Raw genomic sequence first — 56,302 nt, 5'->3', positions numbered from 1 at the left:
ATCCGCGCATCCGCCTGGCGTGCGGTTCGCGGTGCAGTCAGTGAGCGAACCTGCGTGCACGAAGACATCGACCTGTGCCTGTGCCTGGCCGCCGAGCGTCTGCCTGTTGCTCAGAACGGGTGGATGAAGGCCGCGGTATCCGGTAGGCGCGCGACGACATCGCCGGCGAAGTACGTCCACTATGCGTTGGCGGGCTACCGCTCGTACCAGGCGCACGGTCTCGCGTCGCGCAAGCTCGGTCGCATCGTGGCCATGGACTGGCTGATGCACACACTGCGGTGGCCGATCTCACGACTGTTCGCAGCCGTACCGTGCCGGGCATTGCCGGTCGACGATCGTGCCGAGTCCGACGAACGGATGCGAGCCGCCGCGTGACGGCCGGCGCGCGTGTCCGCGACTGGATGCGTAGCCCGTCGGACGTCCGCTGGGCCCTGGCTCAGATGCGTCAGGCGACCTTCGTCTCGTTGGCAAATGTGCCGTTCCTGCCTGCTGTGCTGCGCGCATCGGTCATGCGGCCCGCCGGGGTGCGGACAACCGGTCCGTGCCTGATGTACGGCGGCTCGATGATTCAAGGACAGGCATCGGTTCGGTTGGGCACCGGCGTGTTCGTGAACTTCGGCTGCTACTTCGACACCGTTGCCGACATCGTGATCGGTGATCATGTCTTCATCGCGGATCACGTTCGCATTCTCACCAGTACTCACGAGACCGGGCCGTCGGGTCACCGCGCAGGCGCATTGCGGGGAGAGTCGGTGGTGATCGGTCCGGGAGCGTGGATCGGGTCCGGCGTCGTCGTGATGCCGGGCGTACACATCGGTGCCGGATGCATCATCGGGGCGAACTCGCTGGTGACGCGAGATTGTGAACCGGACGGTGTGTACGTCGGCTCTCCGGCGCGTCGTCGCCGAGAGTTGAACGACCTTCCCGCAGCGGAGCAATGGATCGGGGACAACGCCGATTTTCGCGATCGGGAGGCAATGCAAAGATTGATACTTCCGCCGAATTCTGAATTCTGATCCATAAAGTCCGAATAATTCGACGGGTTCTTTTCTTGAAGTAATGATGTAGCATCGTCAACGTCAGCGGCTCGAAATCAAATGCGTTCACCGTGTGAGGAAATCGAGCTACACGATTGCCAAAAATGTGTCAGGGGTTGGCGTTGTGAATAGTCTTTCCATTGTTGTGCCTGCGTTCGACGAGTCGGCTCATATGCGCGAATGCCTGGATGCATTGCTCGTTCAGCGCGAACGCATTCGCGAAATCATTGTCGTCGACAACAATTCGACCGACGACACCGCGGCCATCGTCGCAGAATACGCGCGGCGATTTCCGCAGGTGGTTCTGCTGCGGGAGTCCGAGCGCGGCGTCGTACACGCACGTAACACCGGTTTCGATCACGCTTCCGGATCGATCATCGGCCGCATCGACGCCGATACCCGGGTCGAGGCCGGCTGGGTCGACTCGGTACTCGACTTCTTCGATCGCCGACTCGACTACGTCGCAGTCACCGGGCCGATCTACCTCTACGACTCCCCGTGGGCACGACCGTACCGGGCGTTCGTCGACCGTTCCGTCCGTAACAGGCCTTCCGAGCAGTGGGTTTCTGCCGCATCGGGCAACAATTTCGCGATCCGCCGATCTGCGTGGGAAGCCGTTCGCGGTCGTACGAGCCTGCGTACCGACCTGCACGAAGACATCGATCTGTCGCTGTGCCTCAACAAGGTAGGTCTGCGGATCGCGCAGATCGAGCCGATGCGCGTGAAGGTGTCCGGACGCCGGCTGCTGACGCCACCGCTCGAGTACCGGCACTACGTCCAGAGCTCGTATCGCACGTGGGCCCATCATGGGCTGGCCAATGGTTGGTTGCGCAGATTGCTCATTTCGGACCTGATTCTGCACACGGCGCATTGGCCACTGACACGAATTCTGTCCTCGTGCGAATCTCGAATTCTCCCGGTCTCGCATTCCGAAGTTGGCGCTACACCTGTGGGCGATCTGTCAAGCATTCGCGACGAGAGTTATGCTGCCGCGGCGCGCGGAAAATAAATTCATCGACAATTCTCCCGTTCGTCCGTCGGGGAATGCGGGGTCACGGAAACGGGTCGTTCGCGGGATCGATGGTCCGTACCGGCTTTCGGGTGTCGGGTATTCGACAAGTGCAGGCACGGGACGAGTTATCGGTGCTGAAATCGAACGTGCACGGTAGGACGTACGACGCGGTAGGCCGGTCGAGGGGCTCCGACGCCACCTCGTGATCTCGGGAGGAGGAACCGTCGGCGGCGGCTGTTGCGGGGATCGAAACGGGTGCGAAGTATGGTTGACCGATTGACGGTCCACCCACCAGTCGCGCCGGTAGATTGACGGGCGATATTGTGAACGGGCCGGTTCCGAACACAGGATCTGCCCCTGCAACTTCTCTACGGAGTGTGAATGTCGTTCGAGATCGTCGACCTCGCTGAAACGTGGGTCGCGGGTCTTCCCGTTCGCAGCCCCAAACGGGCGCTGGGACGACTCAACGACCCGGCACTCGATCAAGCGTGGTCCGCGGTTCTCAATCAGGAGACCTCCGGTCCGCTCGCTTCCATTTACACCGACTTCGCCCCCGGTATCGGCTCGTACAATACGCAGGTAGTCGGTTATCTGTGTACTTCGCTCGGTCAAGTTGCGCGCGGACATCTGGTCGCGAAAGTGCCCGCGGCGAAATATGCGCGTTTTTCTGCGGTGGGCTATTTCCCCGAGGTTCTCACCCGATTGTGGACTCAGATCGATCATGCCGAAGAGCAGGGCGATATCGTGCGATCGTTCACCGGCGATTACGAGTGCTATCCGCACGCGTACAAGATCGACCTCTATCTGGCGATCACAGCGCCCGGCGGTTCGTGATGACCTTCCGCGTCACGGCACGCAGCGCAGAGCTGTTCAGTGGGTTGGTGGCTCCGCGCGTGGAGCCCGGCGCGGAATCGAGCGGCAGCGAATGGATGCGTTTTCTGCGAGACCGGGTGCGCGAGAAGCATATCGACGCAACCCAGGTGAGCACGGTGTACGTCCCGGATCCGCACGGCACGGTCAATGCGGTGGTCGCGGTCTCGGTGGACTCGCCCGGTGACGTCACCGTCGGGGATGTGTTCGTCTCGGTACCGACCGGCGTGTTCGCAGTGTTCGTGCCCAGCGGCGCTCTGGCGGATCCGATCGAGGACGTGTGGGCTCAGGTCGACGAGTGCGTTATGTCCGGATCGATATTTCGCGCCTACAAAGAGGAAGTCGAAGTCGTTACGAATACTGGAGAAGTGGAACTTTTCATTTCAATCGTTTTGTAATCGAGCCCTTCTTCATGCAATTGTCACTTTCGAATCACAAAGTCGCCACCGAACCGGTTACTATAGGCGAGCGCTGACAGTCCGATATGGCGAAGTGAATTCGATGTTCACCTCGATCGGCCGACGGATGGCCAGCGCGTACAGAGCGTCGATGTCATGGCAAGGTCGACAGAGCAGGGGTGTTCCAACATGGTGAGACAACTCAGGGCAGAAGCCACACGAGCGGCCGCACTGCGCGCTGCAGCAGATCTCTTTCTCGAGGTGGGGCACGCAAATGCCACGCTGAGTCAGGTGTCAGCGCAGTCCGGTGTGACCAAGGGTGCGCTGTACTTCCATTTCGCGTCCAAGGAAGAACTGGCCCGTGCGATCGTCGACGAGGGTCACGAGCGCGTGTCCACTGCATGCGCCGGCTTGGTCGACAGTCGCAGCCCGGCCCTCGAGTCCGTCATCGGAATCTCGTATTCGGTACTCGAACTGGCGGCATCGGACCCCTTGGTTCGCGTCATGTACCGGTTGCAGATGGAGATCGACGGATCCGACACCGCCCGCGGCAGTGTGTTCGGCACCTGGGGAAACATCTTCGAGCATCTCTTCGAGCGGGCAATCGAGCACGGTGACGTCGCCGACCATCTGGACGCGGGCAATGCGGCATTACTGGTGTGCGAGATGCTCGCCGGAGTCTTGATGGTGTCCGAGGCGCAGTCGCGCCTCGAGGATGCCCCCTCACGCATGGAGAGGGTCTGGAACACGGTCCTACCCTCGCTGGTGCCCACCGACAAACTCGCTTACTTCCGTGAATTCGCGGCACGGAGTCTGTCCAGTTTCGTACGCGAGAACATCACGTCGGGATCCGTCACCGTCTGAGAATGTCGTGATCTCGGTGTGCTTGCCGCACCCGAGTTTGCCGGGCACACTGTGTGACATGGAACACACTGTGCAGCAACCGCGGATGTCGGACAACGAGCTCCGGAAGGCGATCGGCACCCTGCAGCAGCGCGCGGACGACGCACGCAAACATGGAGCCGACGACGATGCCGCGCGCATCGAGCGCACCATCGCCGACTACCGAGACGAGATGTCGCAAAGATTGTGACGACCCTCCCGGTCGTCACCGCGTAGGGTCGAAATCGAACTGACACGTGGCAACCGCTGGGGGATACAAGCTTCGATGGCTACATACGATCTGCGCGGCAAGAAGACGTTGATCACTGGAGCAGGTAGCGGAATCGGCCGGGCAACGGCCATCGCTGCTGCGGGAGTGGGAGCCGAGCTCTTCCTCACCGATATCAACGGCACCGGTTTGGCCGAGACGGTGGACCTGGTCGGTCGCGCGGGCGGTACCGTCAGTCACTCGTTGGCCTTCGACGTATCCGATTTCGAGGCCGTCACCGCATTCGCGGACGACATTCATGCCGAGTTCGGCAGCCTGGACGTCGTGATGAACGTCGCCGGTATCTCGGCGTGGGGAACCGTCGAGAATCTCGAGCACCGGCACTGGAAGTCGATGGTCGACGTCAACCTGATGGGGCCGATTCACATCATCGAGAAGTTTCTGCCTCCGATGATCGAGGCCGGACGCGGTGGCCATCTGGTCAACGTCTCGTCTGCCGCCGGATTGATTCCCCTGCCGTGGCACGCTGCCTACAGCGCCAGTAAGTACGGCCTGCGTGGAGTGTCCGAGGTGCTCAAGTACGACCTCAAGCGTCACGGAATCGGCGTCAGCCTGGTGGTGCCCGGTGGCGTCAAGACCGGACTGGTGCAGACACTGCAGATCGCAGGCGTCGATCGTGATGATCCGCGCGTGCAGAAGTTGCAACACCGTTTCGAGAAGCGTGCCGTGGAACCGTCGGTTGTCGCCGATGCCATTCTCGCCGGAATAGCCAAGCGCAAGTACCTCGTCTACTCCTCCAACGACATCAGATTCGGATACTGGGTCGCCAGAAAGTTCGCCCCGCCATACGAGTTCGTACTGCAGAAGGCAAACGATCAGTTCTCCAAACTGCTCGAGCCGCGTCGAGTCGAGGGTTCGTCGAAATCGACGTCCAACGTGCGCGCACCCGGCCCCGAGTAGGACAGCTCGTCGTGCGGATTGGCCAGCGCACAGCCGGCCAACGACAGGCAACCGCAGCCGATGCACCCGGTCAAGTTGTCCCGAAGCCGAGTCAATTGCTCTATCCGAGAGTCGAGTTCGCGATGCCACTGCGTCGAAAGCCTGGCCCAGTCCTCGCGCGTCGGCGTCCGCTCGTCCGGTAGTTCGCTCAACGCCTGCCGGATGTTCGCCAGTGGGATCCCGACCTTCTGCGAGATCCGGATGAAGGCGACCCGTCGCAGAGTTTCGCGATGGAATCTGCGCTGGTTACCCGAGGTTCGGCGGCTGCTGATCAGTCCCTGTTTCTCGTAGAAGTGCAGCGCCGAGACCGCAACTCCGCTGCGCTCGGACAGCTGGCCGGGGGTCAATTCGCGGACGTTCCACTCGGGCATCGGCACGACCTCGACAATACTTCAGGTCCTGATCCCAGCGGCTGCACACGAATGGGTTTACCGTTCGTTCATGAGTGTCGATGCGGCTGCGGACCCATTGGGTGCGAACTCCGAGGTAGGGGTGCTGCGCACCGTCATGCTGCACCGGCCGGGAGACGAGCTTCGACGCCTCACGCCGCGAAACAACGACCAGCTGCTGTTCGACGGTCTGCCGTGGGTCGATCGGGCACAGGACGAGCACGACGCGTTCGCCGATCTTCTGCGTGGTCGTGGGGTCACGGTACTGCTCCTCGGCGATCTCCTCACCGAGGCCATGACGGTCAGCGGCGCAGCGCGAATGCAGGGTATCTCCGCCGCCGTCGATGCCCGACGGCTCGGCCGGTCGCTCGCCGAGGACCTGGCCCAACATCTGCGGGGTGTGCCCGCGGCCGAGTTGGCGCAGATCCTGATGGCAGGCATGACATTCGACGAATTGCTCGAGGCGGAGACGGGGGAGCCGCAACCGATCGGGGCATCGCTGGTTCGGCGAATGCATCACGGTGGGGACTTCGTCATCGATCCGCTGCCGAACCTGTTGTTCACCCGCGACTCGTCGTTCTGGATAGACGATCGAGTGGCGATCACCTCGCTGGCTCTGCCTGCCCGAGTACGCGAGACATCGCTGACCGATCTGATCTACGCATTCCATCCGATGTTCCGGGGCGTGCGGCGCGCCTACGAGTCGCGGACGGCTCCGGTCGAGGGTGGGGACGTGTTGCTGCTCGCCCCGGGTGTGGTGGCCGTAGGAGTGGGGGAGCGCACCACGCCCGCCGGTGCAGAAGCGTTGGCGCGCAGCCTGTTCGAGGACAACCTGGCGCACAGCGTGCTGGTGGTGCCGATCGCGCAGGAGCGCGCGTCGATGCACCTGGACACGGTGTGCACCATGGTGGACACCGACGCTGTGGTGATGTACCCGGCAATTCAGGACACGTTGTCCGCCTTCACCATTCACCGCGAGGACACAGGCGTCAGTATTCGCGGGGCCGACCCGTTTCTCGAGGCGGCCGCCGATGCGATGGGCATCGGCAAGCTGCGGTTGATCGATACCGGACTCGACCATGTCACCGCCGAGCGCGAACAATGGGACGACGGAAACAACACGCTGGCCATTGCGCCGGGAGTCGTCGTCGCGTACGAGCGCAACGTCGAAACGAATGCACGGCTCGAGGCGTCGGGCATCGAGGTGCTGCGGATCTCCGGATCGGAACTGGGCTCGGGGCGAGGCGGTCCCCGATGCATGTCGTGCCCGGTGTCGCGCGAGAGGTTGTAGCGCTCTAGAGGACCGTCTGCACCTTGTCGGCGGGGCGAGCGAGCACAGTGCCCTTGTCGGTCACCACGATCGGGCGCTCGATGAGAATCGGATGCTGGGCCATCGCCGCGATCAGCGTGTCGGCGTCCGCGCCTGCGAGCCCCAGTTCCTTGTAGATGCTCTCGCGAGTTCGAATGGCCTGACGCGGTTCGAGGCCGGCGTCGGCGAGAAGCGTGCGGAGTTCGTCCTCGGTGGGTGGCGTCTCCAGGTATCGGATCACCCGCGGCACCACCCCGGCTTCCTCGATCATCTTCAGCGCTGTGCGAGAGGTGTTGCACCGCGGATTGTGGTAGACGGTTGCCGAACGGGTCATGTTTGTAATCCTGCCACGCGGGTAGCCACCCCGACAGATTCACGCCAGGAACGGAGTAGTCGATATGACCGACAAGCGCATTGTCATCGCAGGTGGCCACGGCCAGATCGCCCAACATCTGACTCAGGTGCTCACAGCGCACGGAGATCGTGCGGTGTCGCTGATTCGTAACAGCGACCACGTCGATGCCGTCACCGCGCTGGGCGCGCTGCCGCAGGTGATCGATCTCGAATCGGCTTCGGCCGAGGAGGTGGCCGCAGTGCTGGCAGGTGCCGACGCGGTCGTGTTCGCGGCAGGTGCAGGGCCCAACAGTGGCCCCGAGCGAAAGGACACGGTCGATCGTGCAGGTGCCGTGCTGCTGGCCGATGCCGCCGAGAAAGCCGGTGTTCGCCGCTATGTCCTGATCAGCTCGTTCGGTGCCGGAGAGCCGGTCGCCGAGGACTTGGACGCCGGTTGGAAGGCCTACATCAAGGCCAAAACCGCTGCGGAAGAGGATGTTTCGGCTCGAAGCGGTCTGGACTGGACAATTCTGCGACCGGGCAAGCTGACGGATGACGATCCCACCGACTCGGTGTCCCTGACCGAGCCGCCGCTGGACTCGGGCGAGGTCACTCGCGCCGACGTGGCCGCCGTGATCGCTCGGTTGCTGGAAACCGATGCAGCAGTGGGCAAGACGCTGATGTTGACGTCCGGTCCGACGTCGATCGTCGACGCAGTCGACGCGCTCGGATAGGGCATCGACCGTGCGCGTACACATCGATTCGTCGAACACCACCCCGGTGTTCGAGCAACTGCGAATGCAGATTCTGGGCCTGGTGAGATCCGGCGATCTCATTGCCGGTACCAAGATTCCGACGGTCAGGGGTCTGGCCGAGGAACTCAAGATCGCGCCGAACACGGTGGCGAAGACCTACCGTGAACTCGAGCAACAGGGGATCATCGAGACGAGGGGCCGATCCGGTTCGTTCGTCGCGTCGGGCGGCGATCCGTCACGCGACATCGCGGCTCGGGCGGCGACGGAGTTCGTCAGGACGGTCCGTTCCATCGGCCTGGACGACGACCAGGCTCGTTCGTTCCTCGAATCTGCCCTCAAAGGTGCGAGCGGCAGCTGAGTTGACGCTTCAACTTGCTTCTGTCAGGGTTGGGCTGCCCGTATAGCCCTGTCAGAAGGATGTGTCATGAATTCCACCGTCGTCCGCGACGCCGTTGCCCTCGTAGCTCGAATCGGCCTGGGTATCGTTTTCATCGCCCACGGCTGGCAGAAGCTCAACACCTACGGACTCGACGGCACCGCCGCGAGCTTCGTGACGATGAATATCCCGCTGCCCACGGCGTCCGCCTACTTCGCCACGTTCGTCGAACTCATCGGCGGCGGCGCACTCATCCTGGGGATCTTCACGCCGGTTGCCGGACTGCTGTTGTTCGTCGACATGCTCGGTGCCGCTATCTTCGTGCACTTCGACAAGGGTGTATTCGCCACGGAGGGCGGTTACGAACTGGTCGTCGCTCTCGGCGTCGGCGCGCTGCTGCTCGCCGCATTCGGTGCCGGACGCATCAGCATCGACGGACTCACCAAGGGCAAGACCGCGCTGCTGTCGTAATCGCTCAGCGCCAGCTCGGCAGCCACAACTGTTGCTGCCACATCTGCGGCGTGATCGGCATAGCGGTCAGAATCGGCCACAGCCAGACGAAGTTGGCTATCACCACGGCGAGGTACAAGGACACCAGTAGTAGTCCGGTACCTCGCCGTTCGGCCGATGCGGTGGCTTTGCCGATGATGTCGCCCAGCACCAATGCGAAGCCCATCACCATGAACGGCGCGAGCGCCACTGCGTAGAAGTAGTACATCTGTCGGTCGAGTGTGGTGAACCAGGGCAGTAGCGCTGCGGAGTACGCGACGAGCACTGTTGCGTAACGCCAGTCGCGTCGGACGAACACCGACCAGATCACCCAGGCCAGCATCGGCAGGGCCAGCCACCACATCGCTGGCGTGCCGATCAGCATGATCGCCTTCACGCACGAGGACGCCGAGCACCCGGACACACTCTCGCCGTCGGCGAAGTAGTACAGCATCGGGCGCAGGCCCATCGGCCAGGTCCACGGCTTCGATTCCCAGGGGTGGCGGTTGCCGGCCGAATTGGTCAGGCCCTCATGGAATTGCAGCACGCTGCTGCTGTAGAACCACAGGGACCGCAGCGCGTCGGGCACGAACGAGAACGGACCGCCTGCGCCGACGCCACTGCCGACCTCGTGTCGATACACGCCGGTCTCGGAGGTGAACCACGCCCACCAGGTCATCAGATACACCGCGATCGGAACGATCACCAGCGCGTACAGCGCAGGACCGATGTCGCGCAACGCTGTTCCGCGCCATGGGCGTGCGACGCCGTAGGACCGCCGCGCCGCCACATCGAATGCCACACTGAGCAATCCGAAGAACGCGATGAAGTACAGACCCGACCACTTGGTGCCGCAGGCGAGACCCAGCATGACGCCGGCCCCGAATCTCCACCAACGCACGCCCATTCGCGGCCCCAGCACACTGGCATCGATTCGACCTTCGGCCCGCACCCTCGACAGACGCCGTCGCATGTCGTCGCGGTCGACCACCAAGCAGCCCAGTGCAGCGGTGACGAAGAGAGCGAGAAAGATGTCCAGCATGCCTATTCGGCTGCTGACGAACGTCACGCCGTCGACGGTCAGCAGAATCCCTGCGATCGCACCGACGAGAGTCGATCGGGCGAGCCGTCGCACGATCCGAATGACCAGCAGTACCAACAGGGTTCCGGCCACGGCCGACGAGAAACGCCAACCCCACCCGTTGTAGCCGAACAACGCTTCCCCGACGGCGATCAACTGTTTGCCGACCGGCGGATGCACCACGAGGCCGTACGCCGGGTTGTCTTCGAGACCGCCGCCGGTCAGTACCTGATACCCCTGCGGCGCGTAGTGCTTCTCGTCGAAGACCGGGGTGCCCGCGTCGGTGGGGTAACGCAACATCGTGAACCGAGTGACCGCGCAGATGACGGTGATGACGACGGTGACGATCCAACCGCGTCGGGCATCGGTGTCGTGGAACCAGTCGCGCGCGGCAACGGTGGGCCCGGGACTGACCATCGACCGGTCGCCGGAGCGCTCAGAGGTCGTCAAGGTCACGTACCGATCGTAGGCGTTGATCGGCAGTGCCCGACACGCCGCTGTATCGCATGCGGGACACTGGAGGCATGCTCATCCTTGCCGCCACCCCGATGGGCGACGTCGGTGATGCCTCGCAGCGCCTGCGTGATGCCCTCGGCAGTGCCGAGATCGTCGCTGCCGAGGACACCCGGCGCACCAAACAACTCGCCTCGTCTCTCGGCGTGGCGATCACGGGCAGGGTCGTCAGTTTCTACGATCAGGTCGAGACGGCCCGCCTTCCGGCTCTCGTCGAGGCCGTGGCCGAGGGCAGGACGGTGCTGTTGGTCACCGACGCCGGGATGCCGTCGGTGAGCGATCCCGGATATCGCCTCGTGGCGGCATGCGTCGAGGCCGATCTGCCGGTGACGTGTCTGCCCGGTCCGTCGGCGGTGACGACCGCGCTCGCGTTGTCCGGCCTGCCCGTCGAACGGTTCTGCTTCGACGGGTTCGCGCCACGCAAGCAGGGCCAGCGTCGTACCTATTTCCGGTCGGTGCTCGCCGAACCCCGCGCCATCGTCTTCTTCGAAGCACCGCATCGTCTCGTCGCCTGCCTCGAGGACGCTGTTCACGTACTCGGTCCCGACCGGCGCGCGGCGGTGTGCCGAGAGCTCACCAAGACCTACGAGGAGGTCCGACGTGGCGGCCTCGGCGAGCTGCTCGAATGGTCGCGAGACGGAGTGCGCGGCGAGATCACCGTTGTGCTCGAAGGTGCCGTCGCCGTCGCCGAGGAACCGGAGGACCTCGTTGCCGACGTAGAGACGTTGGTGGCGTCGGGCATGCGGTTGAAGGACGCCTGCGCCCAGGTTGCCGTCGACGGCGTCTCCAAGCGTGAGGTCTACGAGGCCGTTCTCGCCGCTCGAAAAGAGCAGTAGGGGGTCAGCCCACCACTTGCTGTCGCAGGCCCTCGGTGGCCGCTTCGATGATCGTCTTGGTTCCCTTCTTCACGAGGAAGCCGGGTAGCGGGATCTTCGGGTCGACCGTCAGCTCGAACTCGACGTGGGTGCTGTTTCCCTTGGGCGTCAACGTGTATCGGCCGTCCTGGGCCTTCTGCTGAGTGCTCTCGACGAGAGTCCACGACACCTCGTTCTCGGACCAGGTGTATTCGACGAGCTGCTCGTCGTTGACGCCGATGATCGAGACGTGCATCTTGACGTGGTGCGGCTTGCCGTCGTCGAAACGATCGACCACCTCGCACTTCTTGTGGACCGGGGACCACGAGGGCAGGCCCTCGACGTCGGCGAGAACTTCGAGGATTGCCGATGCATCTGCGTCGATGTCGACTGACTTGTTCGCTGTGACTGCCATGGGGAGAAGGTATCTCAGCTTTCTCTGCTGGGGCTGACGTTCCGCGCGAACTCGCCGATCGCTCTGAGCGCGCGACGGGCCTCGGGAACGAAATCGGCTGCCTGGAACACGTGCACCTGATCCTCGTACACCTGGAGTTCGCACTCGACTCCGGCGACAGCGAGGCGCTCGGCCATGAGTTCTGCGTCGGCATAGACCATTTCGGTGGAACCGACCTGAATCAGCACCGGCGGCATGCCGGTGAGATCACCGTCGACGGGCGATACTCGCGGGCCCCGTCGGCCGTCGACGACGATGCGCGCATCGACGCGATCGGCCAGTGCGGTCAGCGCCGGAACTGCGTCGGCCGGAAAGACCGAACACTTCGATGCGTTCTCGTGATCGAGCTTGCCGGAAGGGTCCATATCGGTGAGCGGAGACATGGTGAAGATCCCTGCGGGGGCGGGCAAACCGACGGTGCGCAGCGCCAGGGTGACCATGAACGCGAGGTATCCGCCTGCCGAGTCGCCGCCCAGGACGATCTGCTCCGGTCGGTAGCCGGAATCGAGCAGGAAGCGGTACGCGTCGACGCCGTCCTCGACGGCATGGCTGATCGGGTTTCGCGGCATCATCCGGTAGTTCACCGACAGCACCGAGCCGTCGACGCTCTTCGACACGCGCGAGGTCATCCGGCGGTGGGTGCGCAGACCGCAGCAGACGAATGCGCCGCCGTGCATGTAGAGGACCACGCGATCGGTGCCGGTGCCCTCGGCGCGAATCCATTCGGCCTCGCATTCGGCCAGCATGACGCGGCTGCGGGTGGTGCCGCTGATCTGGGGGACGAGCAGTCCGGCGTAGTCGACCAACCCCATCGGCCATGGAAGCGACGGTGCCTGAGCCCAGACCGTCAGGAACGGACGCACGGTGAACTGCAGGTACTTGGACAGAATCTGCGACTGCAGGCTCGCGCCGCGGATGTCGCGTCGGCGTGCGGTGGCTGCCGGGTCGGTCGATTTCACTACGGTGAGCGCCGGATTCATAGCCGTCGCCTCCATCCCCGTCGTCGGTGCGCGGCGCGTGTGCGCCGTGCGTCGGAACCCCGCTCTATTTGGAACCCCTGGTAACGGACAATAGCGGGTACCTTTTCGTGACCGGACGTAAGGTCGTGTTCTGAGTCACATTCGGTGCAGTACCGTGACCGAAAACGAATGGAAAAGGGACAGCTCATGGCACTCATGCCCATCACGGAATCGATGTTTCTGATCGCCGAGTCACGGGAACACCCGATGCACGTGGGCGGTCTGGAGTTGTTCGTACCGCCCGGTGATCCGCACGACTTCGCCGAGGAAGTGCACCGCAAGTTCACCACCGGGGAGGTGCACGAACTCTTCCGCAAGCGGCCGTCGCGTCCGGTACAGATCATGGGCAATCTGGCCTGGGCCTTCGACCCAGATGTGGACTTCGAGTACCACGTTCGGCGCACGGTGCTGCCTGCTCCCGGTCGCATTCGTGAGCTGTTCCAATTCCTGTCGCTCAATCACAGTGCACCGCTCGATCGCTACCGTCCGATGTGGGAGCTGCACATCATCGAGGGACTGGCGGACGGCCGAATTGCGTTGTACACCAAGGTGCATCACTCGCTGGTCGACGGCGTCAGCGCACTGAAGCTGATGCAGCGCACGCTCACCACCGATCCCGACGATCGAAACGGCGTCGCAACGTGGGACCCGTCGCTGTTCGGTCGACGCAAGAAGCAGGCCGCCGTCGAGCAGCCAGGACGGCTTGCTCAGCTGGGCACCGGGCTGTCGATGGGACGCAAGATCGTCGGGGACCTGGTCGACTTCGCACCCGCGTCGGCGCGAATCGGGTTGCGCGCGTTGAAGAAAGAAGGAGCGCAGCTGCCGTTGCGGGCGCCGCGCACCATGTTCAACGTGCCCATCGGCGGTGCGCGCCGCTTCGCCGCCGAGAGCTGGTCGATCGAGCGCATCCGCACGGTCGGTACGGCACTGGATGCGACGCTCAACGACATGGTGCTCGCGATGTGCGCCGGGGCGCTGCGGGCGTACCTCATCGATCAGAACGCGTTGCCCGAGGAACCGCTGATCGCGATGGTGCCGGTCTCGCTCCGCAAGGAGGGCGACGACAGGGAGGCCGGTAACTCGGTGACGGTCATCCTGTGCAATCTGGGTACCGACGAATCCGATCCGATCCTGCGGCTGGAGCGAATCAAGGATTCGACCGTCAAGGGCAAGCAGATGATGAGCGAACTCAACACTCTCGAGGCGCTCACCGTCGGCGCAATCACCATGGCCCCGTTGCTGTTCGGCCCGGTGCCGGGATTCGTCGACTACACCCCGCCGCCGTTCAACGTCATCATCTCCAACGTGCCCGGATCCAAGGAAGATCTGTACTGGAACGGTGCGAAACTCGACGGCATCTACCCGGCATCGATCGTGGCCGACGGGCAGGCGCTCAACATCACCGTCGCCAGCAACGGCGATTCGTTGAACTTCGGGCTCATCGGATGCCGACGCAGTGTGCCGCACCTGCAGCGCATGCTGACGCATCTGGAGAACACGTTGGAGGAGCTCGAAAAGACCTTGTGAGAGCGGAGAGCTCTACTCGTACTTGGGGAACACCGGCGTCGGGGTCGGCAGTGCAGTACCGGGCACCGAACGTGTTGCGATGTCGGTGAATTCGCGATCCGACGCACCGAGCAGGTCGAGGATGCGCGACGCGGAATCGGGCATGACGGGCTGGGTCAGGATGCTCACGATGCGCAGCACCTCGATCGTCACGTACAGCACGGTGGCCATACGATCGGGGTCGGTCTTGCGCAGTACCCACGGTTGCTGCAGCGAGAAGTAGCGGTTGGTCTCACCGAGCACCGACCAGATCGCTTCGAGCGCGGAATGGATTGCCTGCACGTCGAATTCGCGTCGGCAGATCTCGAGGAGTGCATCCGCGCGAGCCAGCATCGCCTCGTCCTCGGCAGTGAATTCTCCCGGGGTCGGGAGCGCTCCGTCGAGGTTCTTGGCGACCATCGTCAGCGAACGCTGCGCGAGGTTGCCGAGTTCGTTGGACAGGTCGGCGTTGACGCGAGCGACGATGGCCTCGTGGCTGTAGCTGCCGTCCTGACCGAACGAGACCTCACGCAGGAAGAAGAAGCGCACCGGATCGAGACCGTAGTTCTCCACCAACGACTTCGGGTCGAGAACGTTGCCGAGAGACTTGGACATCTTCTCGCCCTTGACGTTCAGGAACCCGTGCACGAACACCCGCTTGGGAAGCTCGATGCCCGCGGACATCAGGAACGCAGGCCAATAGACGGTGTGGAAGCGGGTGATGTCCTTGCCGATGATGTGCAGATCGGCCGGCCAGAACTTCCGGTACGACTCCGACTCGATGTCGGGATAGCCGGCACCGGTGAGGTAGTTGGTGAGTGCGTCGACCCACACGTACATCACGTGCGCGGGATCGCCGGGCACCGGCACACCCCAGTCGAATGTGGTTCGGGAGATCGACAGGTCGCGCAGGCCGCCCTTGACGAAGTTCACGATCTCGTTGCGGCGCGTGTTCGGTGCGATGAAGTCCGGCGACGCGTCGTACAGCGCGAGCAGTTTGTCCTGGTACTGCGACAGCTTGAAGAAGTACGACGACTCCTCGGTCCACTCGACCGGAGTGTTCGTCTCCGTCGCGACGCGCGAGCCGTCCTCGCCGAGGGTGGTCTCGGCCTCGGTGTAGAACGCCTCGTCTCGCACCGAGTACCAGCCGGAGTAGGAGTCGAGATAGATGTCGCCGTTCGCTTCCATCCGCTTCCACAGCTCCTGGCTGGCGGCGTGGTGATCGGCGTCGGTGGTGCGGATGAAGCGTCCGTAGGAGATCTTCAGCAGGTCCTGCGCAGTCTGGAATGCGTCGGAGTTGCGCGCCGCGAGCTCGCGCACGTCCACGCCCTCGGTCTGCGCGGTCTGCTGCATCTTCAGGCCGTGCTCGTCGGTGCCCGTCAGGAATCGCACGTCGTAGCCGTCGAGGCGCTTGAAGCGCGCGATGGTGTCGGTGGCGATGTACTCGTAGGCGTGTCCGATGTGGGGAGCGCCGTTGGGGTAGGCGATCGCCGTGGTGACGTAGAAGGGTGGCCGAGAGGCATCAGCTGGCGCAGTCATGGTGCGCCTACTCTAACGATCGTGAGTAGAGACCGTCCCGCACCACCGTTGCCCGAGCCCGTCGGCACCCTCGTCGACGCCCACACCCACCTCGATGCGTGCGGCGCGACCGACGCGGCGAGTGTGGCCGCCATCGTGGACAAGGCCGAGTCCGTCGGTGTCACGCGCGTGGTCACGATCGCCGACGATCTCGAGGCCGCGCGCTTCGCCGTCGACGCGGCGTCCTGGGATCCGCGGGTCTGGGCCGCGGTCGCGATTCATCCCACCCGCGCGAACGTGCTCGACGACGCAGCCAAGGCCGAGATCGAGCGGTTGGCGTCCGACCCTCGTGTGGTCGCCGTGGGGGAGACCGGGCTGGACTACTACTGGCCCGGCAAGCTCGACGGGTGCGCGACGGTGGCCGAGCAGCACGAGGGATTTCGCTGGCACATCGACCTGGCGAAGCGGCTGGGCAAGCCGTTGATGATTCACAACCGCGAGGCCGACGAGGACCTACTGGCCGTTCTGACGGCGGAGGGCGCCCCCGAGACGGTGATCTTCCACTGCTTCTCCGGCGGTCCCGAGACCGCGAAGGCATGCGTCGACGCCGGCTACGTTCTCAGCTTCTCCGGAACGGTCAGTTTCAAGAACGCGCACGCGCTTCGGGAGGCCGCGGTGCTGGTACCGAACGAGCTGGTGTTGGTGGAGACCGACGCACCCTTTCTCACTCCGCATCCGTTCCGTGGTGCCCCCAACGAGTCGTACTGCCTGCCGTACACGGCCCGGGCGTTGGCCGAGATTCGCGGCCAAGATCCGGCAGAGCTCGCTGCGCACGCCACGGCAAATGCCGAGAGGGTGTACGGCCTCTAGCTGCTGAAGTTGCGGCGTGGGTACTAATTCGTTACCGTACCGTGACCGAACTCGGGCGTTTCCACGCCGAAGTCACGCTCGCAACCGCCAGGAATACGAAACTTGTCGACTATCAGACGCCTCAACTCCGCCCGTTCGACCACTCTCTACCTGGTCATCGCGGCCCTGTTGATGACGCTCGTCGCCGGCGGTGTGATGGCCGTGAGCCGTCACAAGACCGTGACCATCGACGTCGACGGCGACATGATTTCGCTGAGCACGATGAAAACCGACGTCAACAGCGCCCTCGTCGACGCCGGCTATGCCCCGTCGGACAAGGATCTGGTGGTTCCCGCTCCCGATTCCGGTCTGAGCGACGGCGACACCGTGGTCCTGCGCCGCGCCCGCGAGATCACGCTGAACGTCGACGGCAAGCCCGAGGACATCTGGACCACCGCGTTGACCGTCGAAGAAGCACTGCAGCAGACCGGCCTGGCCGAGGACGTGCACGTGTCCGCCTCGCGCTCGGAGCGGCTGCCTCTCGACGGCACCGAGTTGGACGTGGCGCTGCCCAAGCAGGTCTCGCTGGTCGACGGCGGAGCCCCCGCCGCGCCGGTCACCCTGGCCGCACCGACCGTGCGTGAATTTCTCGAAGCAGCCGGAGCGCCGCTCGAGGAAGCCGACACCGTCAGCCCCGATCCCGACGCCACCGTCACCGACGGCACCGAGATCGTCGTCACCCGTGACCGCACGGTCACCAAGACCGAGACCACCGATACCGATGCTCCCGAGCAGCGCATCGAAGATCCGACGATGAACATGAGCCGTACCGTCGTCGAGAACCCGGGTGCTCCTGGCGTCTCCGACATCACCTGGAAGATCAACATGGTGAACGGCGTCGAGGTCGGTCGCGAGAAGGTCGACGAGACGGTTCAGGTACCCGCGCAGCCGAAGACCGTTCGCGTCGGAGCCAAGCCGGGCACCGAGGTGCCGCCGGTGGAGAACGGTGCGATCTGGGACGCGCTCGCGCAGTGCGAAGCGACCGGCAACTGGGCGATCAACACCGGTAACGGCTTCTACGGTGGCGTGCAGTTCGACCAGAACACCTGGGAACGTCAGGGCGGCCTCAAATACGCCCCGCGCGCCGACCTCGCCACCCGCGAAGAGCAGATCGCCATCGCGTCGGTGACGCAGAAGTCGCAGGGCTGGGGCGCATGGCCCGCATGCACCTCGCGCTTGGGTTATCGCTGACTGTTCCGGGTCGTTCCGCAGGCTCCACTCCTGCGTTTCCGGGTCGTTCCGCGGGCTCCACTCCTGCGTTTCCGGGTCGTTCCGCAGGCTCCACTCCTGCCCACGTAGAGTTTCCGCCGTGTCAGAACATGTGAGGGGAGCTGCGGCTCTGCTCGGCCCCGCCGAGGTGCGCTCCCTCGCCGCCGAGCTCGATGTGCGTCCCACCAAGCAGCTCGGCCAGAACTTCGTACACGACGCCAATACCGTTCGACGCATCGTCGCCTCCGCGGGCGTGGGCCCGCAGGACACGGTCCTCGAGGTCGGCCCCGGCCTCGGATCGCTGACACTCGCGCTGCTCGATGTCGCCGAGGCCGTCATCGCCGTCGAGATCGACCCCAAGCTCGCGACCCGTCTGCCGACCACGGTGGCCGATCGGGCCCCCACTCTGGCCGAGCGCCTGACGGTGATCGAGGCCGACGCCCTTCGCATTCGTGCCGCGGACATCGCCGGGGAGCCGACCGCCTTGGTGGCGAATCTGCCCTACAACGTCGCGGTTCCCGTGCTGATTCATCTGTTCTCGGAACTGCCGAGTCTTCGTGTCGCCGTGGTGATGGTCCAGGCCGAGGTGGCCGACCGGCTCGCCGCGGTGCCGGGAAGCAAGATCTACGGCATCCCCAGCGTCAAGGCCCGATTCTTCGGTGACGTCAAAAGGGCAGGCGCAGTGGGTCGTTCGGTGTTCTGGCCGGTGCCCAAGGTCGAATCGGGACTGGTGCGCATCGATCGGTACGCCGAGCCGCCGTGGCCCACCGACACCGCGCATCGCAAGGCCGTGTTCGCGGTGATCGATGCCGCATTCGCGCAGCGACGCAAGACTCTACGGGCAGCTCTCGCCGGTTGGGCCGGCTCACCGGTGGCAGCCGAACGCCGGTTGCGTGAGGCCGGAATCGACCCCACGGCGCGAGGCGAAACCATCGACGCCGCAGCGTTCGTCCGCTTGGCCGCCACCGAAGCCTGAGGGCCTCTCTACAGGTGGATGTCCGACAGTCGCGTCAGCTCGGTCCACCTCGACGCTTCGGCACGGGCTGCGGCCACCGGTGCGTAGCGATCGGCCTCGATCAGGACATCCAGCTCGAGACCGGTCATCGACGCGATGTCGGCCACCGGAACCTGGTAGGTCCGGTACGGGCCGAGCGGCGGGGGATCGGTCTCGAGCCGCAGCGGCTTGTCGAGGATCGGGTCGAGCGACGGCGACTGATCGAGCACGTATCCGGTGCATGCGGGAGTCGAATCCTGCGACCACGCCGCGATCTTGAAGAACTGCCGAGGAATGGCGACGCCTCGGTAGATCGGATCGTTTTCGGCGAAGATGCAGCCGCTGAAGACCGAGAGCTTTCGGCCGTACTGCTCGGCGTTTTCCAGGACGTAGTCCTCGAGCCCGAGCCACAGTGTCTTCGACTGGTTCAGCGTGGCCGTCTGCGGCGCGCACACGGTGTAGTGGAACGTGTCCTCGTTGGCGCGCTCGGCCACCGCACGCTCACCCCACACCGGATCTCGCCTCCGAACCAGATGCCCGCGATCGAGATCGTTGTTCTTGTACAACTCGTTGCCGGCCTGCTGCGCAGCCGGTAGCCGATCGTCGAGTCGCCAATTGTCTCCCCGATCGACGTCCTTCAGGCTCGCGCCGTCGATGTTGACGCCGGTGACCGCGGCGAGGCGTCGGGCAGGGTCGATGGACACCGAGAAGTGGGTGTACGGCAGCACCACCACGTCAGCGCGGTCGGGCAACGGAACGTCGATGTCGGCCAGGAACTTCGGGTCGAAACCGAGTGGTGTCGTCATCTGCCCATTGACTCACGTACCGGTTACCGGAGGGTGAACCGCCGCGAGGTATCGCTCGTTCAGCCTCGCGTGCCGCTCGGCCACGACGCGGCATTCCTCGCGCAGTTCCGGCGGATCGAGCACCGTGAAGTCGGTGTCGAACGCCGCCAGCCACCGCGCGATCGACGGCAGTGAATCTCCGGCCAACACCACCGCGCAGGTGCGCTCGTCGATGGATTCGAGTGTGCCCCATTGCTCGTCGATCATCGGAGCGATCGTCTCGAGGGGCGCGTGCAACGCGATCCGGGCCTGAACTCGGGCGAACGCACTATCGATTCCCTTCGAGACGAACGCCGCCGCACCGCCCGGCGGCAGCTGCCGGGGTGTGAACCGCGGACCCGTCGGAATCTTCGGAATCAGGCGATCCACCCGATACGACCGCCAATCCTCCCGCAGCACATCCCAACCCAGTAGATACCAGCGCGCCCCCGCCCGTACCAGGCTGTACGGCTCCACCTCGCGCCTGGACTCGGAACCGTCGTGCTTGCGGTAGTCGAACCGCAACCGCTCGTGTGCGTGGCACACCGCCGCCACCGCGGACAGCACCGACGCATCCACCGCCGAACGCGGTGTCTGTTCCACCACGTCGATGCGCAACGCGTCGAGCCGATGCTGGAGGCGTGAGGGCATCACCTGCCGCAGCTTCGTCAACGCCCGCAACGACGCCTCCCCGATACCCGCCACCGAGCCACCCGCCGCGGACTGCAACCCGAACGCCACCGCCAGCGCTTCGTCGTCGTCGAGCAGTAGTGGGGGCATTTCGGCACCGGGACCGAGTTGATAGCCGCCTCCGACTCCCGGCGTCGCATTGACCGGGTAACCGATGTCGCGCAGCTTGTCCACATCGCGCCGCAGCGTGCGAGGAGTGACGTCGAGCCGCTCGGCCAGTTCCGCGCCCGCCCAGTCACGACGCGTCTGCAACAGAGACAACAATCGCAACAACCGAGCCGATGTTTCCTTCATGACGTCACGATGCCACGCAATGCGGACAACTACAGTCCGCATTGGCCCGTCGTCCCCGCCCTGGTGGTGAACTCGGCCGCTGTTTCTCCACTACTGTGGTTACTCGTGCTGTCTGTCGTTCCCACACCCGTCGTCGTTCGGGCCCCGTCGAAGGTGAATCTGCATCTGTCGGTCGGTGACCTGCGTCCCGACGGCTTCCACGAGCTGACGACGGTGTTCCAGGCGCTCTCGCTCTCCGACGAACTGTCGGTGGTTCCGGCCAAGACGCTCTCGGTTCGGGTGCGAGGCGACGACGCGAGGGTGGTTCCCACCGATTCGCGGAATCTGGTGTGGAAGGCCGCCGAGTTGCTGGGGCATCGGGTGGGGCGAGAGCCGTCGGTGGAGATCACCATCGACAAGGGAATCCCGGTGGCCGGTGGCATGGCAGGCGGAAGTGCCGATGCCGCCGCGACTCTGGTGGCACTGAACGCGATGTGGCATCTCGATCTCTCGCGTGACGAGCTCGACGAGGTGGCGGCCCAACTCGGCAGCGACGTGCCGTTCTCGTTGCACGGCGGAACCGCGGTCGGAACCGGTCGCGGGGAGAAGCTGCTTCCGGTGCTCTCGCGCAACAGTTTTCACTGGGTGCTGGCGTTGGCGAAGGGCGGTCTGCAGACGCCCGCCGTCTACAACGAACTCGACGAACTGCGTGCCAAGGGTGAGCCGCCTCGCCTCGGCGGCACCGAGGATCTGATGCATGCGCTGGCGTCCGGCGATGCGCGTGCGCTCGCGCCGCTGCTCGGCAACGATCTGCAGGCCGCTGCGGTGTCGCTGATGCCGCAGTTGCGTCGCACGCTGCGTGCGGGAGTCACCGCCGGGGCGTTGGCGGGCATCGTGTCCGGCTCGGGCCCCACCTGTGCGTTCCTGTGCGCCGACGCCGATGCGGCGGTGTCGGTGAGCGCTGAATTGTCCGGTGCCGGTGTGTGCCGCACCGTCCGTGTTGCGAGTGGGCCGGTTCCCGGTGCTCGTGTTGTCACTAGTGAATCGATTGGTTTTTCCTGATGGTCAATCTCGTCAATCTCGAAAACGTCAGCAAGTCCTTCGGCGTCAAGCCGCTGCTCGACGGCGTCTCCCTCGGCGTGCAGGAGGGCGAACGGATCGGCATGGTCGGCCTCAATGGCGGCGGTAAGACCACGACACTCGAGGTGCTCGCCGGCATCGAGCCGCCCGATTCGGGACGCGTCAGCCGCGTCAACGGTCTGCGGATGGCCGTCGTGACGCAGCGCGGCGTGTTGCCTCCCGGTTCGACCGTCGGCCAGGTTGTCCTCGACCCACTCGGAATGGCCGAGCACGAGTGGGCGGGCGACTCTCGGGTGCGAAACATCCTGACGGGCATCGGTATTGCCGATCTCGGGCCTGCAGGAAGTTCGGGACTCGACGCGCCGATCGACAACCTCTCGGGCGGCGAGCGTCGACGAGTGGCGTTGGCAGCGGCCCTGGTTCAGGATCTCGACCTGCTGGTCCTCGACGAGCCGACCAACCACCTCGACGTCGAGGGCGTGCAATGGTTGGCAGCGCACCTGGTCAGCCGTCGCAGTGCGCTGGTGGTCGTCACCCACGATCGCTGGTTCCTCGACACCGTCGCCAATCGCACGTGGGAAGTGGTCGGCGGTGGCGTCGAGGCCTACGAGGGTGGCTACAACGACTGGGTGTTCGCGCGTGCCGAGCGGTCCCGCCAGGCGGACGCGTCCGAGGAGCGTCGACGCAACCTCGCGCGCAAGGAGTTGGCGTGGCTGCGCCGCGGTGCCCCGGCCCGCACGTCCAAGCCCAAGTACCGCATCGAGGCAGCCGAGGCTCTGATCGCCGACGTTCCCGCCCCACGTGACTCCGTCGCGCTGTCCTCGTTCGCCCAGCGCCGTCTCGGCAAGGTCGTCATCGAGCTCGAGGACGCGCGCCTCGAGACCCCCGACGGCCGCGAATTGGTGAAGGACTTCACCTGGCGTCTGGCTCCCGGTGAGCGCGTCGGTCTCGTCGGCGTCAACGGTTCGGGTAAGACGACGATGCTCCGTACGCTCGCCGGTGAACTGCAGCCTGCCGCAGGTAAGCGCATCCAAGGCCAGACCGTCAAGATCGGTTGGCTGAAGCAGGAATTGGACGACCTGCCCAAGAAGCTGCGTGTTCTCGACGCGGTCAAGGAGGTGGCCGAGCGGATCACCCTGGGCGACAGAGAGATCTCTGCGGGCCAGCTCGCGGAGCGGCTCGGCTTCACCCCGGCGCGTCAGCGCACCCCCGTCGGAGATCTCTCCGGTGGCGAGCGTCGTCGGCTGCAGCTCACTCGCGTGTTGATGGCCGAGCCGAACGTGCTGCTGCTCGACGAGCCGACCAACGATCTGGACATCGACACCCTGCAGCAGCTCGAGGACATCCTCGACGGCTGGGCGGGCACCCTCGTCGTCATCAGTCACGATCGGTACCTGATCGAGCGCATCTGTGATTCGACGTGGGCATTGTTCGGCGACGGCAAGCTCACCAACCTTCCCGGCGGCATCGAGGAGTACCTGCGCAGGCGGGCCATCCTCGCCGCCGACGCGACGCCGGACTCGTTGACCACCGGCGGGGCACCGCGCAAGGCCACCCGTGATGCGGCCTCCGAGCGCGCGGCCCGCAAGGAACTCAGCAAGCTCGAGAAGCTCGTCCTTCGGCTCTCCAAGCGTGAGGTCGAGTTGCACGCCGAACTGGTCGACGCGTCCACCGAGCAGGGCAAGCTCGTCGCCCTCGACACCGAGCTCAAGCAGGTCCTCGCCGACAAGGATGTCGCCGAGGAACGATGGATGGAACTGGCCGCAGAGCTGGAGTAGAGCCTGCGGCATGTGAGTGGCTGAGTAATGGGTCGTTCCGCAGGCTCCACTCTGAGAAATGGGTCGTTCCGCAGGCTCCACTCCTGGGCTCGTAGCCCACTACGACGTTTCGCTCACGTGCCCGATGCGCATACTGGAGACATGGCATCGGTGGTCGCGGAAGTACTCGGTTCGGATTTTGCCCGTCTGCATCCCAAGGTTCAGTGGCGCTTCGGATTGCAGTCCTCGGACGATCTCGCTCAGTTCGGGGTGGGCGTGATGGAGGAGATGACGCATTCTCGGCTCGTGCCGCCGCCGTTGCTGTGGGCCGGACGCAAGCGCGGTCTCTTTCCCGCCGGCGTCGGCAAGGACGTGCCGTTCACCATTGCCAACTATGCGTATGTCGACGAACTGGGCCGCGAGACACTGTCTTTCGTGCGTCGCTTCGCTTTCGCGGGCCGCCCGCAGGGGATGAATTCGGTGATGGTGTCTTCCGCCGAGTCCAACACGTATGCCCTCGACTACCTGGGTTTCTCCTCGGACATGGTGGTGCACACCAGGTGTGAGGTCGATGCCGACGGTGGCCTGGTGCTCGAGAGCGAGGTGCCGCGATTCCTGCTCGGCCCACTTGCGCCGAAGTTGCCCAAGGTGGCGTCGGCAGTGACGATCGGTCGGGAGTGGTGGGACGCGGCCGAGGAGCGGCATCGCATCGAGATCGAGGTGAAGAGCCCGGTGCTCGGACAGCTCTTTCTCTATCGCGGTTGGTTCACTGCGGAAGAGCGGCCCTGCCTGTCCGCCGACATTCCCGGTGACGCGCGTCCGCGGTCGGTCGAGTCTCGCGAATAGCGCTACTCTTACGCGTCGAACGATCCGCGTGTGAAGGAGTCAACAGTGGCCGTTGTCGAAGCCGAGATCGTCGGTGCCGTAGGGCATATCGTCCTGAACCGGCCGGAGGCTCTGAACTCGTTGAACGGTGCGATGATCGAGGGCATCCGCGCCGCACTCGATGCGTGGCGCGACGACGACGCCGTCACTTCCGTTCTGGTGACGAGCAGTTCACCTCGGGCCTTCTGCGCGGGCGGCGACATCAAGGCGATTCGGCAGGCCGTCGTCGACGGTGACCACGAGGCCGGGCCGGCGTACTTCGCGGCGGAGTACGACCTCGACGAGCTGATCGCGAATTACCCCAAGCCCTACATCGCCGTCATCGAAGCTGCGGCCTTCGGCGGTGGACTGGGTATCTCGATTCACGGCAGCATCCGGATCGTCAACGAGAACGCCGTGTTGGCCATGCCGGAGACGGCGATCGGTTTTGTGCCGGACGTGGGATCGAGCTACTTTCTCTCGCGCCTGCCGGGCCATGTCGGACGTTACCTGGCGCTGACGGGAACTCGGATCACCGGATCCGACGCGCTCGCACTGGGATTGGCGACGCATTTCTGCCCGAGCGACGCGGTGGACGGTCTGAAAGCCGACATCCTCGGCGGCATTGCCATCGACGAGGTGTTGGATCGATACACCACTGCGCCGGCGACGACCGAGCTGTCGTTCGACGCGGAGGCGGTGGCAGCAGTGTTCGAGAGGAACTCACTCGTCGACATCATCGACGCGCTGGTGTGCGACACCCCCTGGTCGCGGACGACGAAGACTCAGTTGGCGACGCTGTCGCCGACATCCCTGATGGCCACCGACGCGCTGATCACACGGGGAGCGGACAGTACGTTGCGTGAATGTCTCGATCGGGAGTTGCGGATGGCGACGTGGATCATCACCGAACCGGACTTCGCCGAGGGTGTCCGCGCAGTGTTGGTCGACAAGGACCGAGCGCCGCAATGGAAGCCTCTGGTACTCGAGATGGTGCGACCAGAGGCATTCCAGCAGCTGTTGTGACCGATAGGGGTCAGCGGTAGCCCTTGGCGGGGTTCTGCAGGTCCAGCACGATGGTCTGGCCGTTGGAGCGCACGTGGATCTCGGGGTTCTGCAGGCCACCCGAGACGAGGTACTCGCCGAGGAGCTGGAGCAGCTCGTCGGGGCCCACGGAGGTGTCGGGGGTGCGGATGTCGCCGGTGCGGCTGCCGAGCTCGTTCTGGGTCAAGCGTCCTGCGATGCGTACCGAAGCGACACCCATGGCGGTGCGACGGTCGGGTCCCTGGCCGCGGCCGAGCGACGGCGAGGAGCCGGCGGTGGAGCCGTGAGACGTGGAGCGGCCGTTGGTGGGCAGGCCGTGTTCTGAGATCTGATCGCTTGTAGTCACTTCAACCTCGTTCGATTCCGTGGCGGGCTTCTCTGGACGACGTCGATCCGCGTGGGGGGTCGTTGAATCCGTGGCGGACGACGTTGCTGGTGCAGGCGTTGTTGCGGACGCCTTCTCGGTGGACGTGACCACTGCCTCCGACTTCTCGGTGGTAGCAGTCTCGACTGCCTTCTCGGCGGACGCTGCCGCCGAAGAATCGGTGCGGACACCGGCGGGTGAAGCGGAGTCGGACTTCGGCGGCGTCGCCAAACGATGCGCGGGAGCGCCACCGACCTTGATCCCGGCCAATGGGTAGTTCGATCCCTTAGTCATGTCGTTTTCCACTTCATCGTGATTCCCAGGTGACTCCGCGCCGAGATGTCACGATCGGGTATCGATCAGGACGGTCTGGTCGGCGTCGAGCACGCAAAACGTACTCGAAGTTTGTTCGGACACGCTGAGAGTAGCATCACGATTGTTTACGACGCCATTTTTTGACCGAAGCTCTTGTTCTGGATTCTGAACCACACGGCGAATCCCCAGGCCACGAACGCGGCATACACGAGGTAGAGAACCGCGGACGGATAGAACCCGGCGACGATCAGCAGTGGTACGCCCACGATGTCCACCGCAATCCAGATCAGCCAGAACTCGGTGAGGCCACGCGCCATTCCGAAGGTCGCCAGCATGGATCCGGTGAAGATCCACGCGTCGGCCCACTTGCCGAACGAGCCGAGGTAGCCGAACAGTTGCGCGAACACCACCGTGCCGACGATCGCGACGACGATCATCGCCGTCCGCTCCCGCGCCGTGCCCCACCTCGGCACGACCGCGGCCCCCGAACGCTTCGAATCGCGCAGCCAGCGCATCAACCCGTAGACGCTCACGGCGATGAACATCAGCTGTCGCCCGGCCTGGCCGTACAGATCGAGCGCCTGCGGAGTATGGAACACGCCGCCGAGAAAGACTGTGAACAGCAACGCATTTCCGATGATGCCCACCGGCCACGCCCACACGACGCGTCGCATCCCACCGATCGCCGAGAGCAGGCCGAAACCGTTGCCGACCACCTCACGCCACAGAATCGGGTGCCCGAGAACGGAGAATTCCGCGTCGAGCAGGTCGATCAGCACGAGCCCGCAACGAGCGAGTGCAAGCTACTGATCACCGGCGGCGACGAGTGGTTCGAGGGTCAGTTCGGGCATTTCCTTCTGGATGTACTGCAGCCGCCACTTGTCGCTCACCAGCGCCAGCAGCGCGCCGTCGGTGCGGGTGAAGACCTCGACACCGCGTTGGCGACCCAACTCGACGGCCGAGGCCGCGTCGGTGCGTCGAGCAAGGGAGTATCCGAGTGGTTCCATGCGAGCATCGACGCCGAACTCGGTCTTCATTCGTGCAGTGACGACCTCGAACTGCATGGGTCCGACGGCGGCGAGCACGGGGGACGCGTCGCCGCGAATGTCGTTGCGCAGCACCTGAACGACGCCCTCGGAGTCGAGTTGCTCGACGGCCCGGCGGAACTTCTTGTACTTGTCGGCGCTGTCGACGCGCAGTGCCGAGAAGTGCTCGGGTGCGAACGACGGGATGGGCGGGAACTCGACCTTCTTGTCGGTGTAGAGCGTGTGACCGGGGGCCAGTGCGGTTGCGTTGACGAGGCCGACGATGTCTCCCGGGTAGGCGTTCTCGACGGTCGTACGGTCGCGGCCGAACACCGTCAACGCGTACTTGGTGGTGAACGGCTTCTTGGTCTGCGAGTGGGTGACGACCATGCCGCGCTCGAACACTCCGGAGACGACGCGCATGAATGCCAGCCGGTCGCGGTGCGCGGTGTCCATGCCCGCCTGCACCTTGAACACGACGGCGCTGAACGGATCGGTGACCTCGCGTACGCCGCCGGAGACGTCGTCACGCGGGCCGGGTGACGGAGCGAGGGCCACGAGTGTGTCGAGAATCTGCCGGACGCCGAAGTTGAGCATCGCGGAGCCGAAGATCACCGGCGACGTCTGACCGGCCAGGAACATCTCCTGATCGTGCTGCTGACCGCTCGAGATCAGCAGATCGCTCTCCTCGACGGCGGTGTCCCAGTCGACGCCCTCACGTTCGGCCGCGGCCTCGGCCGTCATGAATTCCTCGGGCGCGATGGTCGCACCACCGGCGGTGCGGGTGAAACGGATGTAGCTGCCGTCCTGTACGTCGAGCAGGCCGCGGAAGTCACCGGCGATCCCCACGGGCCAGTAGAGAGGCGTCGGCGTCAGACCGATCCGCGACTCGATCTCGTCGAGGAGCTCGAGCGGCGACTGGCCCGGGCGGTCCCACTTGTTGATGACGGTGATGACCGGGATGCCGAACTGGCGGCACACCTGGAACAGCTTGAGGGTCTGCGGCTCGAGGCCTTTGGCGGCGTCGATCAACATCACTGCCGCGTCGACGGCGGTCAGCACGCGGTAGGTGTCCTCGGAGAAGTCGGCGTGGCCGGGGGTGTCGACGAGGTTGATGACGTTGGTGATCTCGGCGTCGGGGGAGGTCTGGTAATTGAACTGCAGCGCAGTCGAACTCACCGAGATACCGCGGGCCTTCTCCATCTCCATCCAGTCGGAGACGGTGGAGCGACGGCCGGCTTTGCCGTGGATGGCACCGGCCTCGGAGATGACACGTGCATGCAGGGCGAGGGCCTCGGTGAGCGTCGACTTACCGGCGTCGGGGTGCGAGATCACCGCGAATGTTCGACGCCTCGCGACCTCGGTCTCGAGCTCTTTGGCCTGGCCTCGGGTGGTCCCGGACTCGTCGAGCGCTGCCGGTCCGGACCCTTCGAGCGTTGCGTCGACGTCGGGGGTGCTGGACGGGGTACTCACGAAGACCTCATTCTCGTAGCAAGGGCGGCACCGAAAGAGTGGCCGGGGCAAAATTAAAGGATACGCGGCCCGTTGTTCCCCTCGGTCGGGGCGGGAGTGCCTACTGTGAACGGTGGGCCGGGAGATCCCTCACGAGGAGATGCGCGTTGAGCAAGTTCACCGAAGAGATGTTCGAGACCGCGAGCACCAGCAAGCACGGTCTGGTCACCGGCGAGCCCGACGAGGCGCTTCGGCAGTCCTGGGGTGAGATCCACGAGCAGGCGCGGCGCATGGCAGGCGCCTTGGCCGACGCAGGCGTCGAACACGGGGACGCGATCGGGATCCTGGCCGGTCAGCCGGTCGACATCGCGCCCGCGTGCCAGGCGACGTGGATGCGCGGGGGATCGGTGACGATGCTGCACCAGCCCACTCCGCGGACCGACCTCGCCGTCTGGGGTGAGGACACCGAGACCGTCGTGCGGATGATCGAGGCCAAGGCCGTGATTCTCGGGGCTCCGTTCGACATCGCCGCACCGGTGCTCGAGGAGCGCGGCATCACGGTGCTGAAGATCGAGGACATGAAGACCGGTCGCGATATCGATCCGGTGCCGACGGCCGAGTCCGATATCGCGCTGCAGCAACTCACGTCCGGCTCGACCGGTTCGCCGAAGGCCGTGCGGATCACGCACGAGAACTTCTACGTCAATGCCTACGCCATGATCGATCGCATCGAATTCGATGTCGATTCCGATGTGATGGTCAGCTGGTTGCCACTGTTCCACGACATGGGGATGGTGGGCTTTCTGTCGGTGCCGATGCAGGTCGGTGCCGAGGTCGTCAGCATCACGCCACTGGACTTCCTGCGCTCGCCGCTGCTGTGGGCCAAGCTGATTCACAAGTACCGCGGAACCGTCACCGCAGCGCCCAACTTCGCGTACTCGCTGCTGGCGCGGCGGTTGAGTCAGGCCGAGGACGATCTGGATCTCGATCTGTCGACTCTGCGCTACGCCTGGAACGGAGCCGAGCCGGTCGATCCGGACACCATGACCGCGCTCGCCGAGGCCGGGGCCCGGTACAAGCTGAACCCGCTGGCTCTGGCTCCGGTCTACGGAATGGCGGAAACGACTCTCGCGGTGTCGATTCCGGATCCCGCTCAGGGGCAGGTGATCGACGTGGTCGACGCGGACCTGCTCGAGACCCTCGGTCGCGCTGTCCCGTCCACCCGTGGCAACACCCGTTCCCTCGCGACGCTCGGCAAGTTCGTTCCCGGGTTGGAGGGACGCGTCGTCGACAAGGAGGGGCAGGTGCTCACCGCGCGCGGCGTCGGCATCATCGAGGTGCGAGGCAAGGCCGTCACGCCCGGATACATCACCGTCGAGGGTCCGGTGTCGACACTCGACGAGGAGGGCTGGCTCGATACCGGTGACGTCGGCTACATCACCGAGGACGAACTGGTGGTCGTCTGCGGACGTATCAAGGACGTCATCATCATGGGTGGTCGCAACATCTATCCCACCGATATCGAACGGGCCGCGGGCACCGTTGCGGGTGTGCGGCCGGGCAATGCCGTCGCCATTCGGCTCGATGCCGGTGACAAGCGCGAAAGTTTCGCGGTGGCAGTGGAAACCAACGACATCGACAACCCTGATGAGGTCAAGCGCATCGAACGCGAAGTGATCCACGCGGTGCACTCGGAGGTGGGTGTACGGCCCCGAACCGTTGCGGTATTGGGGCCGGGCAGTATTCCGAAGACGTCGAGCGGCAAACTGCGTCGGGCGAATTCGGCGTCGCTGCTGAACTGAAACGGGCTGCAGACCTCACACCCTTTCTGCGGGGTGCGCGCCCACGCTCGGACGCGAGAGGCGGCGCGCGCCTCACAACAGGGGTGTGAGGTTCGCTCCCGATCAGCGCGGGTGCACCCTGTTCTGGGCGGCTTCGAGGCCGGCCGAGAGCAGGAGCTCCGCGGCATCGGCGGCTTCCTCGACGACGACGCCGAGATCCTTGCGTTCGGCGGCCGAGAACGGCTTGAGCACGAACGACGCCGGATCCATTCGCCCCGGTGGCCGCCCGACGCCGACGCGCACCCGCAGGTAGTCCTTGGTGCTCAGGTGCTGCGAGATCGAGCGGAGGCCGTTGTGGCCGCCTTCGCCGCCGCCGAGTTTGAGTCGCAGAGCACCGAAGTCGATGTCCAGCTCGTCGTGCACCACCACGATGTTCGCCGGCTCGATCGAGAAGAAACGCGCCAACGCAGCCACCGGCTGGCCCGAGAGATTCATGAAGGTACGCGGCTTGGCGATGATCACCGAGCGACTGCCGAGACGGGCCTGCACGATGTCGGAGTTGGACTTCTTGTGCGAGGAGAACGACCCGCCGATGCGTCCGGCCAGGGCGTCGGCCACCATGAATCCCACGTTGTGACGGGTCTTTTCGTACTGCGGACCGGGGTTTCCCAGGCCGACGATCAGTGCGGGCCCGTCGAGGGGTGCAGGTTCGGTGCTCACGTGCGTCATTCTCTCATCGGCTATTCGAAGGCGAACGGCGCGCCACCTCCCGTGGGAAGTGGCGCGCCGTTCGACGTGCGGGGGTGAGTATCAGCTCTCGTCGGAGCTTTCCTCGTCCTTGGACTCGGCTTCTTCCTGAGTCTCGGCCTCGCCCTCTTCGGAGATGGGCTCGGTGCCTTCGCCGTCGGCCTCGAGGTCTTCCTCGGACGGAGCCTCGACGACGTTGACGAGCAGCGTCTCGCCATCGGAGACCAGCGTGACGCCGGACGGAAGGTCCAGGTCGGCTGCGGTGATCTGGGTACCGATCTGAGCCTCTTCGACGGAGACGACGAAGTTCTCCGGGATCTCCAGTGCGTCGGCCTCGATCTCGACCGCGGTCGAGTCGGTGGTGACGAGGGTTCCCGGTGCGGCGTCGCCCTCGACGATGATGTTGACCTCGACGGTGACGCGCTCGCCCTTCTTCAGGACGAGGAGGTCGGCGTGCTCGATGCTGCGACGGATCGGGTGCACGACGATCGACTTGGTCAGAGCCAGTTGGGACTTGCCGTCGATGTCGAGGGTCAGCACGGCGTTGGTGCCGTCGTTACGCAGCACCGCTGCGAACGCGCGTGCGTCCAGCGCGAGGTGCTGGGGGTCGGTGGCGTGTCCGTACAGAACGGCGGGAACGAGGCCGTCGCGACGGGTGCGGCGAGCAGCGCCCTTGCCGAATTCGGTGCGGACCAGCGCGGTGAGATTGTTTACCTTCGATGCCATGGTGCTAGGTGCTCCTGATAAATGTGGTTCGTGCGGCGTACTTCGTCGGGCGGTCAAGCTCGTCGGGGCGGACACGAACGAGCGCGGCCAACGGGGCCGAGCCGCGTCGATAACGGTGGATCCGAAGATTTCCGGATCTACCCTCGCCGAGACAACCTGGGAAACAATACACGACCACGTCAGGTGCGTGGAAGCTCGACCCCTGCTGCGAACGTGCGTGCACCTGCGAGTGCAGCCAGCAGGTCGGACGCGATGCCCCGCGCGACCGCTATCGCGTCGTCGCGAGCTCCCGCCGTCCCCATCACCACCGCGCCCTCGTGCAACACCGACAGTCGGGTTCCCAGCTGTTCGGCGTCGGGGTATCCGGCTTCGTCGGCCAGTCGCGCGAACAGCGATCTCGTCCAGTTCTTTTCGGACTCGATGATCGCGAGCACCGGGCTGTCGGTGCCGCCGAACTCCGCGAAGGCGTTGACGAATCCGCAGCCGCGGTGGTTGTCGCGCATCCAGACGTCCAGGGCGTCGTACACCCCGAGGATGCGTGCGTCGCCGGGGTCGAGGGATTCGACGTACTGCGTCACGTGGTCGCACCACAGTCCGTATCGGCGGGTGAGGTATCGCTGTACCAGGCCGTCCTTGGAGCCGAATCGGTCGTACAGGGTCTTCTTCGTGGTGCCGGCCTCCTCCGCGATGAGGTCGACTCCGACGGCGCGGATGCCGCGAGCGTAGAACAGTTCGCTGGCGACGGTCAGGATGCGTTCTCCGGCGGGGGTGAGTGGCTTGTCGAGCATGGTTGCCTTTCGAAAGCGCTGGTGAGCGACAGGTGCACTGCAAGTATACAGACCTGTATGTTTACATCGGTTCATGAGATCACGCGTCGACGCCATCGCAGGTACGGCACTGGTGGTGCTGTGGAGTTCGGGCTTCATCGGAGCCGAGCTCGGAACCGCCGAGGCTCCGGCCCACACCCTTCTGGCCTGGCGCTACCTCGTCGCCGTTGTGCTGCTGATCGCGTGGTGCCGGTATCGAGGGCTGACCCCCACCTGGCATGCCATCCGAATCCACGCAGTCCTCGGCCTGTTCTGTCAGTTCCTCTACCTCGGAGCCACCATCACCGGCATCGGGATGGGCGTGCCACCCGGTGTCGCCGCGTTGATCGCCGCACTGCAGCCGCTGGTGGTCGCGATGGCGTCGAGCAGGGTCTTCGGCGAACGCGTCGGAGGACGGCAGACCCTGGGACTGGTCGTCGGGATCGTCGGGGTATCGCTGGTGGTGGTGGGGGACATGTCCGGTGCCGACCTCGACTGGCCCGTCTATCTGCTACCGGCTGCGGGCATGCTGGCACTGTCGGTGGGCACGATCGGTCAACGGCTACTGGACCCCACAGAGCCGATCCCCCTCGCGATGGCGATCCAATGTTCCATCAGTGCAGTCGGATTCATGACGTGGAGTGCGCTGGCCGGCGATGTCGCACCGCCGATGACGACGGGCTTCCTCGCGGCTGTCGCCTGGACGGTCGTGCTCTCGACCTTCGGGGCGTACGGCGCGTACCTGTTCGTGGTGCGTCGCAACGGACCCACTCGCGCCAGCGTGCTGCTCTACCTGACACCGCCGACGACGATGTTGTGGGCATTCGTGATGTTCGGCGACGCGATCACCTGGCTCGGAGTCGGTGGGCTGCTGATCTCGGCGATCGGGGTTGCTGCCTATGTGAGCGACGGTTCGACGGGTCGTTCCGCCGGCTCCCCTCCTGCCGGCTCTGCTACGAAGTGTCACTCACCTGCGAGCGCAGCGAGCATCGTGTCCAGTTCCGCGAACGTGACGAAATAGTGGGGAGATGCGCGCACGACGGCGTCGAGTCCCCGGCTCGTCATGTCCAGTTGCGTCGAGCTGCGGTAGCTGACTCGCACCGTCACTTCCCGGTCCCAGAGCCGGTCACGGACAGCCTCGGGCTCCTCGCCGTCCACTGTGAACGAGACGATGCCGTTCTTGCGATCGCCCAGGTCGTGCACGGTCACCCCGGGGATCGCCCGGAGCCCGGCCCGAAGGTATTCGGCACGTTCGACAACGGCCTCTTCCACCTGGTCGATACCGAGCTCGAGGAGATAGTCCACGGCCGCTCCGAGGGCGAGCCTGGCCGCGACGTCGCACTCCCAGAACTCGAATCGCGTGGCGTCGTCGGCCATTCGATACGTCTGCCGGTCGACCCATTGGGCGCTGTGCAAGTCGAGGGCAGGGGGATGCAGCGTCGACGCCAATCCCGGTCGCAGGTAGAGGAAGCCGGTTCCGCGGGGGCCGCGTAGCCATTTGCGGCCGGTGGCCGAGAGCGCATCGACTCCCAACTCCTCGACGTCGACGCGCATCTGCCCGATGGACTGGCAGGCGTCGAGCAGGACCAGTGCACCGTGGCGGTGCGCGAGATCGGCGACGGCACGGGCGGGATTGATCAGACCGCCGTTGGTGGGGGCGTGTACCACCGAGATCAGTTTCACTCGGTCGTCGAGCATCGATTCCAGTGCGTGCACGTCGATGCGTCCCGATTCGTCACTCGGGACGATCTCCACCGTTGCACCGGTGACCTCGGCGCGGTGGAGGGCGGAGATCGCGTTGCTGGCGTATTCGGCCTCGCACAGCAGGATTCGGTCGCCGGGGGACAGCGGTACCGAGTAGAAGAAGTCGGTCCAGGCCCTCGTTGCCGAATCGCTCAGTGCGATGCTCGACGCCGGGGCTCCGATCAAAGTTCCGATCGAGGTCTTGACCGCGTCGAGGTCGTTCCGGCGTTCGGCCGCAGCCTGGTAGCCACCGATTTCTGCTTCCCGGCGCAGGTGCGCGATCGCGGTATCGAGGACGACGGTCGGAGGTAACGAGGATCCGGCGCTGTCGAGAAACACCCGGCCCGACGCACTCGGGGTGTCGCGTCGAATGCGGTCGTGATCGAGCATCGGTCGTCCTTTCGGTAGCGAACTCTTGGGCACCAGAGTTCCACAATCGGTAGCCTCGACGAGACGAGGGATCGCGGCGTTTTCGATCCTCGCAGCTGGGTACGTTCGGTAGCGGAGAACGTGTTGAGTGCGGAAAGAAGGAATGAGTGTCGTCCAACGAGAAGTCTCTCGGGCTGAGCTCGCGCCCGGCAGCAGAGGCATATGTGTCGAAGGTGTGTTTCAAGCTGGGGCCACCGGCTCTCGTCGGTGCCGAACTCGAGTGGCTCACCGCCCTCGACGACGGAACGCGTCCGACCCTCTCGGCTCTGGCCGCTGCGCTCGGTGATCATTCCCCGCGCAGTATCGATCCCGAGTCACCCGCCCTGTCGTTGCCGGGCGGAAGCATCGTCACCGTCGAACCCGGCGGTCAGGTCGAATTGTCCAGTTCGCCTTATGCATCCGTTTCTCAACTCGCACCGATGCTCGACGCCGATGCGCGGCTGTTGCGGGACATTCTCGGTGATGCAGGCATCGACATCGCATCTGTTCCGGCAGATACCTCTCGGGCACCCGAACGCCTCCTCGTTCTACCGCGGTACTGCGCGATGGAGAATCGGTTCACCACCATCGGCCCCTTCGGGAAGTTGATGATGTGCAATACCGCTGCGGCTCAGGTGAGCGTCGACGCCGGCCGTGATCGCGCCGAGGTCGCCGCGCGCTGGCACATGCTCCACGTCATCGGTCCCGCCTTCGTGGCTGCGTTCGCACGCTCTCCCGAACTCGCGGGTGCACCCGCGGGGCGGTGGGCATCCCAGCGGATGCGGACCTGGCTCGAACTCGATTCCAGCAGAACCGATTCGAGTAGGACTGCGGTTCCGAACACCGGAGACCCGATTGCCGACTACGCACGCTGGTCACTCGACGTTCCGCTGCTCTGCATCCAAGGCGTCGACCAGAACTGGGAAGCGCCCGCGGGTACGACGTTCGCACAGTGGTTGGACGATCCGGGCGTTGTGGGGCGCGCCCCCACGCATGGGGATCTCGACTATCACCTGACCACCCTGTTCCCTCAGGTGCGCGCCTGCGGGCACCTCGAGATTCGTTATCTCGACGCGCAGCCGGACGGCCAGTGGGTGGTTCCGGCGGCGGCGTTCGAGGCACTGCTGTCCACACCCGAACTGGTCGCACGCGCCACCGAGATCGGCGGCGGGACGGCCGGACGGTGGCTCGACGCGGCCCGCGTCGGGCTGACAGATGACGACCTACGCAGGGCCGCAACCGAATTGCTCGACCTCGCAGCGGAGTTCGGCGGGGAATTCACCGAACAGCTGTGGGCAGCATCTCGGCGGTGCCGAGCCGGGCTGCCGCCCGACGAGTTCGACGCCCTGTCGCCGACAAGTCACAGTCGAAAGGAATCGGTGTGAGCGCCGAACAACTCAGGAGCAGGATCGAAACGGTCCTCACTCGCAGCCGAGCCCGTAGTGCATCGCTGACCGATTGTGTCGACGAGACCGAACTGATGGCGCAGCACTCGCCGCTGATGAGTCCGCTGGTCTGGGATCTCGCCCACATCGGTAGCCAGGAAGAACTCTGGCTCGTACGCGATGTCGGTGGTCGAGATCCGGTGCGCCCCGACATCGACGAACTGTACGACGCGTTCAAGCACTCGCGTTCCTCACGCACGTCGCTTCCGCTGCTCACGCCGGACGAAGCGCGCGTCTACGTGCAGACCGTCCGCGACAAGGCCTGGGATGTGCTGGATCGCAGCACGTTCGAGGGTAGGCCGGTCGAGAAGCACGGTTTTGCGTTCGGCATGATCGCCCAGCACGAGCAGCAGCACGACGAGACCATGCTCGCGACCCATCAATTGCGTTCGGGACCTGCGGTTCTGACGGCTCCCGCTCCACCGGCCTCGGTGGTGCCGGTGTCGGGTGAGGCCGTCATCGCCGGTGGCACGTTCTCGATGGGGACCTCGCTCGACCCGTGGGCACTGGACAACGAGCGACCGGCTCATGCCGTGCACGTGCCGACCTTCGCCATCGACCGAGCCCCGATCACCAACGCGCAGTTCGTGAACTTCATTGCCGACGGTGGGTACGAACGCCGTGAACTGTGGACCGAGAAGGGGTGGCTGCATCGCGTCGATGCCGATCTGACCGCGCCGCAGTTCTGGGAGGCCGACTCCGATGGCACGTGGTGGCGTCGCAACTTCGGCGTGCGAAAGCCGGTGCGCCCGCATCAGCCCGTGGTGCACGTCAGCTGGTTCGAGGCCGACGCCTACGCGCGCTGGGCAGGCAAGCGTCTGCCGACGGAGGCGGAGTGGGAGAAAGCCGCGCGTTTCGACGCCGACACTCGAACCAGCAACGCGTACCCGTGGGGCGACGCCGAACCCACTGCCGCACATGCCAATCTGAACCAGCGGCATCTGGAACCGGCCGACGTCGGGGCGTATCCCGACGGTGCCTCCTCGGCCGGTGTGCATCACCTGATCGGTGACGTGTGGGAGTGGACCTCCTCGGATTTCGAGCCGTACCCAGGGTTCGAGGCGTTCCCGTACGCCGAGTACTCCGAGGTGTTTCTCCGCGGCGACTACAAGGTGTTGCGCGGCGGCTCGTTCGGCACCGACGAGGTGGCGTGTCGAGGCACGTTCCGCAACTGGGACCATCCGATCCGCCGCCAGATCTTCAGCGGATTCAGGTTGGCCCGCGACGTCGAGCCCAGCTGAATGTGCCGCCATCTCGGGTATCTGGGCGCTGCCACCTCTGTCGGATCGCTGCTGACACAGGGTGATCACTCACTGCGCACCCAATCCTTCGCACCGAACGACATGCGCGGCGGCGGCACCGTCAACGCCGACGGATTCGGTGTCGCGTGGTGGGACGGCGAAGAAGGGTTGCACAGCTACCGCAACCCGATGCCGATCTGGACCGACCCGGCAGTGGACGATGTTCTGCCGCAGATCGATTCGACGTCGGTGATCGCGGCGGTGCGATCGGCGACCGTCGGGATGCCGGTCGAGCGCAGCGCCTGCGCCCCGTTCACCGACGGCCGGTGGGCTTTCAGCCACAACGGTGTGGTGTTCGGCTGGCCGCAGTCGATGGCCGACCTGTGGTCGGAGGTACCGCCCATCGACGCGCTCGCGTTGCCCGCGCCCACCGATGCCGCCGCCCTGTGGGTCGTGCTGCGGAACCTGCTGCGCACCCATGATCCCGAGTCGGCACTGCGCGTGCTGGTCCGTAGGGTCCTCGCGACGTCGCCCAAGGCTCGCCTGAATTTTCTGCTGTCGGACGGCGAGAGCATGTACGCCACGGCGGTGCATCATTCGTTGTCGGTTCTGCGGACCGAGGATTCGGTGACGATGGCCTCCGAACCCCTCGACGATCGACCCGACTGGATTTTCGTCGACGACCGAAGCATGGTCGTCGCCACCACAGCCGATCTCACCATTTCCAGCCTGGAATCGTAAAGGAGCGTCATGAGCACGGTGGATGTACATCTGGCCGACACAGCATTGCTCGACGAGTTGCGCAAGGACGTGCGGGACGGTCTCACTGCCGATCCGAAGTGGCTCTCGCCCAAGTACTTCTACGACGCTCTGGGCAGCGAGCTCTTCGAGCAGATCACGGTGCTGCCGGAGTACTACCCCACGCGTACCGAGCGCGCCCTCCTCGAAGAGCATGCTCTGGACATCGCCGAGGCAACCGAATCCACGATGTTGATCGAGCTCGGTTCCGGCTCCTCGGAGAAGACGAAGTTGCTGCTCTCCGCCGGAGTCAAGCACGGATCACTGAAAACGTATGTGCCACAGGATGTATCCATCTCGGCGCTCGAGGGTGCCATCGAGCAGATCGCGCAGGAGTTCCCGGCGCTCGAGGTGCACGGCATCGTCAGCGATTTCACCGATACTCTGCACAACCTGCCGGGCGGCGATCGCCGCACGATCGCTTTTCTCGGCGGAACGCTCGGCAACCTGATCCCCGAGGAACGCCGGGAGTTTCTCGGAGCCATCGCCGACGCCCTGGATCCGGGCGAGTATCTGTTGCTCGGTGTCGGTCTGGTGATCGATCCGAAGGTTCTCGTTCCGGCGTACGACGACGCCGCTGGAGTGACTGCGAAGTTCAATCGAAACGTGTTGTCGGTGATCAACTCTCGCCTGGGCGGCAACTTCGATCCCGATGCCTTCGAGCATGTTGCGCTGTGGAATGCCGAGCAGGAGTGGATCGAGATGCGACTGCGGGCCACGTCGCCGCAGGAGGTGTATCTCGCCGATCTCGATCTGCACGTGCACTTCGAGGCAGGTGAGGACCTACGCACCGAGATCTCGGCGAAATTCCGGCCCGAGGGCATCACCGCAGAACTCGCTGCAGCAGGATTCGACGTCGACCATCTGTGGTCCGACGCCGAATCTCGCTTCGCGCTCATTCTCGCTCGCAAGAGCTAGGCATCCGCTGACGCCACCACCGGAGTGGGCACCAGTGCACGCTACGGGAGCCGATCGACGGAATCCCGTCGATCGGCGTCGGTAGTGTGCAATCCGGCCCGGTGCCGGCCACTATTTCACGGGAGTCGACGGTCCGTTGCTGCGATCGACTTCCGGCGACGCCGCACCACGGTGATGATTTCGTCCACGACGCGATCGAGGTCGGCAAGCGCCGTGGCCGCCGAGTATCGAAGCACCAACCATCCATCGAGCACCAACTCGTTCTGCCGTCGACGATCGTTGTTGAACGTTGCGGAATCCGTATGGAACTCTCGGCCATCGATTTCGACGATGACTCGTGCTCGATAATCGACCAGGTCACCGTAGAACTTCCCCACACGCGCATTGATCTCCATCGTGAAGTTGCGAGCGGTCAACGCCCGCGCTACCACGCGCTCCGGCTCGGATCGTGTTCTCGGGCAGCACGTTCGAAGCTGCTTCCGGACGGCAGCCATCCCGTGCATTCACTGTGCCGTGTCACACAGTGCGGCGACCCGTCGCCACGGCAGATGATGGTCGATGGCGTTGTCGAAGAACTTCTCGAGATCGGGCGTCGACAGCGAGGTCGCGACGTCGACGAATGTCTGCTCCAGTGACACCACTCGCAGGCCTCGGTGGAGCTGGACCTCGACGAGGCGTCGGCGATGTATTCGAACCCACGGCACCGACCTCGACTGGACGTTCGGGGCCACCGTGACGTCGACCAGACGCGGTTCGTACTCGATCAGTCCCCACAACCAGGCCGCACTTTCGTGGCTCAACACGGCGTCCGGTTTCCACAGAGTCACACCGGTGCACAGTCCGAAGTAGTCCGGTTTCTCCGTCGCGTAGACCTTCGGCAGCAGGCGCACGAGCTCTCCCGACTGCGATCGTCTCGAAATGCCGCTCGTACTGAACCCTTGCGCCATCAACTGCTGCACCGTGTAAACCCCCATTGGTACACCGTTGCGGCTGGGGAGCCCGTGCAACAGTGGCAATCTCGCAATTGTGGATAACTCGATGACGTTATCCACAGGCAGGCCCGGCAGAGTGGGCACCAGTGCACGCTACGGACGCCGATCGACGGGATCCCGTCGATCGGCGTCGGTAGCGCGCAACCCTGCCCGGCCGTCGTCGCCCAGCATTGGCGACATCGGGTTCAGGCATCCGCCAACGCGACCACCGGCGAAATTTGATTCGCGCGTCGTGCCGGAGTCAGTGAGGCCCCGAGCGCGAGGAGTCCACCGCACAGCACGGTTCCGGCGATCACGGCCCACGGCAGAGTGGGAGCAGTGAGTCCGCGTGAATCCAGTGAGCCGAGCAGCGATTGCGCTGCGGCCCAGCCGTATCCGATGCCGAGAATCAGACCGAAGCCCATCGAGGCGATCACCATCTGACTGCTCTCCGAGACGATCATCGCCCGAATCTGCGTGCGGGTGAATCCGAGTGCACGCAACAGACCGATCTCTCGGGTGCGCTGCAGAATGCTCAGCAGCAGGTTGTTCACCATCCCGACCGCCGCGATGACGGCCGAGAACCCGATCAGCCCGGTCATGATTCCCACTGTCACGGTGAGGACCTGGTCGACGGACGCTTCGTCGTACTCGTTGACGAGCATCGCCCGGTAGCTGAACATCGCGACGGCGAACGTGGTCACCAGAGTCACCCCGATGAGCAGTCCCACCGCGGTGCGGGTGCTGCGATCCGGATAGCGAACTGCGTTGGCCGAGGCCAATCTCGCCGCAGGTCCACGGCCGAACAGTTTCCCGACCAGCCTCAGCGTCGCGGGAAGAATTCGGTAGGCACCGACCATGATGCCGGTGAACGATGCGACACCGCCGAGGAAGGCGACCAGAACGCCGGTCGGGTTCACCATCCCGATCAGGATCCCGAGTCCGAGCAGCGCCACTCCGCCTGCGATCAGCACGATCGACAGCGCTGTGCGCACCCGCCGCGATCGGGGCGTCTCCACTCCCGTGTCCACGGCACCGCCGGTTGCCTGAACAGGAGTCACGTCCAGCACTTTTCGAGACCCGACGTAGGACGCGAGCGTGGTCGTCAGCACCACGATCACCACCGGAAGGATCACCAACGGCTGGACGGACGTGTATGCCACATCAGGCAACTGACCCGCCGAGACCGCAACGGCACGCGCGAGATGGCTGGCACCGACACCGAGAACCAGACCGACTGCACCACCGAACAATCCGACGACGAAGCCTTCCTTCGCCACCGATCGACGCAGGTCACGCGCCCGGGCACCCAACAGTCGAAGGAGGGCGATGGTCCGGGTGCGGCCCGCGACGATCGTCGCGAACGTGTTCGAGGTGACCACCGCCGCGACATACAGAGCAAGACCGATGAACACCAGCGCCACGCTGTACAGCGCGGTGATGGCTGCGCCGCCTTCCCCGCCGCCGAAGATGTCGACCAGGAACGCCGTCGCCTGAATCAACACCACACCGAAGAACGACGCCAGCGACGTCACCAGAAGACTGGCTCCGTGCTCCTTCGACGCCTGAGCCGACGTCAACCCGCTCATCGGACGCTCTCCATTCCCAGCATGTAGCTCGAGATCTGTTCTGCACTCGAACGCCCGAGTTCGTTGACGATGCGCCCGTCGGCGAGGAAGACGATGCGATCGGCGTAACTTGCTGCGATGGGGTCGTGCGTGACCATCACGATCGACTGGCCGTACTCGCGTACCGCTGCGGCCAGGAGGCCGAGAACCTCACGGCCCGTGCGCGAATCGAGGTTTCCGGTGGGTTCGTCGGCAAAGATGAGATGCGGCCGCGTACCGAGCGCGCGGGCGATCGCGACGCGTTGCTGCTGCCCACCCGAGAGCTGATGCGGGCGGTGGCTCACCCTTGCCTGCAAGCCCAGAGTGTCGATGAGCTGCTCGATCCATGCCGCCTCCTCGGCGGTGGGCACGCGGCCGTCGAGCTCGAACGGCAGCAGTATGTTGCCCCGAACATCGAGGGTGGGAACGAGATTGAACGACTGGAAGATGAAGCCGACCTGCGTGCGGCGCAGCGTGGTCAGTGCGTCGTCGTTGGCCGCGGTGATGTCGGCACCGGCCAGCATCAGATGTCCGGAGCTGGCGTTGTCCAGTCCTGCCATCACATGCATCAGGGTCGACTTGCCGGAACCGGACGGTCCCATGATGGCGGTGAACTGGCCACCGTGAATGTCGAGAGACACGTTGTCGAGGGCGCTCACCGGATTGGACGAGTCACCGAAATACTTACTGACCTGGAATGCCCGGGCGACCGGGGGGAGCGTTGTTGTCATGCCCACAACGCTATGAATCGAACGGTCGCGAGTAATCAGGCTCGAGTAGTCGACCACTACATCTGCAGGATGACTTCGGCGTCAGTCTCCAGTGAGTCCGTGCTCGAAGGCGTAGACCACCAATTGCACTCGATCACGCAATCGAAGCTTGGCGAAGATGCGACTGATGTGTGTTTTCACCGTCGCTTCGCTCAAGAACTCCATCGCGGCGATCTCGGAGTTGCTCAGCCCGCGCGCGGTGAGTCGGAAGAGTTCCTTCTCCCGTGCGGTGAGGGTGGCGAACTCGGCAGGGACCTTCGGCACCACCGGTGTGGGGGTGAAGTGCGCCAGCAGCCCCGTCGTCGCCGACGCGGCGATCACCGAATTGCCCGCATGCACCGTGCGGATCGCCGCGAGCAGAAATTCCGGGTCCGCGTCCTTGAGCACGAATCCACTTGCCCCCGACCGAATCGCTCGCGCCGCACTCTCGTCGAGATCGAACGTCGTGAGCACCAGAATGCGCGGTGGAGTATCGGACGCGGCCACGATCTGCTCGGTGGCGGCGATACCGTCGAGCACCGGCATCCTGACGTCCATGAGCATCACGTCGGGCCGCGCCGACGCGGCGAGCTCGACGGCTTCTTTCCCGTTGCCCGCCTCACCGACGAACTCCAGATCTGGCTGCGAGGAGATGAGCATGCGAATGCCGGCCCTGAACAGCTGCTGATCGTCGACCAGAGCCACCTTGATTCGATCGGTCATCAGTTGATTCCCTTCGTCGACGAGCCGGCCGCGGGAAGCCAGGCAGTCACGGTCCACGACGAGCCGTCGCCGGACGCGGTGCACATGCCACCGGCGAGGCTGGCGCGTTCCTTCATGCCGGCGATTCCGTGGCCGCCCGATTCCGACGCCGACCGCACCGAGGACACACTGTTGCGCACCGCCAGTTCTGTGCCGGCGGAGTCGGATTCGATGGTGACCGTCACCGGCTTGTCGGGGTCGCCGTGACGTAGGGCATTGGTCAGCGATTCCTGCGCGATCCGGTAGAGCGCCAGGTGCGCACCGGCTCCCAACGACACCGACGTGGTGTCGATCGAGGAGTCGATGGTCAGTCCGGTCGCACGCACTTGGTCGAACAGGCGCTCGAGATCGTCGGGTGTCGGGTTCGGTAGATCGCCCTGACTGTGCCGGAGCTGTCCGAGCAACACTCGAACGTCGGACAGTGCCTCGCGCGCGGTGTCGGAGATGGTCGTCAGTGCAGTGTCGACGGCAGCGGGATCGACGGCGCGCACATACCGCGCACCGTCGGCCTGCGCGATCACGACGGCGAGCGAATGCGCCACGATGTCGTGCATGTCGCGAGCAATTCTGTTGCGCTCCTGCTCGATTGCCACTTCGTGTTCGGCGCGGGCCTGATGTACCTCGGCAAGCTCGCGCGCGTGTGCGGATTCGATGGCGGTACGCCTTGCGTAGGCGAGCCGGCCCAGAGCCCAGGACAACCCGAGCATGGCCCACAGGCCGGCGAGGAGGAGCGCGAACTGCGCGATTCGAGGTTCCTGGTAGCCCTCTTCCGTCGCCGGGCCGAACGGATTGCCGTCCACGTACGCCAGATACAGCGCCGCGATCACTCCGCCGCCGACGGCCGACGCGAGCCCGACGCGTCGCACGACGCTGTCGCCGTACGCGGCCGAGCAGTACAGAATCGCGAAGATCGCGGTGTCTGCCGCGAGGGGGAGTACCCCGCCGACCATCTGTACGACGGCCACTACCCAGGCGAGAGCCAACGACAGCCGTGGTGACCGGCGACGAACTGCCAGTGCTACGCCGAATCCGGCCAGGACGCCCACACCGGGAGAACCGTAGGAACCGCTCAGAGTGGACGGCAGCAGGAGCAGAACGAAGACGACGGCGTAGGTGACATCGAGCACCTGCCGTGAGATCGAACGCTTGCGTAGCACTCGATCAGACTACGTGGATCAGTTGGTGCGGCGACGAGCCTTCTCGAGCGCGGCCAGAGTGGACAGCACGGTTGTCCGCTGCCGTTCGAGATCCTTCATGCGCGCACGGGCAGGGAGGCCTTGCACGCCGTCGAGGGCGCTGATCTGCTCATCGACGGAGGTGAGCTGGCCGAGCAGCTTCTGCACACGGGACTGCAGTTCGATCGCATCGATCCCGGTGACACCGGCCTGCGACTTCTTCGTCGGTGCCTTCGCCGGTGCTCCGGACGTCGGCGAGGCCGGTGCGTTGCCCGCAGCAGCGGCCCTGGGACGCAACGCTTTGCGGACGGCGGCCGGATCGGGCAGCTTCTCGAGCCGAATGCGGTTGAGCACCTCACGCGCATCGCGAGCGGTGACGCGGTACTCGCGCTCCTCCTCGTCCTCGGACGCCAGCGTGCCGCCCAAGGGCCGCAGGCCGTACATCCCGATGAAGTGCTTGGCCTCGTCGATGACGGCTTCCTTCTCGCGGCACAGGCCGCAGCGCGGCTCGTTTCGGAATTCCTCGACGCTGTCGGTACTGCCGCACCAGACGCACCCGCCCGGCGTCCATCGGGCAATTCTGACCGTAGTAGTTCCAGCCGGGCCGTGGGGAGAGTCTGCGTCGATCACGACGAGTCATCTTAGGTGACAACAAAACCCGCCCCGCACACCCCCGTCTCGCGAGCTGCATGTTCCGGTCACGGACGTGACGTAGTTCATGCGGCGCGGACGGAAGGTGGGCGGGGCGGGATGAAACAGACCTGAAGGTCGGGAGTGGAGCCTGTGGAACGACCCGAAAATGCTACGCGCTGCCGTTGAACAAGCTTGTGACGGAGCCGTTTTCGAAGACCTCGCGAATGGTGCGAGCCAGCAGCGGCGCGATCGAGAGCTCGGTCAGCGTTGCGAAGCGCTTCTCGTCGCTGATCGGCAGGGTGTTGGTGACGACGACTTCCTTGGCACCGCAGTTCGCGAGACGCTCGGCGGCCGGGTTGGACAGAACGCCGTGGGTGGCGGCGATGACGACGTCACCGGCTCCGGCCTCCTTGAGCACCTTCACAGCTCCGGCGATGGTGCCGCCGGTGTCGATCATGTCGTCGATGAGAATGCAGGTGCGGCCTTCGACGTCACCGACGACGCGATTGGACTTGACCTGGTTGGGCACCAACGGGTCACGCGTCTTGTGGATGAACGCCAGCGGTGCGCCGTCGAACGAGTCGGCCCACTTCTCGGCGACGCGCACGCGGCCGGAGTCGGGGGAGACCACGGTGATGTGCTCGAGGCTGTAGGTCGCCCGGATGTGATCGGCGAGCTGGCTGTGTGCGTGCATGTGATCGACGGGGCCGTCGAAGAAGCCCTGGATCTGATCGGTGTGCAGGTCGACGGTGATGATGCGGTCGGCACCGGCGGTCTTGAGCAGATCCGCGACCAGGCGAGCGGAGATGGGCTCGCGTCCCCGGTGCTTCTTGTCCTGACGGGCGTAGGGGTAGAACGGCAGGATCGCGGTGATGCGCTTGGCCGATCCGCGCTTGAGCGCGTCGATCATGATGAGCTGTTCCATCAGCCACGTGTTGAGCGGGAACGGATGCGACTGAAGCACGAAGGCGTCCGATCCGCGGACCGACTCCTCGAAGCGAACGAAGATCTCGCCGTTGGCGAAGTCACGCGCGGTCTGCGGGGTGACGTCGATCCCGAGTTCCTTGGCGACCTGCTCGGCCAACTCCGGATGTGCTCGACCAGAAAACAACATCAGGTTCTTCTGGTTGTCGATCCAATTAGGGGTGGTCACTGCTGTTCGCCGTCCTTTTGTTCTTGCCGATCACGATCTGCGAGCGCCGCTGCTTTCGCAGCTTCGGTTCCGGGCCTGTTGTCCATGACCCAGCCTTCGATATTGCGTTGCTTGCCACCGGAGACGGCCAGCGCGCCGGGAGGAACATCGTCCCGAACCACTGTTCCTGCACCGGTGTAAGCGCCGTCGCCCACATGTACGGGAGCGACGAACGTCGAGTCGGAACCGGTCCGTACGTGGGATCCGATTTCCGTGCGGCTCTTGTTGACGCCGTCGTAGTTGGCGAAGACGTTGGAGCAACCGATGTTGCTGTGGTCGCCGATCGTGGCATCGCCGACATAGGTGAGGTGCGGGACCTTGGTGTGGCGCCCGATCGTCGCGTTCTTGGTCTCGACGTAGGCACCGAGTTTGCCGCCTTCGCCCAGCACCGTGCCTGGACGCAGGTAGGTGAACGGTCCGACGGTGGCATCCGGTCCGATCACGGCCTGCTCGGCGTGGGTCCGTACGACCGACGCGCGTTCGCCGATCTCCACGTCACGCAGCGTCGAGTCCGGTCCGACGATCGCGTCGTCGGCGATGTGGGTCTTGCCGTGGAGTTGGACGCCGGGTTCGAGGCGGACGTCCGCGCCGAGGGTGACGTCGATGTCGATCCAGGTGGTCGACGGATCCACGACGGTGACTCCGGCGCGCATGTGTCGTTCGACGATGTGACGGTTCAACACAGAGGTGACGTGCGCCAGCTGGACGCGGTCGTTGACGCCCACCACCAGATCGGGATCGGCGAGCTGGGTTCCGTAGACCGCTTTGCCGTCGGCCTTGCTGATCTTGACGACATCGGTCAGATAAAGCTCGTGCTGAGCGTTGGCGGTGCTGAGCTTGCCGAGGGCGGTGCGCAACGCCACGGCATCGAAGGCGTAGACGCCGGAGTTGACCTCACCGATCAGCACCTGAGCGGGGGTGGCGTCGGCGTGCTCGACGATCTCGGCCACCTCGCCGTCGTCGGTGCGGACGATACGGCCGTAGCCGTTGGCATCGTCGGGAAGAAAGGTCAGAACCGTGGCCGCCGCGGGCCGGGGGGCGCTCAGATGCTCGTCGAGCAGAGCTTTGAGCGTGTGGCCGTCGAGCAGGGGAACGTCGGCTGCGGTGACGAGGATCGTGCCCTCGAAATCGTCGGGCAGGGCAGCAAGGCCGCACTGGACCGCGTGTCCGGTGCCGAGCTGGCGATCCTGGACGGCGGTGTGAATCGTGCGACCGAACGTGGCTGCGAGGTCCTGGACGGCCTCGGTCACTCGTTCGCGATCGTGTCCGACAACGGTCACCAAGTGGTCGGGACCCAGGTCGGCGGCCGCGTGGAGGGCGTGCGCGAGCATAGTGCGTCCGGCGAGGGGATGCAGAACTTTCGGAGTCTTCGACCGCATTCGGGTACCTGCACCCGCAGCGAGAACGACCACGGCGGTCTGCACAGGCATTGAGCTCCTCAGGCGGTGACGCGAAGACGGTATGCACGAATGATGTTGCTCGCTCCGCCGCCAGGACTCGAACCTGAACTATCTGAACCAAAATCAGAGGTGCTGCCATTACACCACGGCGGATAAACGGCCAGCGGTTTCACCAGTGGCCGACGAATCGAACGACTCATTCGTTTGCCGCTGCGCTCCCACTGAGCGCAACGATCCTCGCACGCGAGGTGGTGGTGAGTCGAACCGCGATGCAGATTGGTGAGACAAACGGATGGATCGGACATCGCTAGTGTGGGGGAGGCGTCGATTCCGGCGTCGGGAAATGCAGGGTCGGTAACGGGAGCGGTTTTCCATGACAGGCGCAGCCTCCGAGCAGGAACGCTCACCTCGGGTCCGAATGACCGGGACACAACGGCGTGAGCAGTTGATCGAGGTGGGCCGCACGCTGTTCGCCGAACGCGGGTACGAGGCCTCGTCGGTCGAGGAGATCGCCGGCCGCGCGAACGTGTCCAAGCCGGTCGTCTACGAGCACTTCGGCGGTAAGGAAGGTCTCTACGCCGTCATCGTCGACCGCGAGATGTCGACACTGCTCGGCATGATCACCAAATCACTCGACCTCAATCGCTCGCGGATTCGCGTCGAACGCGTCGCACTTGCCCTGCTGACCTACATCGAGGACCGAACCGACGGATTCCGCATTCTCGTGCGCGATTCCCCTGCGGCTGCCGAGGACGGCAAGTACTCGTCGTTGCTCAACGAGGCCATCGGTCGCGTCGGGCACATGCTGGCCGGCGACTTCTCGCGCCGAGGACTCGATCCCGAGTTCGCTCCGATGTACGCCCAGGCCCTGGTCGGAATGGTGTCGATGACGGCGCAATGGTGGCTCGACGTGCGAACACCGTCGAAAGAGGTCGTTGCCGCACATGTGGTCAACCTGTGCTGGAACGGACTGACGAATCTGGAAGCCGACCCTCGATTGACCGAGGAATGAGACTCGGTTTCGACTCTCGCCTTTGAAAGGAGGGGTATCGTCCCCTTTGTCGGCCATGAGAGCTACGTCACCTACGGCGGAGTTCTCAATCGGACCGATGCATGTTGGCACCAGACGTAAAGCCACTCAGTGGTACCGTTCGGGCGTAATTTGCGCAGTGGCAGTTCTTATTGCGAAGGCGGATCCCATGGTCAGGCAGGCCCGCGCTGAGATCACTCGCGACACCGTGCTTGCTGGCGCAGCGAATGTGTTTCTGCGCCTCGGGTACGCGAACGCGAGCCTCAGCGAAATCATTTCCCAGTCCCAGGTCACCAAGGGCGCTCTGTACTTCCATTTCGGTTCCAAGGAAGAACTCGCACGTGCGGTCATCGACGAGGGCAACACTCGGCTGACCACTGCATGCCAGCAGTTCAACGACGGCCGCATCCCGGCGCTCGAAGCGGCGATCGGCATCTCCTACATCGTCGTCGACCTCTCGGTCAGCGACCCCATGGTCTCGGCCATGCTCCGGCTGAGCCATCAGATCGGCGACTACCGCGGCACCGAGGGCAATGTCATGGCCGGGTGGAGCGAGTCGTTCGACAGGCTCGCCGCCAAGGCCATCGCGCAGGGCGACATCGACCCCAACTCGGATTCGCGCACCATCGGATCGCTCGTGCTCGAGATCCTCACCGGCGTGCACATGGTCGCGGTTGCCACCTCCACCACCGAGGAACTGCCCTCGCGCATGGAGCGCCTCTGGTACTACCTGCTGCCGGCGTTGGTTCCCGCCAACAAGCTCGACTACTTCCGCGAGTTCGCGGCGCGTCGAGTCATCCGCTTCGGACCGTAACTACCGGTACCGCATCACGAAGTCTGCGATGTCGTCGCGCAATCGGTCCGGATACTCGCCGTTGACGGCATGTGAGGCGTCGGGATAGAGCCGGACGGTTCCGTCGGACAGTGTTCTCTCGGCCGTGTCGGCGGCTTGCTGAGCGTCGTGCATCACCGACCTGCCCGCGATGATTGCCAGCACGGGCACGTCGAGCATCGCCAGTCGCTCATCGGTGATGCGCGTGGGCTGCGGCAGCTTCAGCGAGTAGCCCTGCATCCCGGCTTCGATCATGTCCGCGATGGGAACGTCCTCGACTTCCGCGCCGCCTGCTGTGTAGGAGTTGAAGCTGTCCCGCCAGGATTTCGGGAGCCAGGGCACGGCGGCAGGGAGGGCACGAATCGCGGTGCCCCACGGAATGTCGGCGAAGGTCTGAGCCGGGTCGATCAGCGTGAGCGTGGCGAGGTGCGTGCTGTCGTGCAGCGCCAGGTTCGCTGCGGTCCACCCGCCGATCGAGAGTCCGACGAGATGCACCTGGTCGGTGGGTAGAGCATCGAGCGTCTGATCGAGCCACGCAGCCTGGTCCTCGTCGCTGGTGATCGGCCGTTCCTGGATGCTGCGTCCCGGCTCGCCGAGCAGGTCGACGGTATAAACGTCGCCGATCGTCAGCAAGCCGGGCAGGTTTGCCGCCCACACCGGCGTGGCAGAGGAACGTCCGGGAAGCAAGAGCAGAGGGTGCGTGGAGGCCCCGGCACCCTCGAACCGATACACGCGGACGACGCCGTAGTCGGTTCTGATGTCGAGTGTCTCCGCAGGATCGGGCAGATCCTCGAACGCGCGGTCGTAGGTGGCGAGAAATCGGTCCTCGCTCGCTGCACTGTTCCAGTGCCCGACCGGTGAGGGAGACCGGAGCGCGAACGCGAGGGCGAGCGCGCCCACGGTCAACGCCCCAGCGGCGATCTTCAGGTATCGATGCCGCGTGTTCGGTGCTCGGACGTTCATATCGAATCCCCTAACCGATCGGTAAGTAATTCAACCGTACGGTAGGCTAGCGATCGTGGCAACGAGAGAACCGAGCTTCGTCGAGCACGCTCGGCGCGCGCAGCTGATCGACGTCACGATCGACTCGGTTGCCCAGCACGGGTACGCGAAGGTCTCGCTCGCGCGCATTGCGGACAGTGCCGGGATCACCAAAGCGGCTGTGCTGTACCACTTCCGAACCAAGGACGCGGTGATCGACGCCGCGTATCGGTTCGTTCTCGCAGCGCTCGTGGAGGACGTGGCAGCCGCGGTCGAGGCCGTCGACGCCCGGGAGGGTCCCCAGGCGTACGTGCGTGCAATGGTCGGCCACCTACGCGATCACCCGACACACACCCGAATGTTGGTCGAGGCGCTCGGCAACTCGGCTCTGGGGCACACCCCGGAGGACCGATGGCGACCGCTGGCCGACATCATCGACGCATCCGTCGAGGCTCGCGCGACCGCCGGCGTCGATTCGCGCACCCTGGCGATCATCGTCGGTGGTGGGATAGACGCGATCGTCACCGAGCGCCTGCACGACCCGGAGTACGACTCGGCCGCTGCTGCCGAGGCTCTCGCAGCGATGCTGGATGCAGCTCTGATGTAGCCCGTCGGCGTCTCCCGCCTTCCGGGCTGTCGGTGTGCTCCCATAGACTCGCCGAGGACTGTGCGTAAGCAGCCGTCGTCTCGACACGCTTGTAGGAGCATTGCTGTTGTCTTCCGATTCCCTGCCCGCCGTTTCTCCTTCCGGGCCGGCCCCGATCGTTCCCGACGCGGCGCTGCAACTCTCGGGTCTGGCCAGCGTTGCGCTGACGGATTCGTCCATGGTGGCCGTCGCCGATGCGATCGGAACCGCCGAGCACACGCTCATCGGGCCGCACTCGGTTCGCCCGTTCGTCGCCGCCGCGATCGCACAGCACACTCAGCTGTTGATCGTCACCGCCACCGGGCGTGAAGCGGACGATCTCACCGACGAACTCCGCCAGATTCTCGGCGGCGGAGTGGTGATGTTCCCGTCATGGGAGACGCTTCCGCACGAGCGACTCTCACCGAGCGCAGACACCGTCGGCAAGCGACTGGACGTACTCCGCCGGCTGGCTCGTCCCGGCGACACCGATTACGGCGATCCTCTGCGCGTCATCGTCACCACCGTCCGCTCGCTGGTGCAGCCGATGGCACCCGGTCTCGGTGAGATCGAGCCCGTGACCCTCAAGGTCGGTCTGGACATCGACTTCGACGGCCTGATCCACCGACTCGTCGAGTTCGGCTACCTGCGCGTGGACATGGTCGGCAAGCGCGGTGAGTTCGCCGTCCGCGGCGGCATCCTCGACCTCTTCTCGCCGACGGCGGATCACCCGGTGCGTGTGGAATTCTGGGGCGACGAGATCACCGAGCTCCGCGCCTTCGCGGTCTCCGATCAGCGTTCGCTGCCCGATCACGAGGTCGATCTCGTCATCGCGCCGCCGTGCCGCGAACTGCTTCTCACGCAGGAAGTTCGCGACCGCGCCGCTGTTCTCGCAGCCGACAATGCCGGCGACACCGCGTTGGTCGAGATGCTCGACAAGCTGTCCGCCGGTGTCCCGGTGGAGGGCATGGAGGCGTTGCTGCCGCTGCTGCAGCCCGGCGAATTGCAGTTGCTCGCCGATACTCTCCCCGCGGGAACGCACGTATTGCTCTGCGACCCCGAGCGGATCCGCACGCGCGCAACAGATCTGGTGCGCACGGGCCAGGAGTTCCTCGAAGCATCCTGGACGGCAGCATCGATCGGCGGAGCTGCGCCCCTCGATACCTCCACCCTCGACACCTCCAGCCTCGAGGGTGCGTCGCTGGATCTCGGTGCCTCGGCCTACCGTTCGCTTCGACAGGTTCGCGAGTCCGCGCAGGTTCACGGCCGTCCGTGGTGGACCATCAGCCCGCTCGCCTCCGGCAACGGCGAAGAAGTCGAACTCGCTGTCGATTCGGTCCCGGAGGTCCGTGGGTCCGAGGAAGCACTGACGGCGCTGTTCGCCACCCTGCGAGCCCATATCGCCACCGGTGGTCGTGCGGTCATCTCCGTCGCGGGCGCAGGCACCGCCACCCGTATCATCGAACGCCTCGCCGAGGCCGAAGTGCCTGCGGCACATCTCGACTCCGGTGCGGTCCCGGTCGCCGACGTCGTGAACGTCCTGTGCGGATCGTTGCACGACGGTCTTGTGTTTCCCGACGCGAAACTCGTGGTCGTCACCGAGAGCGACCTGACCGGCAACCGCGTGGCCGCAGCGGGCGAGGGACGCAAGCTCCCGGCGAAGCGTCGCAACCAGGTCGATCCGCTCGCCCTCGTCGCCGGCGACAGCGTCGTCCACGATCAGCACGGCATCGGTCGATTCGTCGAGATGGTCGAGCGCACCATCGGCGGCGCCAGACGCGAATATCTCGTCGTCGAGTACGCACCCAGCAAGAGGGGCCATCCCGGAGACCGGCTCTTCGTCCCGATGGACTCGCTCGATCAGCTCTCGCGTTACGTCGGTGGTGAGCTGCCGTCTCTGAGCAAGCTCGGCGGATCCGACTGGGCCAACACCAAACGCAAGGCGCGCAAGGCAGTTCGCGAGATCGCCGGAGAGCTGGTGCAGCTGTACGCCGCTCGCCAGGCCGCTCCCGGGCACGCCTTCGGGCCCGACACCCCGTGGCAGCTCGAGATGGAAGATGCGTTCGGCTTCACCGAGACGGTCGACCAGATGACGGCCATCACCGACGTCAAGGCCGACATGGAGAAGGCGGTTCCGATGGACCGCGTCATTCTCGGTGACGTCGGCTACGGCAAGACCGAGATCGCGGTTCGCGCCGCGTTCAAGGCGGTGCAGGACGGCAAGCAGGTCGCCGTGCTGGTGCCGACAACGCTTCTGGCGCAACAGCATCTGCAGACCTTCACCGCGCGGATGGCGTCGTTCCCGGTGACCGTCAAGGGGCTCTCCCGCTTCACCCATGGCTCCGAGTCCAAGGAGGTCATGGCCGGGCTGGCCGACGGGACGGTCGACATCGTCGTCGGTACGCACCGGTTGCTGCAGACCGGTGTCGCCTGGAAGGACCTCGGGTTGGTCATCGTCGACGAGGAGCAGCGCTTCGGCGTCGAGCACAAGGAGCACATCAAGTCGCTCCGCACCCACGTCGACGTCCTGACGATGTCGGCGACTCCGATTCCGCGAACGCTCGAGATGAGCCTCGCCGGAATCCGTGAGATGTCGACCATCCTCACACCGCCCGAGGAGCGGCACCCGGTGCTCACCTACGTGGGTGCGTACAACGACAAGCAGGTCGCCGCGGCCGTCCGGCGTGAACTACTGCGCGACGGCCAGGTGTTCTTCGTGCACAACCGAGTCAGCTCGATCGACAAGGCTGCCAAGAAGATTCGCGATCTGGTGCCCGAGGCCAGGGTGGCGACGGCACACGGGCAGATGAACGAGGAGACACTCGAGCGCACCGTGCAGGGATTCTGGCAGCGCGAGACCGACGTCCTGGTGTGTACCACCATCATCGAGACCGGCCTCGACATCTCCAACGCCAACACGCTGATCGTCGAGCGGTCCGATTCGCTCGGCCTGTCCCAGCTGCACCAGCTCCGCGGTCGCGTCGGCCGTAGCCGTGAACGTGGCTACGCGTACTTCCTGTACCCGCCTGAGAAGCCGCTCACCGAGACCGCCTACGACCGGCTGGCGACCATCTCGCAGAACTCCGACCTCGGTGCCGGTATGGCCGTGGCGATGAAGGACCTCGAAATCCGTGGTGCCGGAAACGTTCTGGGCGCAGAGCAGTCCGGCCACGTCGCAGGCGTCGGATTCGACCTGTACGTGCGGCTCGTCGGTGAAGCGGTCGAGGCGTACCGCGCGGCCGCCGACGGAAAGCCCATCACCACCGACGAGGCCCCCAAGGAAGTGCGCATCGACCTCCCCGTCGACGCCAACATCCCACCCGACTACGTCACCAGCGATCGGTTGCGCCTCGAGGGCTATCGAAAGCTCGCTGCCGCAGCCGATTCCGAGGGCATCGACGCGGTCATCGAAGAACTCGTCGACCGATACGGCCCGCTGCCCGAGGAGGTCGGTCGACTGGTCTCCATCGCCAAGCTGCGTCTGATCGCCAAGGAATACGGCCTGACGGACGTCAATGTTGCCGGAACACAGGTGAAGCTGGCTCCGATGGACCTACCCGATTCCAAGCAGATCCGCCTCAAGCGGCTCTACCCGAGCGCTGCGTACCGGGCCACCACCGGAGTGGTGCAGTTGCCGCTGCCGCGTGTCGAAGGCGGCGGTGTGGGGGCGGCGCGCGTGCGCGACGTCGAATTGGTGCAGTTCATCGCCGATCTCATCCTATCCTTGGACGGGAAGCCATCTCGGTCGGTGTTGTTGGAGCAAACAGTGGGGGTGTAGCGGTGACGGTAGTTCTGCTCGACCCTGTTCGACCCACACAAGTGCCGGTGGATGCTGTCGAATTTCTCGGCGGTGCAGTGCAATTCACCGAAGAAGTGCCGGTGCGAGTGCGATGGCTGTTCTCGGGAACCGCTGCGCCCGACGCCGTCGACGCAGTGCTGGTGAGCACCGATCCCGCCAACCCCGACGTCCAGGAACGGATCGCCCACGGAGAGCGGGTCATCGCCGCCGAGAAGCTTCCCGGTGACGACCTCATCGCGGCAGTCCGGCTGATGGATCGGCTGCGCACCCTCGGCGGATGGGAAGCGCAGCAGACCCACGAGTCGTTGCGCGGTTACCTCCTCGAAGAAACGTACGAGCTGCTCGACGCCATCGCCGCGGGCAACCTGGTGGATCTGCGCGAAGAACTCGGAGACCTGTTGCTGCAGGTGCTCTTCCATTCCAGGATCGCTGAGGACGCAGCCGAGAACGCGTTCGATGTCGACGACGTCGCGGCGGGACTCGTCGCCAAGCTCACCCACCGCAGCCCGCACCTCGGTCGAACGGGCAACGGCCCCATCGACATCGCCGAACAAGAGCGAGCCTGGGAAGAGAAGAAGGCAGCAGAGAAGGCACGCGGATCCTGTGTCGACGGAATCGCCCTGTCTCAGCCGTCACTCGCCCTGGCGCAGAAGGTGATCGGACGAGCCACCAAGGCCGGCCTGCCCGACGAGCTGATTCCCGACGGCCTACGCGTCGTACACATCGGGGTCGATCACTCGCACGGTGGAGACAGTGCCGAGGACCTGCTGAGGCGTCGGGTACTGGAGTTCGCGTCCCTGATCCGCAACGCCGAGGCGTCGGCACGCAACGCCGGCATCGCGCCGGGGGAGATGTCCGCACTCGACTGGATCGAGCACTGGGGTCTGCGGGGCTGACACTCCGCCCACCCCACCCCCCCGAACGCGTCAATGGACCATTGCACTGCCCAGACGTATGCAGTGCGCCATTCACGCAAACTCTGCAGCTGCGTCAATGAACCATTGCAGCGGTCAGACGTATGCAAGGGTCCATTGACGCGGACGGGGTGGGGCGGACGCGGACGGGTGGGGC

At 64.9% G+C, this 56,302-nt stretch carries 57 protein-coding genes and 1 tRNA gene (1 of these 58 cut by a window edge); 32 read left to right on the top strand and 26 right to left on the bottom strand.

Features of this window, described 5'->3' with window-relative positions; genetic code table 11:
* The 8 genes from CH302_RS01380 to CH302_RS01345 form a co-directional block, all read left to right on the top strand.
* Window positions 1-375, top strand: partial view of a glycosyltransferase family 2 protein gene (locus tag CH302_RS01380; protein ID WP_052047768.1) — the 3' end only. 468 nt of this gene lie to the left of the window's left edge; only the last 375 of its 843 coding nucleotides appear in the window; its start codon lies off the left edge, out of view; its stop codon occupies window positions 373-375.
* A complete protein-coding gene (locus tag CH302_RS01375) occupies window positions 372-1,016 on the top strand; it encodes an acyltransferase (protein WP_230596307.1) in 645 nt (214 codons plus the stop codon). The genes CH302_RS01380 and CH302_RS01375 overlap by 4 nt, the downstream gene beginning before the upstream one ends.
* 166 nt (window positions 1,017-1,182) lie before the next feature.
* The gene (locus CH302_RS01370; protein WP_141216570.1) at window positions 1,183-2,046 is read left to right on the top strand and encodes a glycosyltransferase family 2 protein; all 864 of its coding nucleotides are present in this window, start codon (window positions 1,183-1,185) and stop codon (window positions 2,044-2,046) included.
* 384 nt (window positions 2,047-2,430) lie between these two features.
* Window positions 2,431-2,883: a GyrI-like domain-containing protein gene (locus CH302_RS01360; protein WP_037191977.1), complete on the top strand. Its 453-nt coding sequence runs from the start codon at window positions 2,431-2,433 to the stop codon at window positions 2,881-2,883.
* Window positions 2,883-3,317 (top strand): GyrI-like domain-containing protein, encoded by a 435-nt coding sequence (locus CH302_RS01355; RefSeq protein WP_037192246.1) that lies wholly within the window; start codon window positions 2,883-2,885, stop codon window positions 3,315-3,317. Before CH302_RS01360 ends, CH302_RS01355 begins: the two co-directional genes overlap by 1 nt.
* A gap of 189 nt (window positions 3,318-3,506) precedes the next feature.
* Window positions 3,507-4,181: a ScbR family autoregulator-binding transcription factor gene (locus CH302_RS01350; RefSeq protein WP_037191979.1), complete on the top strand. Its 675-nt coding sequence runs from the start codon at window positions 3,507-3,509 to the stop codon at window positions 4,179-4,181.
* Window positions 4,182-4,239: 58 nt separating this feature from the next.
* Window positions 4,240-4,410, top strand: a complete 171-nt coding sequence (locus CH302_RS29875) for a hypothetical protein (protein ID WP_170945719.1) — start codon at window positions 4,240-4,242, stop codon at window positions 4,408-4,410.
* A gap of 75 nt (window positions 4,411-4,485) precedes the next feature.
* Window positions 4,486-5,388: an SDR family oxidoreductase gene (locus CH302_RS01345; RefSeq protein ID WP_037191981.1), complete on the top strand. Its 903-nt coding sequence runs from the start codon at window positions 4,486-4,488 to the stop codon at window positions 5,386-5,388.
* On the opposite strand, the gene soxR is transcribed toward CH302_RS01345, so the two are convergent.
* Entirely contained in the window at window positions 5,304-5,804 is a 501-nt protein-coding gene (gene soxR, locus CH302_RS01340; RefSeq protein WP_082323715.1) for a redox-sensitive transcriptional activator SoxR, read from the bottom strand. The two genes, CH302_RS01345 and soxR, sit on opposite strands and share 85 nt — an antisense overlap.
* 64 nt (window positions 5,805-5,868) lie before the next feature.
* Here soxR and CH302_RS01335 point away from each other — a divergent pair, with 64 nt between their 5' ends.
* Complete coding sequence (locus CH302_RS01335; RefSeq protein WP_037191983.1) at window positions 5,869-7,107, top strand: arginine deiminase; 1,239 nt, start codon at window positions 5,869-5,871, stop codon at window positions 7,105-7,107.
* Between the two features lie 4 nt (window positions 7,108-7,111).
* On the opposite strand, the gene arsC is transcribed toward CH302_RS01335, so the two are convergent.
* Entirely contained in the window at window positions 7,112-7,459 is a 348-nt protein-coding gene (arsC, locus tag CH302_RS01330) for an arsenate reductase (glutaredoxin) (protein WP_037191985.1), read from the bottom strand.
* 64 nt (window positions 7,460-7,523) lie between these two features.
* Here arsC and CH302_RS01325 point away from each other — a divergent pair, with 64 nt between their 5' ends.
* The 3 genes from CH302_RS01325 (at window position 7,524) to CH302_RS01315 (ending at window position 9,060) form a co-directional block, all read left to right on the top strand.
* Window positions 7,524-8,192, top strand: a complete 669-nt coding sequence (locus CH302_RS01325) for an SDR family oxidoreductase (RefSeq protein ID WP_037191988.1) — start codon at window positions 7,524-7,526, stop codon at window positions 8,190-8,192.
* A 10-nt stretch (window positions 8,193-8,202) separates the two neighbouring features.
* Entirely contained in the window at window positions 8,203-8,571 is a 369-nt protein-coding gene (locus CH302_RS01320; RefSeq protein WP_037191990.1) for a GntR family transcriptional regulator, read from the top strand.
* 66 nt (window positions 8,572-8,637) lie between these two features.
* Complete coding sequence (locus CH302_RS01315) at window positions 8,638-9,060, top strand: DoxX family protein (protein ID WP_037191991.1); 423 nt, start codon at window positions 8,638-8,640, stop codon at window positions 9,058-9,060.
* A gap of 4 nt (window positions 9,061-9,064) precedes the next feature.
* Here CH302_RS01315 and CH302_RS01310 read toward each other — a convergent pair whose 3' ends face one another.
* Window positions 9,065-10,576 (bottom strand): dolichyl-phosphate-mannose--protein mannosyltransferase, encoded by a 1,512-nt coding sequence (locus tag CH302_RS01310; protein ID WP_037192248.1) that lies wholly within the window; start codon window positions 10,574-10,576, stop codon window positions 9,065-9,067.
* A 107-nt stretch (window positions 10,577-10,683) separates the two neighbouring features.
* On the opposite strand from CH302_RS01310, the gene rsmI reads away from it, so the two are divergent.
* A complete protein-coding gene (gene rsmI / locus CH302_RS01305; RefSeq protein ID WP_230596308.1) occupies window positions 10,684-11,508 on the top strand; it encodes a 16S rRNA (cytidine(1402)-2'-O)-methyltransferase in 825 nt (274 codons plus the stop codon).
* A 4-nt stretch (window positions 11,509-11,512) separates the two neighbouring features.
* Here rsmI and CH302_RS01300 read toward each other — a convergent pair whose 3' ends face one another.
* The gene (locus CH302_RS01300) at window positions 11,513-11,941 is read right to left on the bottom strand and encodes an SRPBCC family protein (protein WP_037191993.1); all 429 of its coding nucleotides are present in this window, start codon (window positions 11,939-11,941) and stop codon (window positions 11,513-11,515) included.
* Window positions 11,942-11,955: 14 nt separating this feature from the next.
* Window positions 11,956-12,975 (bottom strand): alpha/beta hydrolase, encoded by a 1,020-nt coding sequence (locus tag CH302_RS01295; protein WP_037191995.1) that lies wholly within the window; start codon window positions 12,973-12,975, stop codon window positions 11,956-11,958.
* A 171-nt stretch (window positions 12,976-13,146) separates the two neighbouring features.
* Between CH302_RS01295 and CH302_RS01290 the strand changes: the two genes are divergently transcribed.
* Window positions 13,147-14,526, top strand: a complete 1,380-nt coding sequence (locus tag CH302_RS01290; protein ID WP_037192253.1) for a WS/DGAT/MGAT family O-acyltransferase — start codon at window positions 13,147-13,149, stop codon at window positions 14,524-14,526.
* Window positions 14,527-14,538: 12 nt separating this feature from the next.
* On the opposite strand, the gene metG is transcribed toward CH302_RS01290, so the two are convergent.
* Window positions 14,539-16,083, bottom strand: a complete 1,545-nt coding sequence (metG, locus tag CH302_RS01285) for a methionine--tRNA ligase (protein ID WP_037191997.1) — start codon at window positions 16,081-16,083, stop codon at window positions 14,539-14,541.
* Window positions 16,084-16,104: 21 nt separating this feature from the next.
* Between metG and CH302_RS01280 the strand changes: the two genes are divergently transcribed.
* The 3 genes from CH302_RS01280 (at window position 16,105) to rsmA (ending at window position 19,156) form a co-directional block, all read left to right on the top strand.
* Window positions 16,105-16,932 (top strand): TatD family hydrolase, encoded by an 828-nt coding sequence (locus tag CH302_RS01280; RefSeq protein ID WP_037191999.1) that lies wholly within the window; start codon window positions 16,105-16,107, stop codon window positions 16,930-16,932.
* A gap of 102 nt (window positions 16,933-17,034) precedes the next feature.
* The gene (locus tag CH302_RS01275) at window positions 17,035-18,162 is read left to right on the top strand and encodes a resuscitation-promoting factor (protein ID WP_037192001.1); all 1,128 of its coding nucleotides are present in this window, start codon (window positions 17,035-17,037) and stop codon (window positions 18,160-18,162) included.
* A 118-nt stretch (window positions 18,163-18,280) separates the two neighbouring features.
* The gene (gene rsmA, locus CH302_RS01270; RefSeq protein WP_037192003.1) at window positions 18,281-19,156 is read left to right on the top strand and encodes a 16S rRNA (adenine(1518)-N(6)/adenine(1519)-N(6))-dimethyltransferase RsmA; all 876 of its coding nucleotides are present in this window, start codon (window positions 18,281-18,283) and stop codon (window positions 19,154-19,156) included.
* Window positions 19,157-19,164: 8 nt separating this feature from the next.
* Here rsmA and CH302_RS01265 read toward each other — a convergent pair whose 3' ends face one another.
* Together CH302_RS01265 and CH302_RS01260 are read right to left on the bottom strand one after the other, a co-directional pair.
* Window positions 19,165-19,980 carry a DNA/RNA non-specific endonuclease gene (locus CH302_RS01265; RefSeq protein WP_094633131.1) on the bottom strand — a complete coding sequence of 272 codons (816 nt, stop codon included), beginning with the start codon at window positions 19,978-19,980 and terminating at the stop codon, window positions 19,165-19,167.
* 12 nt (window positions 19,981-19,992) lie between these two features.
* Window positions 19,993-20,982: a helix-turn-helix transcriptional regulator gene (locus tag CH302_RS01260; RefSeq protein ID WP_037192010.1), complete on the bottom strand. Its 990-nt coding sequence runs from the start codon at window positions 20,980-20,982 to the stop codon at window positions 19,993-19,995.
* Window positions 20,983-21,087: 105 nt separating this feature from the next.
* Between CH302_RS01260 and CH302_RS01255 the strand changes: the two genes are divergently transcribed.
* The 4 genes from CH302_RS01255 (at window position 21,088) to CH302_RS01240 (ending at window position 25,688) form a co-directional block, all read left to right on the top strand.
* Window positions 21,088-22,023: a 4-(cytidine 5'-diphospho)-2-C-methyl-D-erythritol kinase gene (locus CH302_RS01255; protein WP_037192257.1), complete on the top strand. Its 936-nt coding sequence runs from the start codon at window positions 21,088-21,090 to the stop codon at window positions 22,021-22,023.
* Complete coding sequence (locus CH302_RS01250; RefSeq protein WP_037192012.1) at window positions 22,023-23,819, top strand: ABC-F family ATP-binding cassette domain-containing protein; 1,797 nt, start codon at window positions 22,023-22,025, stop codon at window positions 23,817-23,819. The genes CH302_RS01255 and CH302_RS01250 overlap by 1 nt, the downstream gene beginning before the upstream one ends.
* Before the next feature lie 141 nt (window positions 23,820-23,960).
* Complete coding sequence (locus CH302_RS01245; RefSeq protein ID WP_037192014.1) at window positions 23,961-24,644, top strand: DUF4166 domain-containing protein; 684 nt, start codon at window positions 23,961-23,963, stop codon at window positions 24,642-24,644.
* A gap of 45 nt (window positions 24,645-24,689) precedes the next feature.
* On the top strand, window positions 24,690-25,688 hold the full coding sequence (locus CH302_RS01240) for an enoyl-CoA hydratase/isomerase family protein (protein ID WP_037192016.1): 999 nt from the start codon (window positions 24,690-24,692) through the stop codon (window positions 25,686-25,688).
* Window positions 25,689-25,698: 10 nt separating this feature from the next.
* On the opposite strand, the gene CH302_RS01235 is transcribed toward CH302_RS01240, so the two are convergent.
* The 3 genes from CH302_RS01235 to CH302_RS01225 form a co-directional block, all read right to left on the bottom strand.
* Window positions 25,699-26,364, bottom strand: a complete 666-nt coding sequence (locus CH302_RS01235) for a hypothetical protein (RefSeq protein WP_037192259.1) — start codon at window positions 26,362-26,364, stop codon at window positions 25,699-25,701.
* 146 nt (window positions 26,365-26,510) lie between these two features.
* Complete coding sequence (gene pnuC / locus CH302_RS01230) at window positions 26,511-27,164, bottom strand: nicotinamide riboside transporter PnuC (RefSeq protein ID WP_037192018.1); 654 nt, start codon at window positions 27,162-27,164, stop codon at window positions 26,511-26,513.
* Between the two features lie 24 nt (window positions 27,165-27,188).
* Complete coding sequence (locus CH302_RS01225; RefSeq protein WP_037192020.1) at window positions 27,189-28,883, bottom strand: peptide chain release factor 3; 1,695 nt, start codon at window positions 28,881-28,883, stop codon at window positions 27,189-27,191.
* A 146-nt stretch (window positions 28,884-29,029) separates the two neighbouring features.
* Between CH302_RS01225 and CH302_RS01220 the strand changes: the two genes are divergently transcribed.
* On the top strand, window positions 29,030-30,664 hold the full coding sequence (locus tag CH302_RS01220) for a fatty acyl-AMP ligase (RefSeq protein WP_037192022.1): 1,635 nt from the start codon (window positions 29,030-29,032) through the stop codon (window positions 30,662-30,664).
* Between the two features lie 102 nt (window positions 30,665-30,766).
* Here the strand turns inward: CH302_RS01220 and pth are convergent, their stop codons facing one another.
* From pth to CH302_RS01205, 3 genes are all read right to left on the bottom strand, one after another.
* Window positions 30,767-31,372 carry an aminoacyl-tRNA hydrolase gene (pth, locus tag CH302_RS01215; protein ID WP_052047770.1) on the bottom strand — a complete coding sequence of 202 codons (606 nt, stop codon included), beginning with the start codon at window positions 31,370-31,372 and terminating at the stop codon, window positions 30,767-30,769.
* 81 nt (window positions 31,373-31,453) lie between these two features.
* Window positions 31,454-32,116 (bottom strand): 50S ribosomal protein L25/general stress protein Ctc, encoded by a 663-nt coding sequence (locus tag CH302_RS01210; RefSeq protein ID WP_037192026.1) that lies wholly within the window; start codon window positions 32,114-32,116, stop codon window positions 31,454-31,456.
* A gap of 179 nt (window positions 32,117-32,295) precedes the next feature.
* Complete coding sequence (locus tag CH302_RS01205; RefSeq protein WP_052047771.1) at window positions 32,296-32,904, bottom strand: TetR/AcrR family transcriptional regulator; 609 nt, start codon at window positions 32,902-32,904, stop codon at window positions 32,296-32,298.
* Window positions 32,905-32,977: 73 nt separating this feature from the next.
* Between CH302_RS01205 and CH302_RS01200 the strand changes: the two genes are divergently transcribed.
* Window positions 32,978-33,943: a DMT family transporter gene (locus CH302_RS01200; RefSeq protein ID WP_052047772.1), complete on the top strand. Its 966-nt coding sequence runs from the start codon at window positions 32,978-32,980 to the stop codon at window positions 33,941-33,943.
* On the opposite strand, the gene CH302_RS01195 is transcribed toward CH302_RS01200, so the two are convergent.
* Complete coding sequence (locus CH302_RS01195) at window positions 33,886-35,055, bottom strand: aminotransferase class V-fold PLP-dependent enzyme (RefSeq protein ID WP_037192028.1); 1,170 nt, start codon at window positions 35,053-35,055, stop codon at window positions 33,886-33,888. The two genes, CH302_RS01200 and CH302_RS01195, sit on opposite strands and share 58 nt — an antisense overlap.
* 146 nt (window positions 35,056-35,201) lie before the next feature.
* On the opposite strand from CH302_RS01195, the gene egtA reads away from it, so the two are divergent.
* Genes egtA through egtD form a run of 4 tightly spaced genes read left to right on the top strand, consistent with a single transcriptional unit; the run spans window position 35,202 to window position 39,475 of the window.
* A complete protein-coding gene (egtA, locus tag CH302_RS01190; protein ID WP_037192030.1) occupies window positions 35,202-36,458 on the top strand; it encodes an ergothioneine biosynthesis glutamate--cysteine ligase EgtA in 1,257 nt (418 codons plus the stop codon).
* Window positions 36,455-37,759 (top strand): ergothioneine biosynthesis protein EgtB, encoded by a 1,305-nt coding sequence (gene egtB / locus CH302_RS01185; protein WP_037192033.1) that lies wholly within the window; start codon window positions 36,455-36,457, stop codon window positions 37,757-37,759. The genes egtA and egtB overlap by 4 nt, the downstream gene beginning before the upstream one ends.
* Window positions 37,760-38,500, top strand: coding sequence for an ergothioneine biosynthesis protein EgtC (gene egtC / locus CH302_RS01180; RefSeq protein ID WP_037192034.1), 741 nt, complete (start codon window positions 37,760-37,762; stop codon window positions 38,498-38,500).
* A gap of 9 nt (window positions 38,501-38,509) precedes the next feature.
* Window positions 38,510-39,475, top strand: a complete 966-nt coding sequence (gene egtD, locus CH302_RS01175; RefSeq protein WP_037192037.1) for an L-histidine N(alpha)-methyltransferase — start codon at window positions 38,510-38,512, stop codon at window positions 39,473-39,475.
* Between the two features lie 116 nt (window positions 39,476-39,591).
* Here the strand turns inward: egtD and CH302_RS30825 are convergent, their stop codons facing one another.
* The 10 genes from CH302_RS30825 to CH302_RS01130 form a co-directional block, all read right to left on the bottom strand.
* A complete protein-coding gene (locus CH302_RS30825; RefSeq protein ID WP_369679432.1) occupies window positions 39,592-39,969 on the bottom strand; it encodes an endonuclease domain-containing protein in 378 nt (125 codons plus the stop codon).
* Between the two features lie 9 nt (window positions 39,970-39,978).
* The gene (locus tag CH302_RS30820; protein WP_329955310.1) at window positions 39,979-40,449 is read right to left on the bottom strand and encodes a type IV toxin-antitoxin system AbiEi family antitoxin domain-containing protein; all 471 of its coding nucleotides are present in this window, start codon (window positions 40,447-40,449) and stop codon (window positions 39,979-39,981) included.
* 203 nt (window positions 40,450-40,652) lie between these two features.
* Window positions 40,653-42,035 carry an ABC transporter permease gene (locus CH302_RS01165; RefSeq protein ID WP_037192038.1) on the bottom strand — a complete coding sequence of 461 codons (1,383 nt, stop codon included), beginning with the start codon at window positions 42,033-42,035 and terminating at the stop codon, window positions 40,653-40,655.
* Window positions 42,032-42,784: an ABC transporter ATP-binding protein gene (locus CH302_RS01160; protein ID WP_037192041.1), complete on the bottom strand. Its 753-nt coding sequence runs from the start codon at window positions 42,782-42,784 to the stop codon at window positions 42,032-42,034. The genes CH302_RS01165 and CH302_RS01160 overlap by 4 nt, the downstream gene beginning before the upstream one ends.
* Window positions 42,785-42,865: 81 nt before the next feature.
* Window positions 42,866-43,525, bottom strand: a complete 660-nt coding sequence (locus CH302_RS01155) for a response regulator (protein WP_037192043.1) — start codon at window positions 43,523-43,525, stop codon at window positions 42,866-42,868.
* The gene (locus CH302_RS01150) at window positions 43,525-44,721 is read right to left on the bottom strand and encodes a sensor histidine kinase (RefSeq protein WP_037192045.1); all 1,197 of its coding nucleotides are present in this window, start codon (window positions 44,719-44,721) and stop codon (window positions 43,525-43,527) included. The genes CH302_RS01155 and CH302_RS01150 overlap by 1 nt, the downstream gene beginning before the upstream one ends.
* 18 nt (window positions 44,722-44,739) lie before the next feature.
* On the bottom strand, window positions 44,740-45,369 hold the full coding sequence (locus CH302_RS01145; RefSeq protein ID WP_230596310.1) for a hypothetical protein: 630 nt from the start codon (window positions 45,367-45,369) through the stop codon (window positions 44,740-44,742).
* A 172-nt stretch (window positions 45,370-45,541) separates the two neighbouring features.
* Window positions 45,542-46,525, bottom strand: a complete 984-nt coding sequence (locus tag CH302_RS01140; RefSeq protein WP_032395699.1) for a ribose-phosphate diphosphokinase — start codon at window positions 46,523-46,525, stop codon at window positions 45,542-45,544.
* Entirely contained in the window at window positions 46,522-47,994 is a 1,473-nt protein-coding gene (gene glmU / locus CH302_RS01135; RefSeq protein ID WP_037192046.1) for a bifunctional UDP-N-acetylglucosamine diphosphorylase/glucosamine-1-phosphate N-acetyltransferase GlmU, read from the bottom strand. Before glmU ends, CH302_RS01140 begins: the two co-directional genes overlap by 4 nt.
* A gap of 52 nt (window positions 47,995-48,046) precedes the next feature.
* Window positions 48,047-48,117 (bottom strand) — tRNA-Gln (locus tag CH302_RS01130).
* A gap of 220 nt (window positions 48,118-48,337) precedes the next feature.
* On the opposite strand from CH302_RS01130, the gene CH302_RS01125 reads away from it, so the two are divergent.
* Complete coding sequence (locus CH302_RS01125) at window positions 48,338-48,976, top strand: TetR/AcrR family transcriptional regulator (protein WP_082323716.1); 639 nt, start codon at window positions 48,338-48,340, stop codon at window positions 48,974-48,976.
* A 187-nt stretch (window positions 48,977-49,163) separates the two neighbouring features.
* Window positions 49,164-49,808: a ScbR family autoregulator-binding transcription factor gene (locus tag CH302_RS01120; protein WP_037192051.1), complete on the top strand. Its 645-nt coding sequence runs from the start codon at window positions 49,164-49,166 to the stop codon at window positions 49,806-49,808.
* On the opposite strand, the gene CH302_RS01115 is transcribed toward CH302_RS01120, so the two are convergent.
* Window positions 49,809-50,789: an alpha/beta fold hydrolase gene (locus CH302_RS01115; protein WP_037192053.1), complete on the bottom strand. Its 981-nt coding sequence runs from the start codon at window positions 50,787-50,789 to the stop codon at window positions 49,809-49,811.
* 55 nt (window positions 50,790-50,844) lie between these two features.
* Between CH302_RS01115 and CH302_RS01110 the strand changes: the two genes are divergently transcribed.
* From CH302_RS01110 to CH302_RS01100, 3 genes are all read left to right on the top strand, one after another.
* The gene (locus CH302_RS01110) at window positions 50,845-51,414 is read left to right on the top strand and encodes a TetR/AcrR family transcriptional regulator (RefSeq protein ID WP_037192054.1); all 570 of its coding nucleotides are present in this window, start codon (window positions 50,845-50,847) and stop codon (window positions 51,412-51,414) included.
* 217 nt (window positions 51,415-51,631) lie between these two features.
* Complete coding sequence (gene mfd / locus CH302_RS01105; protein WP_230596320.1) at window positions 51,632-55,210, top strand: transcription-repair coupling factor; 3,579 nt, start codon at window positions 51,632-51,634, stop codon at window positions 55,208-55,210.
* 2 nt (window positions 55,211-55,212) lie between these two features.
* Window positions 55,213-56,127 carry a MazG family protein gene (locus tag CH302_RS01100; protein WP_037192056.1) on the top strand — a complete coding sequence of 305 codons (915 nt, stop codon included), beginning with the start codon at window positions 55,213-55,215 and terminating at the stop codon, window positions 56,125-56,127.
* Window positions 56,128-56,302: the final 175 nt, after the last annotated feature.

The organism is Rhodococcus sp. 15-2388-1-1a, from assembly GCF_002259145.1.
GTDB lineage: Bacteria > Actinomycetota > Actinomycetes > Mycobacteriales > Mycobacteriaceae > Rhodococcoides.
Note: the sequence above shows the minus strand (reverse complement) of the source record. Positions and strands in the feature narration are given on the sequence as shown.

Bases quoted from the DNA above. Each gene is read 5' to 3' on its own strand.
- CH302_RS01360 (WP_037191977.1), top strand. From the start codon at position 2,431: ATGTCGTTCGAGATCGTCGACCTCGCTGAAACGTGGGTCGCGGGTCTT.
- CH302_RS01355 (WP_037192246.1), top strand. From the start codon at position 2,883: ATGACCTTCCGCGTCACGGCACGCAGCGCAGAGCTGTTCAGTGGGTTG.
- CH302_RS01350 (WP_037191979.1), top strand. From the start codon at position 3,507: ATGGTGAGACAACTCAGGGCAGAAGCCACACGAGCGGCCGCACTGCGC.
- CH302_RS29875 (WP_170945719.1), top strand. From the start codon at position 4,240: ATGGAACACACTGTGCAGCAACCGCGGATGTCGGACAACGAGCTCCGG.
- CH302_RS01345 (WP_037191981.1), top strand. From the start codon at position 4,486: ATGGCTACATACGATCTGCGCGGCAAGAAGACGTTGATCACTGGAGCA.
- CH302_RS01335 (WP_037191983.1), top strand. From the start codon at position 5,869: ATGAGTGTCGATGCGGCTGCGGACCCATTGGGTGCGAACTCCGAGGTA.
- arsC (WP_037191985.1), bottom strand. From the start codon at position 7,459: ATGACCCGTTCGGCAACCGTCTACCACAATCCGCGGTGCAACACCTCT.
- CH302_RS01325 (WP_037191988.1), top strand. From the start codon at position 7,524: ATGACCGACAAGCGCATTGTCATCGCAGGTGGCCACGGCCAGATCGCC.
- CH302_RS01315 (WP_037191991.1), top strand. From the start codon at position 8,638: ATGAATTCCACCGTCGTCCGCGACGCCGTTGCCCTCGTAGCTCGAATC.
- CH302_RS01310 (WP_037192248.1), bottom strand. From the start codon at position 10,576: ATGGTCAGTCCCGGGCCCACCGTTGCCGCGCGCGACTGGTTCCACGAC.
- rsmI (WP_230596308.1), top strand. From the start codon at position 10,684: ATGCTCATCCTTGCCGCCACCCCGATGGGCGACGTCGGTGATGCCTCG.
- CH302_RS01300 (WP_037191993.1), bottom strand. From the start codon at position 11,941: ATGGCAGTCACAGCGAACAAGTCAGTCGACATCGACGCAGATGCATCG.
- CH302_RS01295 (WP_037191995.1), bottom strand. From the start codon at position 12,975: ATGGAGGCGACGGCTATGAATCCGGCGCTCACCGTAGTGAAATCGACC.
- CH302_RS01290 (WP_037192253.1), top strand. From the start codon at position 13,147: ATGGCACTCATGCCCATCACGGAATCGATGTTTCTGATCGCCGAGTCA.
- metG (WP_037191997.1), bottom strand. From the start codon at position 16,083: ATGACTGCGCCAGCTGATGCCTCTCGGCCACCCTTCTACGTCACCACG.
- CH302_RS01265 (WP_094633131.1), bottom strand. From the start codon at position 19,980: ATGACGACACCACTCGGTTTCGACCCGAAGTTCCTGGCCGACATCGAC.
- CH302_RS01260 (WP_037192010.1), bottom strand. From the start codon at position 20,982: ATGAAGGAAACATCGGCTCGGTTGTTGCGATTGTTGTCTCTGTTGCAG.
- CH302_RS01250 (WP_037192012.1), top strand. From the start codon at position 22,023: ATGGTCAATCTCGTCAATCTCGAAAACGTCAGCAAGTCCTTCGGCGTC.
- CH302_RS01245 (WP_037192014.1), top strand. From the start codon at position 23,961: ATGGCATCGGTGGTCGCGGAAGTACTCGGTTCGGATTTTGCCCGTCTG.
- CH302_RS01235 (WP_037192259.1), bottom strand. From the start codon at position 26,364: ATGACTAAGGGATCGAACTACCCATTGGCCGGGATCAAGGTCGGTGGC.
- pth (WP_052047770.1), bottom strand. From the start codon at position 31,372: ATGACGCACGTGAGCACCGAACCTGCACCCCTCGACGGGCCCGCACTG.
- CH302_RS01210 (WP_037192026.1), bottom strand. From the start codon at position 32,116: ATGGCATCGAAGGTAAACAATCTCACCGCGCTGGTCCGCACCGAATTC.
- CH302_RS01205 (WP_052047771.1), bottom strand. From the start codon at position 32,904: ATGCTCGACAAGCCACTCACCCCCGCCGGAGAACGCATCCTGACCGTC.
- CH302_RS01200 (WP_052047772.1), top strand. From the start codon at position 32,978: ATGAGATCACGCGTCGACGCCATCGCAGGTACGGCACTGGTGGTGCTG.
- CH302_RS01195 (WP_037192028.1), bottom strand. From the start codon at position 35,055: ATGCTCGATCACGACCGCATTCGACGCGACACCCCGAGTGCGTCGGGC.
- egtC (WP_037192034.1), top strand. From the start codon at position 37,760: ATGTGCCGCCATCTCGGGTATCTGGGCGCTGCCACCTCTGTCGGATCG.
- egtD (WP_037192037.1), top strand. From the start codon at position 38,510: ATGAGCACGGTGGATGTACATCTGGCCGACACAGCATTGCTCGACGAG.
- CH302_RS30825 (WP_369679432.1), bottom strand. From the start codon at position 39,969: ATGGCTGCCGTCCGGAAGCAGCTTCGAACGTGCTGCCCGAGAACACGA.
- CH302_RS30820 (WP_329955310.1), bottom strand. From the start codon at position 40,449: ATGGGGGTTTACACGGTGCAGCAGTTGATGGCGCAAGGGTTCAGTACG.
- CH302_RS01165 (WP_037192038.1), bottom strand. From the start codon at position 42,035: ATGAGCGGGTTGACGTCGGCTCAGGCGTCGAAGGAGCACGGAGCCAGT.
- CH302_RS01160 (WP_037192041.1), bottom strand. From the start codon at position 42,784: ATGACAACAACGCTCCCCCCGGTCGCCCGGGCATTCCAGGTCAGTAAG.
- CH302_RS01155 (WP_037192043.1), bottom strand. From the start codon at position 43,525: ATGACCGATCGAATCAAGGTGGCTCTGGTCGACGATCAGCAGCTGTTC.
- glmU (WP_037192046.1), bottom strand. From the start codon at position 47,994: ATGCCTGTGCAGACCGCCGTGGTCGTTCTCGCTGCGGGTGCAGGTACC.
- CH302_RS01125 (WP_082323716.1), top strand. From the start codon at position 48,338: ATGACAGGCGCAGCCTCCGAGCAGGAACGCTCACCTCGGGTCCGAATG.
- CH302_RS01120 (WP_037192051.1), top strand. From the start codon at position 49,164: ATGGTCAGGCAGGCCCGCGCTGAGATCACTCGCGACACCGTGCTTGCT.
- CH302_RS01115 (WP_037192053.1), bottom strand. From the start codon at position 50,789: ATGAACGTCCGAGCACCGAACACGCGGCATCGATACCTGAAGATCGCC.
- mfd (WP_230596320.1), top strand. From the start codon at position 51,632: ATGGTGGCCGTCGCCGATGCGATCGGAACCGCCGAGCACACGCTCATC.